Genomic DNA, 55959 nt, shown 5'->3' on the forward strand with positions numbered 1-55959 from the left:
TCGACACCTACCTCAACGAGCATTGGTTCGGGCTCGGATCAGCTGATCTTCAAGATCAGCGAGGACGCCTACAAGGGCGACGCGCTCTACACCGTCTCGGTCGATGGCAAGCAGATCGGCGGCACGCTGACAGCGCATGCTTCGCATACGGCTGGGCAGTCCGACACGGTCACGGTGAACGGCGACTGGGCCGCGGGTGACCACAAGGTCAGCATCAACTTTCTGAACGATACCTATGACGGCACTGCGAGTACGGATCGTAATTTGTACATTGACAGTGCCACCTACGATGGGACCGCTGTTTCAGGCAGCCATCTCTCGCTCATGAGTGCCGGGGCGCAGATCGTTACCGTGCATGACACCACGGCGGTTCCCACTCCTGCTGCTCCCGTGTCAACGCTGGTCTCGACACCTACCTCAACGAGCATTGGTTCGGGCTCGGATCAGCTGATCTTCAAGATCAGCGAGGACGCCTACAAGGGCGACGCGCTCTACACCGTCTCGGTCGATGGCAAGCAGATCGGCGGCACGCTGACAGCACATGCTTCGCATACGGCTGGGCAGTCCGACACGGTCACGGTGAACGGCGACTGGGCCGCGGGTGACCACAAGGTCAACATCAACTTCCTGAACGATGCCTATGACGGCACTGCGAGTACGGATCGTAATTTGTACATTGACAGTGCCACCTACGATGGGGCCGCTGTTTCAGGCAGCCATCTCTCACTCATGAGTGCCGGGGCGCAGATCGTTACCGTGCATGATTATGGTCTCTTGTAAGATTGATTTAATTCCAACCTCGTTTAGGTCCTGAGCTCTAGCAAGTAGGACGTCGAGATTGTATCCGTACACAAAATTGAGTCCTAGTTGGCATAAGACTGAGCCAATGTAATGACGTCGCTATATCCGGCCGTGCGATATGCTGCTGAGGCCATGCCTTCACCGTCGACGTTGCGACGGACCGTTTGCAGTACGTTTGAGTAACGGACTTAGTGCGGGAGAATGAGTATTTCTTCCAATAGCGGTTCCTGTTTAGCTGCAGGCCGTCACGCAAACGTCCGTTAAGGTGACATCGATCGGGCGAAACGGCTTCCCGCGGTGAACGACGCTCCACAAGCCGTCACTGTTCCTTTGATCCACAAACCTACTGGTCTCGGTGATCTCGGCACAAGCAGAAAAGGGGGCTGAAGCGGGCACGGAAAATGCGGCATTCGCTTCGGCCCGAAGCCAGTAGTCGTGAACCTAGTTTACGGATTAGGGGTAATGTCCGATGATTGCAGAGATGGGTTCTTAAAGCCAGCGCTCTATAAGGCCTTCTATGATTTCGACTGTCAGAGCCGTTCGAGCCAAAACGCGTATAAGCGGCCGTGCGTTCTTGGTGCACGGACCTGCAAGGCATGTGGACTGCATCATTGAGGATCTCTCGGCCGCAGGTGCCTGTATCGATTTTCCAGAAGGCGTTTTGGTCCCAACGTACTTCGATCTTGAGATCGGGCATAACGGTCAAAGTTACCGGGCACGGATGATGTGGCAGCATGCCAACAAAGTCGGTGTGATGTTCCTAAGGGACCGGGTGAATGCTCCCGAGGTGCTACCCGGCTAGCCTACGCGTCAGTTACCGGGAACGGCTAAGAGATGCCTTGGTCAGGGTGTGCTCACCGCGTACCAGCCAGCGCAGCGCGATCCTGCTAAGCTCTTGGCAGGCGCAGGACACCCCATGCTCACCTTCACCTCGATCATCACCCGCAGCGTCCTCGCGGTAGCCACCGTAGGCGGCCTTGCCGTGCTGGCGGATGGCGCGGTGCGGTCGGAGCTTGAACGGGCTGTGCGAGGCGATCTGACGTTCCTGGGGAGTACCCCAGCGCCGGTGCGAGTTGCCCGGGTGGATAAGCGATACGTGGCGAAGGGGCTCGACAGGAGCCGGCTTGGCGCGACTGGGCGGATGGTAGGCGCAGACGACACGCAGTAGCTGCACTGGCGCGTTGGCGACTGCCGTGGCACGACAACGAGATGCCGAAGACTGTTGGACCGAAATGCGAGGCCAAGATCGACGGCGTCTGGATGCCCATGAGCCTTCTTGAGGCAAGGGGGAAGTACCGTTTGGCTCCGAAGCGATGCCCGATTTGCCATGGGGCAGGGTCGATCATGGGGAGCTACACGGCTCTTGTGAAGCACAGGCTCACGCATCGACGGATGCACACTGGGTGCCCGCTAATCCCGAAAGCCTACTGCGGTACATCCTCACCGCACCCCAACGCTGCGACCTGACCGTGACGATGCCCGTCACCCATTGTTAATCCGAGGCCTAAGCTCCATTGCTTCGCTTGAGGTCGGAGGGCTATCGTAGGGGAGACTCGCCGATCCATGCGCGGCCGCTCTAAAGCTCGAACGCGCGGTCCTCAGCGATCCAACTCATGAGTGCGAGCGCGTCCCCATCATTGGGGGCGTCGATGATGACGATGCTCGATCGGTTATCACCGACAGATAGGACGCCCCGGTAGGACGACCGCCACGCTACGCCTTTACCGGTCTCTGAGCTCTCTAGATCACCGGCCATGCCGTGCTCCTCGCTTAAGACGAGAGCGAAGGTAATTCGGCTCGGCGCTGAGTGGTTCGCGACGGCGCCGGCGAGGCCGCACCGCGCCCCCCCCTAGGCGGTGCTGCTCTGCCGGCGCTCGGCCATCAGCCGGTCGCTAAGGACAACTTGGCGGGACATGGTTAATAGATCGTTGCCTAGGCTGTAACTACACGGCCGGATCGAGACCATGGCCGGCCTGATGCCTGGCACCGCGGCGCTGAAGATCGTCGCCGACGATGAGACCGGGGAGCTGGAGAGCGCAACGATCCTTGGGCAGTTCGGCGAGGTGCCGGACGACTTTGCTGAGAGCTTACAAGGCGGGGAGGGCTCAATTACGAGCACGAAGATCATTGAACAAAAGCAACCGCGCGCACGTTTCAGCTTAGTATCAACGCGCCGGTATTGGCGCAGCGTGAGGAACATTTATGTCGATTAAAACACTCGCACTCGCCGCCTCGTTCACATTGGCGCTGTCCGGCGCCGCGCTCGCACAAGCAACTGGCCCCTCGGGCACAACCGGGACTGGCATGGGGACCAGCAGGACCGGCGGTTCGACCACGGGCCAGCCGAAGGAACTTGCTACCCCGGGTGGCGCGAATGCCGGTGGCGGCACGGGCTCCACGCCGACGACTGCCCCAGGAGCGAATGGGATGAGCACAGGGACTGGTGCGCCGGGTGCAGGTACATCGGGCATGAGCAGCCCATCGACGGGCGCTGCCGGAGCGCGCTGAGCATCCATCGCAACCCCGTTAGACTCGCTACGCTCCACGCCTATTGGTTCGGCCCCGCCATCCGATCACCGGCTGGCGGGCGCCATTGGCTTTACTCCGCGATGATGGCGATCAGTGAGAAGGAACCGGCGAGCGCGAAGGTGCCGGCCACGAGGGACGCAATCAGGAGCATGGGTGAAGCCTCAGCCGTCGAACGGCGACGCTTCCTCAACCCGTCAGGTCGATCCCGGTTGCAGGTAGGGTACTGCTGAGCGCGAAGGTATCCGCTTTCTCAATCATCGGCGCTATCACCTGCAGCGTCGCCATCGTCGGTGTCGAACAGCCGATCAATGAAGGTGCTGTAGCTGGCAGCATCGACGCGAGACTTGCTCCCAGACGCCTTGGCTTGGTCCACCCGCACGTCTTCGAACCACTGGCTGGCTATCCGATCCAGCGCTTCATCCGTGAACAGCAGTGCAGTGCTGCCGGGCATCCGGCGGTCTCCTAAGTCTCGTAGTCGGTTCGGCCCCGCCCCGATCTGCTCACGGGACGGGGGAACCCCGGATCTCACCAGCTAGGCCGATACGCAACTTGGCCCGGGTGCAGGATGGCGGCGCTTGGTTAGGGTCTCATCACCGCGACGGGTGCCGCGGTGTGCCAGAACGGGGCGCTGAGCGGCCTCAGGCCGTCTCGGCGGCCTTCTCGGCCTTCTTCCGACCGCGGGCCTTCGGAGCCGCCTCGGGCGCCTCAGCAGCCTTGGGCTTGCCCTTGGGGGACTTGGACTCCCCAGAGACCGTCTCGTCTACTGTGACTACCTTCAGAGCCACCTTGCGCCGCTGCTGGCCAAGGCCGAGGGAGCGCGCCAGTTCGGAACGCTGAGCGGAGTAGCTTGCGGCGGTCGACGGGTAGTCCGACGGCAGGCCGTAGCGCGCCCGGTAGGTCTCCATCGTCAGGCCGGCCTTGGTAACGTGGCGCTTGAGCGTCTTGTAGCGCTTGCCATCGAGGAACGAGATCAGCGCGTCCGGCGTGATCGACTTCTTGATCTGGGCCGGCGTCGGCTTCTCCGGGCCGGCGGGCTCGGCGGACGTCGGGTTGGCAAGACCGGCAAAGGCTGCATGCACGGAAGCGATCACGTTTGGCAGCTCCGCTACCGGCACGTTGTTGTTCGACACGTAAGCCGCGACGAGGTCGGCAGCGAGTTCCATAAAATTGGTAGATTGAGTTTCGATTTGTTCGTCCACGATGATACCTCTCATCAAAAGACGGTACGCCTCTGCCGAACAAGGCAGATCGTCAAGGCTTATCGGTAGAAAAAGCCCTGCCGGACGCTACAATACGGACAGAAATTTGCTGCTGTGCTTCGACATGAGGCTTAGTAGGGGCAAGGAAGCCCCGGACTGTCTACGCGGCCGGGGCTCATCACACACCGCTTGTGCAATGCTATGTGCTCGCAAACAGCCGACGCTGTCTCTCGATGCGATATCGAATGAGGGCCAGCAGACCCATGCGGATACAAGGGACAGCTCAGAGCATCTCGCCTGACGCTGCGCTGCCGAGGGGTGCAGCGCAAAGGCCGGGGCTGCCCTGATGGGACGCCCCAGCTCACCTCCTCACAAATTCCGATCATCAAAAACATGCGTGCAGATCAAAGCAAGATCGCGCGATCTTCCGGGAGTCGTACCTTGATTTGGTTCAGAGATTGGTAGATCTCACGCCGGTAGCGCACTCACAGGACAACCTTAGTGATAAAAAAAAACCTGGGGCAGAACCCCGAAATGCTCGCGCTGGCCAGCGAAATCGTTGTGGCCTACGTCAGAAATAACTCCGTCCCGATCTCTGAGCTGCCGAAGCTGATTGGAAGCGTGCATGCGGCTCTGGCAGGCCTCTACAACACCTCCGGGGCCGCGAGCACCGATGCCGCGGCCGAGAACGTCGAGCAGCCGACCGCGGCACAGATCAAGAAGTCCATTACACCGGACGCGATCATCTCCTTCCTCGATGGTAAGCGCTACAAGACCCTGAAGCGTCACCTCAGTGCACACGGTCTCGACCCGCACTCCTACCGGGCGAAATTCGGCCTCCCGGCTGACTACCCAATGGTGTGCCCCTCGTACTCTGAAGCCCGCTCTGCCCTCGCGAAGAACATTGGGCTCGGCCGGCCTGGGCGCGCGGTCGCCTAAGGATCTACAGAAGCCCGCCGCGACCAGCGGCGGGTTGGGTGCACGCTGCCTGCTGTGCCCGCATCTTGGCGCCTCTGGGCGCCGGCGGTCGACAAGACAAGGCTGGGATTGCCGCAGCAACCGGGTGCCGGAACACGGCGCATTTTCGCGAGGTCCTTATGGGGATCGCGGAGAAGCTCGCCGCTGTCGGGGTGCGGGTCGGCCGCCGCGAGGGCCACTTCCGCATGGTTGAGGCGAAGCCGGCCACACGCTCCCGTGATGCGGGCGACACGGTTCAGTAACCAGATCGCCACATGCCGATCATGGTGCAGCGGTAGACACCGCCGCTACTGCGATGAACCGGAGCATGTGCATGGTACTCGCCGACCTCGACAAGCGTACCGAGTTGACTGTTTGGCCGTCCAGCGCGCCTGCTCATACTGCACGCGGGCAGGCGTTCTCCACACTGCGTGAAGCCCTCGTGGCTGCGGTCAAAAGCATCCAGGCCGACGACGCGCAACCCTGGATCATCACCGATAACGGCGACATCCTCTCGCCGCGCTGGATCAGAGCAAACGCCGATCCGCGCCGGCTACAGTAGGAACGCGAAGGACAAGCCATAGGCCGGCGCCGGCGGTTCCTGTTCCCCGCGTCGCCGACCTTCACACGACCACCCGGCCTGAGGCTTCACAGGCACGGTGCAGGGAACTGGCCCGCATCGGCCTGTCGTCACGTGCTCTCTCTGCTGGGCTGCCTGTCGGCATTCGCGACGCCGCGGCGCACAAGCGTCGAGAGAGGTGTGTTGTAGCAGATCGTTATGCCGTTCTCAGCACGAATCTTGACCGCAGCTTGGCTTCGATCCGCCAGGCATCCCGTTCACCGCGCGCTTTGACTAACTCCGTCTGCAACTCCTCGACGCGGGCATGCAGCTCGCCGGCATCGACGGCCGTCTCGATCAGGAGTTCCTGAGCCTCGGCGAGTGCCGCGCGCAATTCCGCATTCTCGGTCGCGAGCGCCAGGACCAGAACCGTCGTGTCGTCGCTCATCCTCCAGCAACTCGACCCGATCCGCGATATCAGTTTCTACCACTCATCTCGTCTTCAAAGGCGATGAGTTTCCGCCCGGTCTTGATAGCCAGGTGGTACTGCTTGGCCGCCAGCGCGTCGTGGATCGCGACTAGATACGGGGCCGAGCCCGGAATAATCTTCAGGATCTCGGTCGACTGCATCACCAGGAGATTCTCAGCCTCGGCCGCACTCTCGTCGAGGTAGATGACCTGCAGGGTCACGCAGAGTTTCTTGCTGATCGTATCAGCGTCCGCCTCGCGGATGATCTCGCTTTCCCGGAGGAACCTGCACGGCGTCTCGACGAGGAAGACCGATCGCCGATCGCCGTTGCGGATCAGCGCTCCGTTGATGATCAGGCGTTCCGAAGGCTTCAGTTCGATGCGAAGGGCCATTCCGGCAACTCCATTCTAGAGACACCTGGACCATGGGTGCGATCTGTTAATGTTTCTTAAACCATCGCAGTCATTATGTACGAACAACACGCGATGGATGCCCACTTACTCGGAATCGAGCGATCGATTTAACGTGTCGGAAGGTGGCGACATGTTTGTTCACGAGGCCGGCAAAAAGCCGGTCCTCTGATCAAGTATGGATCTCACCTCATGTCCGGCGTTTCTCTCACCGCTGCTACCCGCCAGAACCTGCTCTCGCTGCAGGACACGGCCGCGCTGTCCTCCACGACGCAGAACCGTCTCTCCACCGGCAAGAAGGTCTCCTCGGCCCTCGACAACCCGGTCAACTTCTTCACGGCGCAGAGCCTGTCGAACCGCTCCTCGGACCTCGGCACCCTGCTCGACAGCATCTCGAACGGCGTGCAGACGATCCAGGCAGCCAACACGGGCCTGACCTCGATCCAGAAGCTCGTGGACTCGGCCAAGTCGACCGCCAACCAGGCACTCGCGACGCAGATCACCACCACCGGAACGGCTGGTACCGCCTTCTCGGCGACTGGCTCTGTCAACCTCCTCGTCAACGGCAGTGCGGTTCCTGTTACGCTCACCACCAGCGACACCATCGACACGGCTATCACCAAGCTGAACACCGCAGTCAGCGCTCAGGGCGCCGGCAACGCGTTCAGCAAGGACGCGACGGGCACCAAGCTCGTCGTCAACGCTACGGCTGACATCGAGTTCTCGGCGCCTGCCGACCAGACCGCGCTTGGCTTTGCCAGCGGCGCCGCTAGTGCGGGTCCTCTGTACGCAGCTTCGGCGGCCGGACAGAGCTCCAACCTGACGGTGACCGGCGTCAAGGAGCGGGCGTCCCTGTCGAAGCAGTACAACAGCCTGCTGACGCAGATCGACCAGCTCGCCAAGGACTCGAGCTTCAACGGCACCAACCTGCTGTCGAGCAGCGCGGCTTCGAACAAGCTGCACATCTCGTTCAACGAGAAGGACACCTCGAACCTCGACGTGCAGGGCGTCGATGCCACCTCGGGCGGCCTCAACCTGACGGCGATCACTGGCAACTCCGGCTCGACGGCGGACGGTAAAGGCAGCTTCCTTCTCGACGCTTCGGTCACCGCTACGCTCAGCAGCCTGACGAGCGCCTCCACGACGCTGCGTTCCCAGGCCTCGACCTTCGGCTCGAACCTGTCGGTGGTGCAGAACCGCCAGGACTTCACCAAGAACCTCCAGAACGTGCTCGACACCGGCGCCTCCAAGCTCACCGATGCCGACCTGAACGAGGAGGCCGCGAACTCCCAGGCGTTGTCGACCCGCCAGTCGCTCGGCATCTCGGCCCTCTCGCTGGCCAACCAGGCCCAGCAGGGCGTGCTTCAGCTCCTCCGCTAAGCACCGCCCACCATCACGACCCGATGAAGCGGCCGGGGTATCGCCTCGGCCGCTTTTTCATTGCTACCGACCTTCGCGACCGTCGACAGCTTGTGCGTCGAGAGGCCGGTGGCATAGCACCCTACGAGGTCTGTGACGCGTCCGGCATGGCGAACGGTCGTGTGCGGCTACCGCATTGCTCTCACCGCCTCCGCCAACCGCGCCGATGTTCGTAAGCCACTGGTGTGATAGCGATCAGGTCCCGTTGCTCGGGTCGAGCCGCCGAGGTCGATCGCCTGCGCGCCGCAGACCCGCGTGAACGTCAGCAGGGATAGGCTGCAATAGGCCGCCGCCTGCGACCGGCGCATGAGGCGCGGCCAGTTGGGGAGGGGTTCGGGTTGACGCGCCATCATCTCGACTGAGAACATGAAGTAGGCCGGCCGCGCAGCCTCGGCTTGAACCCGAAGTCGGCAACGATGACGGACAGTCTCGGCTACGGCTATCCCTACACCCTGCCGGAGATTGAGCAGGCGCATGAACTGGTTGCCCGCATTGCCGTCCAGCACGGCGCGGTCTACCTGCCGCTGCTGGATCGGATGGAACGCGAAGTCGTCCACGCGAGGCGCCAGGTCGAAGGCCCCGCCCGTGCGCAGTCAGTTTTGGACGGGTACGCGAAGCGCAGGCGCGGCGAGGCTGCATCGTCATGAGGAAGCCCCCCAACAGCGCCGGCCGTCCGGTTTCGGATCGACCCAGCCTATGTTTCGACCGACAAGGTCGCGCGCCGTATGGGGCTTACCCCGGATCAGTTCGCGGAATGCCGGCGACGCCTCTACGCCCGCGGGTTTCCCGTGCCGGACGAGACAACCGGCCTGTACGACATCGAGGCGATTGACCGGTGGCGGAAGCGGCAAAGGCCCGACCTCTATCCCGAGGTGCAGCCCGGCCTACCCGCTGTTGAGCCTGCTCCTCGTATAGATTGGGGAGAGCGGTTCGTGGAGGCTCAGAAGGCCGAGAGCATGGGGGAGCGGTTCGCCAAAGCCGAACGGACACTGCGTGCAAAAACACGATCCGGGGACGACGGACGCGTTTAGCCATCCCCGCAACGGGCATTCCTCTGATTTTAGCGTCCCATATGTTGTCGCCGGGCGGCCCCTGCCTCTATTCCCTCGCCATGATCCGGTCCGACCTCGTTCTCCGCCTCGCCGCCCTGAACCCGCATCTCTACGAGAAGGACTGCGAAGCGGTGGTCGATGCCATTCTCGGCCGCATCGCAGACGCACTGGTGTCCGGCGATCGGGTGGAGATCCGTGGGTTCGGATCGTTCACGGTGAAGGAGCAGCGTGCCCGGCAGGGGCGCAATCCAAGGAACGGAGTGCCGGTCGCGGTGCCGGCCAAGACCGTGCTCGCCTTCAAGGCTGGGAAGGAGATGCGGGCTCGGGTGAACCCTAAAGCAGCCCGGGAGTCCATAGGACAGCAGTTCTCAGGTTGAGACTGAACAAACCTGAGGTGGCGCGATTGACGGGGGCATGGGACCCATCGTCGTCATCGCTGCCTCCGCTGGGGGCCTTGCCCCAATCAAACAGATCGTCGCTGCGCTACCGACATCCTGCTCGGCATCGGTTTTCATCGTCTGGCACACCGGCAGCCATCCCAGCATCCTGCCGGAAATCTTGAACATGACGAGCTGCCTGCTCGTAGGACACGGGGAGGATGGCGAGCTCATCCAGGCTGGCCGCGTCTACGTCGCCCCTCCCGACAAGCACATGCGGTTGGGCTTCGGTTCGATCTGGCTGGATCAGGGGAGCAAGGTGAACTTCACCCGTCCAGCCGCCGATCCCTTGTTCGTCTCAGCCGCCGAGGACTTCGGCGAGCGCGTCATCGGTATCGTGCTCAGCGGCTACGACGGTGACGGAGCGGATGGTCTAGCTAGGGTCAAGGAGCGTGGCGGCTTGGCTCTTGTCCAGAAGCCCGAGGAGGCGGAGCAGCCCTCGATGCCCTGGGCAGCCCTCATGGCTGATCATCCTGACGCCAGCCTGCCGGTCGCAGAGATGGCCGCTCGCGTGGCTGCGTTGACGCAAGGTTGAGCAACCGTAAATTCGGCCGATGGTGTGCTACGCTCCGCAGATGAACACCGACAGCGTCATGCCCTGGTTCGTCGCCGTTGGTGCTTCGGGCGCCGAGGGCCTCACCGATATTAAGGCGCTGCTGCAGGCCTTGCCCTCGGATCTGCCCGCCGCGGTGCTGATCGTGCTCCACCGCTCGTGGGACCACATCAGCCACCTGCGCGAAGTGCTGGCCCGGGACTCGAACCTGCCGATTGTCATCGCGGCGCAGGGCGAGCGCTTCGAGGCGGGGATGGCCTATATCGGCGAACCGGCCGATCACCTTACGCTCGCGGCCAGGAGCTTCGGCGAGATCGTAGACGATCCGCATCGTCTGCACGGCAACCGGACAGTGGACCTGCTCTTCCGCTCGGTCGCCGCACATGGCGGGCACAAGATGATCGGCGTGATCCTATCCGGCTCCCTGGATGACGGCTCACGCGGCCTCGCCGCCATCCATGCGGCCAGCGGCCTAACGATGGTGCTGACGCCGGACAACCAGCCGGGACCCGGCATGCCGGAGAACGCGATTGCTTACGACGGTCCAATCGACGTGATCGGCAGCCTCCACGACATCACAGCTGCCATTGAGAAAGCGGTCAGACACCAGTGACTGTAGGAGGCAGGCCCGTCCCCCGATCTGATCACGGGGCGACGGGTGCTTCGTTCATCTCACCAGCGAACCGGTCCTGAGCCCGGCTTGCCGGGAAGGTGCCTGTACTGAGTTAACCGGAGATCAATGGCGCGACGCTCGACGGTTCCAGGATGATGCGGCGCTTGGATCCTAGTGATTGTCGAGAGGCCGAACATGGGGCCATGCGTATCGCAGAGCCGGCTTTAATCGGGTTCCTCCGCGAATTTTAGATCGCTGAATAACTATTTCCCCGGTCAACATTGAAACTTTTCCGTTCCTGATTTCGTCTCCCCGCCTAGTCGGTAGCGAAAAATTATAATCAGGAGGAAAATATGCTCGTTAGATTTCTGGCTTTTGGCATGATGGTTGTGGCTTCAGCACCTACGATAGCGCAGGAGGCTCAAAAGCCATCCGTGACGGAACAGCAGAGAAAATCCGTCGGTGACGAGAAGGCAGCAGAGATCCGAGCATTGATTGAGAAGGCAAGGATCAGGCAGCAAGGGATTGATCGGCAGAACGAGAATTTGTGGAGCCGCTGGACGTATGCGGTCTGTATTGGGTGTGGGCCGGCATCGGGGAAAATCCGCTCAGTGCGAACGAACCCCCTGCGGGTCCTGATGGGCATTCCGGCCGCTGAGGATGACGCTCGTGCCTCTCGCGGGAGGCGGAACATATAAGGTGCAGGCGGCCCGCGCGGCGTGCGCTTCCTGACCGACAACGCTTTTATGGAAAGTCGGACGCTTCGGCCTCGACCGCCATGAAGTCGTTCCAGACGTTCGGGCGGGCCATGAAGCCGGGCGGCAGTATGGCATCGATCTCCTCCCCCGTTAGGACCTCGCGGGCCATCAGAGCCTCGGCCACGCGTTCGATGTCGGCGCGGTGTCTGCGGACCAGAGCGCGAGCCGCACGCCGCAGGCGGTCCTCTCTCGCCTCGTGCTGCTTCTCCGGCTCGATCTCGTAGAGCATGAGCGTGATCTGACAGCGATCTTCGGCGTCGCCGCCCTGGCTGCTACCAAGGATCGCTGTCTCTGCCTCGGTGCCGGCCATGAAGGTCAGGATGCGGCCGACGAACACTGACCGCATTCCTTTTGATGCCGTGCCACGCCATTTCCCGCGGCGATCCCACTCGAACAGGATCAGGCTCGGATCGGCCGTGATGCTGTGCCCGGCGCTGTCGTCATCGGCCTTAATCGTCGCCCAGCCGCAGGCCATGGTCAGCACGCGGCCGATGACGGCGTGCCCGTCTTCGTAAATGGCGGTGTGGCGACGATCATTCACCGGCCGGCGCCTTCCGCTCCCGAAACCAGATACCGGCCCCTCCCCCGTTCTCGAGGATGAATTCGTAGGTGCTGTGCATCAGTCGGCTCCCCTCGGCCACAAAGGTGGAGGCCGAGCTAATAGCCATCGTCACGGAATACGAAGGGTTCGCTCACGTAAGCGATGAAGCCATGGCCCGTGAGGATGATGCCGTCGTCCGCGTCGATCAGATCAGATCACGGGCGCCGAGAACAGCGCGCCGTACATCGCCGCATGGCCGACGTAGTAGAGCGTGAGGAAGCCGGTGAGCGCCACCGCGTAGTAGGCCGGGGCCAGCGCCACGTCGCGGCGGCGGACGGCGCTGCGGGCGTCGTCGGCGGCGATGCCGATCAGCACCACGATGATCCCGGAATGGCCGATCGCATCGACCTTGCCGAACTCGAACACGGCGGAGACGAAGATCGCGGCCAGGATGATCGCGGCGGTGCGGCGCACCAGGGGCGTCCAGATCAGGGCGAAGGCCAGGGTGAACTCGACGACGCCGGCAGCCTTCATAAACAGCTCGGGCGAGGCGCCGAAGGTCATCTCGGGCTTGGCGGCCAGGAGCGGCGCGGTCCATTCCGGGTAGGCCCACTTCTCGACCGAGGCCCACATCAGGGTGACGGCGGCGGCGGCGCGGACCACGTCGATGGGGCGGATGCCGTAGAGGGTGCGGTCGAGGCCGGTGAGGATCAGGTAGGCGGCGACGCCGAGGAAGACCGGGTAGTCGGCCAGATGGAACGCGCCGTAGCTCCAGGTCGCGTAGCCGAACAGCACGATGATGCCGGCGCCGGCCAGCGGCAGGGTGCGGTGCCAGATCAGGCAGGCCGCAAGCGCGAGCTGGAACCACGGGATCCAGGCCGCGTCGGTCTTGAGCTCGGGGGTGAGGATGATGCCGCCGAGCGTCCAGAGCGAGACGAAGAAGAAGCCCAGCGTCGCCCGCACCAGCAATTCGGTGTCGGTGCGCAGCCGCGCGGTGACCCGGTCTAGGGCGTTGAGCAGCGCGGTGCCGAGCGGGGTGCCCTCGGCGAGGCACCCGAACATCAGGCACAGGACCGACAGGCCGACGAGCCACTCGAAATCGAGGCAGAGCACCTGCTCGAGGCCGCGGGGCTGGCCGGCGACGTCGTAGGCGCAGAACCACTTCACATGGGCGCTGGCCTCGCTGGGGGTGAAGAGCACGGCCGGCACCGCCAGCAAGACACCAAAAAGCCAACGAAGCTGTCGTGCTGCTTGCGGAGTCATAACGGAACCTAGTGGAGCGTCTACAGGCATCCGCCTGCCCCACTATTTACCCTGAATTTAGGGGCAAGTTCTAACCAAATCTTAACCTCATATTGAGAGCTGGTTAACAGCTATGGTTAACTGGTTGCCGGCTTGGAAGCGGTCCAGAGACGTAGGGTGGCCTCATTTCTTGCTGATACAGCCTAATGAAGGGTGTGGAAGTAGCGGCTATGTTCGTTTTGAGCCTCATGTGTCTCGTCTCGGGAGCGACGCTTGCCGGCAATGCCCCGCACCAACCCAGGCGCCAGGCTGCCATCGAGAGCATGGGCGGCTGCTTGATTATCGGCGGCCTCTGTCTCCTCGGCGCCGGCCTGCCGTTGTTTCGTTAAAACGGCTAGGGCTAAGCTTTCAAGGGTGAGATCGCGCGGCGGCTGACATTGAAGCTCGGGCCGATCTCTGTGCAGATCTCGACGGCTGCGACACCAACGAGCCGCGCACGATCTACTGGCTATCTGAGGTCAAGCACAAATGCGACGAAGGTCGCTTCGTCAGGCTGCAGCCGTCGTAGCTTCCGCGACGCAGACTCTGTTCCGACCTGTTCGCTTCGCCTCGTACAGAGCCGCATCCGACCGCTCAATCAAATCCGCGCCACTTTCTCCCGCGCGGTGCTCGGCTACTCCGATTGAGATCGTCACCCTGCCTACCGTCTCACCGGTACCGCGTTTCATCAGCACCTGTGCCGCTAGCCGTTCGCACATCTGCCACGCTACCGTCCGGGCTACCGCATGGTCTGCCCCCGCAAGTAGGATCACGAACTCCTCGCCGCCGAAACGTGCTGCCGTATCTCGGCCCTTCACATTGTCCGCGAGCATGCGGGCGACTCGCCGCAGGACTTGATCGCCGGTTTTGTGCCCATGCTCGTCGTTAAAGCGCTTGAAGTGATCCACATCGATCATGAGAAGGGCAAAACGACTGGATGGATTGGCAACGGCATCCTTGATCGCTCGTCGCAACTTGGAGTCGAAAGCGCGTCGATTAGCGATCCCGGTCAGCGCATCGGTGGCGGCTTCCTGGCGTACCTGGAGAAGATCCTCCCGCAGGCGAGCGATACGTCCAACCGAAGCGGACAGCTGCGCTTCGAGTACCCGGTTGCGAGCGCTCGCCCCCTCGGTTTCGGCCGTCAGCATCGTCACGGCACGCAGCAATTCCTCGGTACCCGAGCTTGCGTTCAAATGAGTGCGCCAGTGATCCAGCGTACCACCGTAGGCTCGGATTGCGTCACCATCGCGCGTGACCTGTTCGACGATCCCCTGGGCGACATCAGCGAGATCGTCGGCACCAGCCGCGACCCTGGCACTGTCCTCCCCTCTGTCGATGTAATCCCGATGAAGGGCATCGATGTACCCAGCGGTGAGCAGCTGTCCGTTAGCCTCACACTCGCGGACATGGCTAACGAGCGGCCGGTTGCCACCGTCAAACAACGCGTAGAAGACTTCGAAGCTACGCGGCGTCGGCGGGATGCCCTGTTGGCGCAGTGCATCCCAGGCTCGTTCGCCAACCGATTTTAGATCTAGTCGGTTGTAATCTTGCTCTGCGTGCTGGCTCATGAGTGTTCACAAAGGAAGGATGCCTTGGAGGACATTCCACCGGTAAGGTTACGTTCGCGTGAACGTCGAACTGTCAATCCAACTTTGAAGCGAGCCTAAGCAGGTCGGTTAGTCCGAAGCGCTGAGGTGGTGCATCAGGATCAGGTTAATCGCGACATCGCTCATGCTTCTGATCGAGCTACTCCCTGGGTTCTAAAGAAGTCTCTGTCGGCGGTTTGGGCTGAGGGCGCGGATCGCCCAACGGTGACCTAGCCCTGGGGGTGAACTCTTCTGCCATGTCGAATGCCCGCTTGCGCCTATCGCATCACTCTTCCGCCTCTAAGTCAGCGGTAAGGGGCTGGGCTGCGCTGCGATGACGGACCCCGAATGCCGTCTTTACCCTCTCTGATCTCACATGCTTCGGCCGGGATGGGAGGAGCGCCTCTGCGTCCAGACAAAGGTTAAGCTTTCGGTAACGTCGTTGGTGTCTCGTGATCCTCGGTTGACTTCGACCGGGCGGCCATTCTTGCGAGGCCATTGCCATGCGCCATGCCGCATTCGCGATAATCGCGTTCGTTAGCTTGATTGAACCTGCAGCAGCTCAAACGCGCTTCGCTGCCCCACATCCGCAGCCGACAGCGCTCAGCACGCGAGGAGCGCACGTTGAGCAGGCACCTGACGATCCGACGATCACGGGCGCTATTGCCAACGCGGAGGCGCGTAAGCGGATGGATGCTTTTGATCGTCGTATTGCGACCCGCAGCAACCAAGCGGTACGCTCGATATGTCCTGAGTGTGCGTCTGACGCCAAGCGGCACAAATGGGCGGCCGGACGCATCGAAGCTAACGCGGAAGTGTCAGAGTTTCCGATCAAAGATCCAGCCCAGGCACCTGATGAATAGGACCTCATGATCCGGTCCGCCCCCGCTCTTCGCGTCGCTGCCCTGAACCCGCATCTCTACGAGAAAGACTGCGTGGCGCTGGTCGATGCCATTCTCGGTCGCATCTCGGATGCGCTCGCAGCTGGCGACCGGGTGGGAATCCGTGGGTTCGGATCCTTCACTGTGAAGGAGCAGCGCGCCCGGCAGGGGCGCAACCCAGGAAGGAAGCACGGATCAAGGTGCCAGCCAAAACTGCGCTTGCCTTCAAAGCCGGGAAGGACATGCGGGATCGGCTGAACCCAGAAGTGTCCGAGCGGTGCATAGGTCGGCAGTTCGCAGATTCACTCAGTCGGCCTCTCCCGGCTGGAAGGTGCCGGCCCCGCTCGACAGGTACAAACCAGCCAGCGCTCTCGTAGTTTTTAGCCGCCGACGAGGTCGAGCGATCGCCACCACAGAGGCGCCCCAAAGTCGAGTTTAGGGTGACATGTCATTTTTGGCCAGCATCTGACCTGACGCAGGTTTCACGCTTATTCCTACTGCATCGATCGATAGTTAGGGCGGAGACGTGGATATATGGAACGCTTGCTATCGCGGATATAGGTTGAATTCTAGGCAATCTACGACCGCTCTCTTACCATCTCACGTGCGAGCGTCCTGCCACAGTACGAGGGTGGGATATGCACGCTTATAGAACTAGTATGTCAGTCGTCGCCTTAACCATCGCGCTCGCCGCGGCCGGATCAGCTCGCGCAGAACTGTCTAGTAGCATCAGGATCGTGCTTCAGAAGAGTCGGCACTACGATCCCACCGACCTTTTCCTGCGCCGAGGTGACACCATCACCCTCATCAATGGTGACGATAGCATGATCCATCACGCCTTCATTGAGGCCGATCGGTTCGCGTTCGATGCTGGGGACCAAGAGCCTGGCAAGCAGGCCACGCTGACGCTCAAGGAGCCCGGCAACTTCATCATCCAGTGCGGCATTCACCCAAAGATGAAGCTCACCTTGCACGTCCAGTAGTCAGGACGATCCCCCTGGAGCGCTATCAGCCTTGGTGAGCCAGGTTCGTCTCGGCGGAACCGAATGCAACGGCGACGGGTTGGAACGTTCGCACGAGATCAGCGTCAAGGCGTCCTGCCATGCCGTTCAGGATGGCATAGGCCTGCGTGGCATTCAACGCGGCCTTGTACAGCCGACGCTCAATCATCCTAGTGCAATCAATTGCGCAACTTCCCGGAATGATCATGCCTCGCATCATGAAACGCGGCTTGATAGGCTCGAAAGGTACACCCTGTGAGCCTACCCGCGGGCTGGCACCGCGATACGGCTCAAAGGTGTTGTTTGACACTGAGCTATAAGCTACGTCCTGAGCCATAGATTTTGAGCCAGGGCGGGTGGAATGGCGACGATCGGGTATGTGAGGGTCAGCACAGGTGACCAAAGCGTCGAGGCGCAACGGCACAGCATTGGCCTGATCCACATGGTCGAGGAGTGGTTCTGCGACGAAGGCGTCTCTGGGGTCGTACGTGCCCTGGATCGTCCGGGCTTCTCGGCTCTCCTCAAATACGCTCGCAAAGGCGACACCCTCATCGTCGGCGCCGTCGATCGCCTGGGTCGCGATACCCTGGATGTTCTGGCGACCGTCGAGGCGCTTCAGGCCAAGAGCGTGGCTATCATCAGCCTGCGCGAGGGCTTCGATCTTTCAACCCCGATCGGCAAGGCGATGCTCACCATGCTGGCCGCCGTGGCCGAGCTGGAGCGAGCCAACATCAAAGCGCGTCAGATGGCCGGTATCCAACGCGCGAAGTCTGAGGGCAGGGCACTCGGTCGGCAAAAAGCGATCGACGATGCATCGGTGGCGATCTGGCGGAAGGACAATGCGGCTAGCATCGCGAGCACCGCCGCGCAGTTCGGGATCTCGCCTGCGAGCGTGAAGCGGGCATGCCGGCCAGCAGTCGCCTGACCAGCCTCAATTATTGCTCAAAGTCGCCCGGGGCGGTAGTCGGTACGCATGAGAGTATGGAGAGCGACTTGCGCAATCAATTGCGCGCCTCGGTGTGGCTTCCACGAACAACCGCGCCGAGCACATCCTCTTCAACGAGCGCCTAGATGAAGCTCTGCTGATTCTCGTCGACGCCCGTCCGAACGCTGATTTCAGGCTCTTCTCTCATCATACTCCGCCTCAAACCGGCAGTGGCTTGAACTTACTCGCACGCGCCATCGGAACCTCGAAGAGGAACGGCGGCTCGAACCTCTTGATGAGATCCAGCACCTCTGGCCAGCGCCACATCAGGAATGAAGCCTGCTGGTTAATCGGCGTCTTCTGGTAGGACGGCGCGAGCACGAGGCCTTTCAGGCCGGCCTGTCGGTAGGCCAGCCGCTCCGCCTTGTTTTTGTATAGCCGACCGTCGCCGGAGACGATGAGCCAATCCTCACCGGTGCTGACGAGGTAGGCCATCCATTCGAAGTCGGTGGCGTGGCGCCCGCAGGGCAGATCTCGGATATGGTTGGCACTAGCACCGAGATGCCGCAGATACCCGTTAATGGTCTCCGCCAGCACGGGGCTCGTGCAGTTGTCGAAGAAGACCCTCAAGCAGCCTGCCGCAGGTCCATCTCGCGCCGATAGGCGAGAGCGCGTTTGACGGCCCGCACGGGCACATCCCAAGCTCGTGCTGCCCGCTCGGGGGAGCCTTCAGCCACAGCCGCAGACACCAACACATCGACCGGTACCGAGGTCTCGGCCTCGATCGGCTGGCCGAACGAGCGCGTCGGGTCGATCTTCACCGACTTAGCCTTGCCGAGCGGCCACCAGACAGAAGGGATTCCTTCCTCGTCATATTCGAGGTTGGTGAGACTGCGCTCGATGACAGCTTCAAAAGCGAACTGCTTCCGAAACAGATCTATCAACCTAGTCTGGCCGTCCTCCTCGACCACCCGCAGGAACACGGTGTGGCCGTCCGATCGGAATTTCGTTGTCGAAAGTGGGCGTGCTTCTCCAACAACCTCGCGAGCCAGCTCGATCGCTTGGCGTACGCGTTGGGCACTCATGCCCTTTTCAATGAAGGTCGAGGCGACCCGAACCTCTTGGAGATCTCGGAAGCCAAGAAAGGTGCCTTCCTCGCCAAGGTCTACCTGCGGGCTCCAGAGCGGGTCGTAGTGCTTGCCGTTGGCGTCGTGGCCCCGGAGCCAGCGGGAGATTTTTGCCGGGCGAATGGACAGCAGGCGGCCGGCCTCAGCGGGCGTGTAAAGCCCGATGCCGACGAGCCGTCCAGTCTCGTGCAGAGTGATGTGTCCCACGCGGACGTGCTCGTTCCTTGCTGGTTCGCCGTCAAGAGATTTCGATGCGTAAGCGTCCGTCCTTCCCATGACGAGATCGATGCGTCGGATACAGGTACCCCTAGCAACACAGGTCCGAGGTGAGCCTCCCATATGCCAAAACCGACCTCCGCGGAGCGCCGCGCTCTCGACGCTGCCTTCGGGATGTCCAGCGGCTACGTCTTGGACTTCAGCGATCGCACGATGGCTGAGTGGTTCGAGGAGGGGTTCGGCATGGACATCCAATCGGGTGCCTATGATGCCACCGGCTCGTCGAAGGCCAAGCGCCTGCGCACTTTCATCGAAGTCGAGGATGGGCACACGGTCGGTGCAGTGCTACGTGCGTTGTGGGTCTACGCCGAGGAGACACGAGACCAGCGCGTCATCCCACCGAGCGAAGCGGAAGTAGCTACGGTGTTCGCCTTCATCGACCGCATCGAGGCGATCGAGGAACGACCACGCACCGACGCGCTAGAGCGGTTCAAACGCGATGACACGCTCGACGAGTTGATAGCTGCCATCCAGCGCGACATCGCTGCTAACAAGCCGGCCCCTGCCCTAGACCGGCTGCATCTCTACTGCATGAAGAAGTTCACCCACCTTCTCGACGAGCGACGTATCCCGTGGGATCGGGAGGAGCCCCTGCACAGCCGTGTCGGAAAGTACGTGAGGGCGCTGGAGCGTGAGCGCGAGCTACGGCGGATCACGGTACGGGTACTCAAGACTGCGATCGGCATCTTCGACGACCTGAACGATGTTCGAAACAACCGGTCCTTCGCCCACGACAACGATCTCGTCGATGCAGCGGAGGCGCGGTTCATTTTCGATGCGGTTAGCGCGATCCTCCGCTTCGTGAAGAGCGTCGATACGGGGCGGTTTGGGAGCTGAGCGGCGCACCTATCGCACGGGTTGGATCGTGAAGGATCCGTTGGGTGGGAAACCGCAACACACATCACTGGGGTAACGCCTCGAAGCCGGCAGCCTCAAGATCTAGCCAATCGTCGACAGGATGTACCGGGGGCAGGGCTAGGCTCGCATACCGTCGGCGGCTGAAATCCCATCGCATTTCAAGCTCGCGGTTGAGCTTCGCGATCGCAGACTGCCAGAGCAGGTTCAGAGCCAGCGGGTTCGGCTCATAGCGGCGGAAGGAAGTCAGCCAACGGCCGCGGTACGCCAGGACGGCAGAGTACACTTCCTCGAGTGGCTCATCGCGAATGACCTCACGGACTCCTTCCCCGAAGCGGTGGTAGCTAAGATCGGACGGACGGAGCCGTGATTGCCCAGTGAACCGATCGCGTCGAAATTTGTATTTCAGAAAATTGAAGCCGTAGCGGGCGTCTTCGACGGAGCAACGTTTTAAGCGAAACGGTCCGGCAGAGTGAACTCCAAGGAGTTCAGACAGGGTCTTCGCAAGCGTGTCGGCCATGTTCCGCGTCGCAGCCGGAACCGCGATGTCATCCCCGTAGAGAATCACGCGGTCGTCCAGGGTCAGAGACCCCAGCTCAGGTCCGAGAAGCAGACTGATAACGCGGTTGGACGAACGTGCACCCTGCGGTAGGCCCTGCCGGACCGCTTCGCTAAACGCTTTAGGGCTCTCTCCTACGGGTAGCTCGGAGGGCAACGCCACAGGGACGTCCTCTCCGATCAGGAGACAGTGGCGGACCACCATCGGGGGGAGGCCGAGACGCGCGGCGAGTTCCCCCTGCTTCACGGACCTGAAGCATGCCTCGATGTCGGCAACCACGAAGTGGTTGATGCCATCATCGATGAACTGTGTAATGCGATCGGCGGCGACTTCGGCCCCACGGCCCTGAGCCATATAGTCGAGGGGGTGGGGACCGAACTTGGCGATCAGCAAAAAGTTGACCAGCGTTTGTAGCGCTTTGCGGCGGGGTCCGAACGCGCAGATCGGACGCCAGTCTCCGCGGAGGGATTTGGTTTTCGCGTAAGCTCGAATTGGCTCCCCCGGATCGGAGAACGCATCGAGTTCGTTCGCCATCTCGTGAAGCTCGGTCGCAGCGTACTTGAGCGGCTTCGGCTTTTTCTCAACAGAAAGGACGATGCAGCAGAGCCTGCTCGAGAACGATTTGAGGAGGTTCTCCTGTGCTGCCTTAATCCGTCTGCCCGACCCGCTGGCCGCGGCCCGGTGCAGCTGTGACATCTTACTCCCGGTATCGCGGAAAGCCTTCCGTGCCTCGACAGCGAAACTTGCATCGACGCGAGCTTCGGCCGTCTGAACCACAGACATTTCGAGACGCTCAAGGACAGTCTCCAGGTCGAGCATCACCGTTTCCTTGCCATCATCGGGCGGCAGATTGAGCTAGTCCCGCCTACCGAGCCGCTGATGGCGAGGCAGACCCGCGTTCACAGGCGGCAAGCCATTGCCGGACTGCGCTCGAACGATAACGAACTCGCTTGCCAACGACGAAGCGTGGCGGTCCTTGCTCGAGTTGATGCCACCGATCGAGCGTCCGAGGTGAGACGCCGAGCATCTTGGCGGCCTTAGCCTTCGTCACGAGATCGGCGGCAGCCGTTAGGGGAAGAGCAAACGTCAAACGAGAAGGCATTGGATGCGCTCGGCGACCGTGCTTGGAGACGTCATCAAGCCGCGGTCGGAGGCCGGCTTGATGGCGCTAGACCATCCTGCCTACGGTGACCTCCGTGTCTTGTAAGCCTCCTCAATCAGGCGCAAACGGCCACTGATGTCAACTAGCGTCTCGTAGAACGTCGATACGGCGGATTTGTCCAGCGAACTGATTCAGTGTAGGCGCCCGCGCAAGCAGGCCTTCAATGCCTTTTCGCGGGTCGTCAGGCTCGGTCAGTTTCGTTGAGCTTGGCTCATGACGATAAGATCACCGCCTCTCGGCTGATTATGCCCATGGTTGGCTGCAGGCCCAGGTAAAAATTGCTTCCGCGCTATTAATTGCACGGGATACGCTGCGGCCATGTCATCCCCCTTCGACACCTCCACATGGCTCGAGAGCTTCGACGCGCTTGGCAGCTCCGGCATGCACCTCGAGGGGCGCGTGTGGGGCTACCTGCACGGCCTGATGACGATCGAGCCGCTCACAGCGCCCACCTCCATCGTGATCGTGGCAGACCCCCACACCGCGAGGTGGCGGGTGTCTTCGGCATGGCAGAAGTCCATCCGACGGGGCTACGTGGCGCAGGCCTGCCTGTATGCCCGCACCTATGTCTCCCTCGATCTCGAGGCGTTCTGGCGCCGCCTGCCCGTGATCGCGATCGAGGACATCGGCATCGCGAACCCCACCCTGGTCTTCGCCATCATGTGGATCGCGGGCAAAAAGGCCAAGCGCGCGTCCCTGGCTACCGAGATGCAATGGGCCGACCGCCTCACCGCTCTGATGGCGCAGAGCGTCAAGGACCGCACGTGCTGCGACCTCGTGGTTTGTGCGGAGAGCGACCCCGACCTCGCGGGCTTCCGCGCGCGGGCGTTCTCCTCTGATAAGCCGGGGGGCCTTTCTGTGTATGTGCGCGATCCCGAGAACTACCTTGTGAAGCGCCTGATCGCGCTCTGGGCGTTGGGCGGGACCAAGCGCTACCGCGGCGGGGGCGACCTCCCCGAGAAGCAGGCGGGGCATGACCTCGAGTTCGATGCCTACCTGACGGAGCAGCCTTTCCCGCACCGTTGGATGGCCATGCAGGGGGGCAATAAGACCCAGGATGCGATGCCGCTCGCATGGGGGCTACTGCACGCGAACGCGGTAGCCGCGGGCGACACCTGCCTCGTGGAGGGCAAGCCGATGCTCCACCTCAAGATCCACGAGACCGCCCTACCCTCGCACACCATGATCCATGGCCTGCCATCCTACGCGCTCGACATGCACACGGGCCTCGGCAAGAAGGCGCTCGGGTTCATGGCCGCGAAGTGCAATCCGATCCGGCAGTTCCTCGAATACGATTGCGGGATCACCGACTACGAGGCCAAGCGCGACACTCTCGGGGGCATCATGTTCCGGGTGGACAGCGCACTCCTCGACCGGCGCCTGGAGTTCTCGGACAGCGAAGCCGTCTACGACCTCTGCGAGACGGCCCGGTGGCGCTACAGGGGCATCCCGATCGAGATGCTCGACAAGGCTCGCGAGCTGGCCACCGCCAATCTGCCCTGGCTCGACTATGCGCGGCGGCATGTGGCGGGGCTCACCTCACCCTCGGAAAAGCCTCCCGTGCCGACTTTCGTGGGGCCGATCACACACCCGAAATGGGTGGCCTAAAACCCCTGTCCTGACCCTGTTTTCGGGCGTCCCAGGACACGGTTTCAGGACACGGGAAAGATCCCGATTTCGGGGCCAAAAAGCGGGCTATCTGCAAAACCCCAAAGCGGGATTACCTGAGGCTACGCAACCACATAACGATCGTGTTCCTGAGGGACGTACTAGCTACGATCCTAGTAAGGCCCCGAGTGCATCCCTCGACCCTTTTTCACTTTTTACCGAACCTCCCAGGAAAGCCCCTGCCCCGCGGTCTGCGCCGAGAAAATCGGCGTTTGGGACACTGGACGTGGGATTGCTGTCGTGGCCCATATCAGGCTCTCCCCGAGACGACCCACGAACGACCCGAACGGCCCGCGGCTCGTTGCTCAATTAATGGCAAATCGCCTGGATCAAAGTGCAGAACGCGCGGCGATCGGTATCCCCAAGGCTCCCTGAAGCCGAAGCGGCTCGGTGCTCCCGCTTTGCGCTATTAATAGCAGAAGCCTGTCATGCAGTCGGGGCTGCAGCGACCGTCCGTCGCTCGCCGCAGGCTCGGCAAAATTGCTCGAAAGTGCTCTTGCGCTGGGAGCAGCTGGGACACCGCTCAAATACCCCAAGGCCGCAGTGGGGGCAGAAATTCGTGTTCGGGTCGTCGAGCGCAATCCCCCGCTCGCAGCCAGGGCAGACCTTGCGGGAGAGCCGTACGAGTGCCTCGTCCGTAGCAATCTCGGTCCGGCGCTCGGCGTCGGGCCGCGTCTCAACCAGAGCTTGGCGCTCGCGATAGGCGTGGAGCGCGTTGATTGCGGCGCGCCCCCCGACGAGGGTCAGGACCGCGCCGACCCCGTACTGCACATAGCCGCCGTAGCTCGGCAGGTAGGGCACGAGCTCGACGAAGAACGCGAACGCGGCGGCGAACGCGAAGCCCCACACGAACGGCCAGTTGCGCGTGCGCCGCCGCTTCAGCAGCAGCCAACCAGCGAGGACGAGAAGGGGCAGGGTCAATGCGAGCCGATAGCCGAACACGCGCAGCTCCTGGCCGCGCTCGGCGGCGTCGAGCTTGGCCTGCGCCGCGGCACGCAGTTCGTCATCGGCTGCCGACAGCGCGGTCTCTCGCTCGTTCAGTTCGAGGGCCGTCCGGTTCAGCCCTTCCAGCCGCTCCTCGACGGTGCGCTCGGCAGCTTTGAGCTGATCCAGCCCCTGGGTGCGGGCGACGAGTCCTGGGTCCTGATCGACGCGCTGCGTGGCGTTGCGGGTCTTCAGCCAGTTGGCGAAGGTCTCGCGCGCCGCCTCGGTGGCGGAGCGAGCCGCGTCGAGCGCGAGCTGCGCCTCGTCTGCCTTCCGCCGCGTGTCGTCCTCCTCGCGCCGGACCTGCTTGATCGCGTCGGCCGAGGCGCGTGTGGGCTCACGGTCGAGAAACTGGTCCAGGGTATAGCGGTGCTCGACCTGCGGCAGGTCGCCGACGACAAGCGAGCCGAGCCCGATCAGGAAGCCCGCAAACAGTAGGGCGACGAGCCAGAGGGCGGCGTTGAACCAGCGTTCGGAGAGACGTGTACCGGCGGCCAAGCGATCAGATCCTCGTGTTCATCGCGGACAGGTGCACACGGGCGCGTGCGGCAGCGAGGTAGCGCCCGATCAGCGCCGCGTAGACGTCGGGTTTCAAGCCTCGCGCACCCAAGGCGTGCACGACCACCTGACGACGGCGCCGGCTTACCCCGGCCCGCGAGAGGAGGCCCGTCGCCCGCGGCAGCGGAGCGTCCGGCGCAAGCGCCAACGTCAAGGTGACACGCTTGCCGTAGCTGATCCGGAAGTCCGCCACGTCCCGCCACGGGACCGCGCCGTCGAGTAGGGGCGAGCGGAGCGCCTCGGGCGTCAGCACCAGCAGGGGCGCGCGACCGCGCCGGTGGACGAGGGCGGCGTAGAGGGCCGCCCCGATGACCCCTACTCCGACGACGGCGGCTAGGATCTGCTGCGCCAATGTGTCGTGCGCGATCCCGAGTGCCCGCGGGTACAGGACGAAGGCCGCCCCGGCGGCCGCGAATAGCACGGCGAGCACGCCCATCGTCCAGACCATCGGCGCACCGTTCTCGTAGACCAGCGTCTCTTCGGCCGGCACCGCCGCGACGGTCTCCTCCAGGTAGGCCCGTTCCGCTGCCCGGTGCGCTCGGGCCCCGGCGAGGAAGTCGGTGCTGAGGCTGCGACACAGGCCGGCCCAATCGGCGACCAGCGCGGCCGGCCAGGCGCGGTCCTCCGCGCCGAGCGGCCTGGCGGCGCGGCTCATAAGGTCGCCATCGAGAGGGACGCCGAGCGCCACGATGCGCTGCCGGTCCGGCGGGTGGGTGTCGGTCGGATGTTCCTGGCGTTCGTCGAGATGCGACGCCGGGTCCGGGAAGCCGGCGGCGGGGATCGCGTCGAGCACGCCCGCGACAAGGTCGGCCCTCGCCGCGTCCGGCGCGTTGAAGGCGGATCCGAGAGTCTCGCCCACCACCGGACCGAGGGCTCCGACGCGCAGTAGGGCTGAGGCGGCGGGCGGCGCGCCTGAGACGAGGGCGCCGCGCCGGTCAGCCTCGAACTCGCGCACCCGGCTCCAGTGTGCCACGGCCGCGTCGAACGTACCCAGACTGCGGTTGCCGACATATGCGGCAGGGCGGGTGAGGACGTCGCCGATCCCGGCACCGCCGAGCGCGGACAGCGCCCGGTGCAGGCCGGCGTAAATTGGGGTGAACCGTCGGCTGTAGGCGGTATCCTCGCCCGCGAAGTGCGCGAGTTCGTGTCCGATCACCGCGGAGAGCTCGCGCCCGTCGAGGACGCCGAGATAGGGGGCTGGCAGGTAGAGAGTACGCCCGGTCAGGGTCATCCCATTCGGCGCCAAGCGCACGGCGCCCTCAGTCACGAAGAAGCCGCCGGTCAGTCCGACGATCACAGCATCGGGGACGAGCGCATCCTGGCGCGCGGCGAGCTCACGCACGAGGCGCCACAGCCCGGGGGCCTCGGCGGCGTCGAGGGCCCGGCCGTTCACATCAATGGGCTCGGGAGTGAACAGTGCGAACACGCCGCGCAGGCCGCGCACGGCACCGATCGCGGCCCAGACTGCCAAGCCGGCGATGACCAGTGCACCGAGCAGCAGCTTGGCCTCGCCGGCCGAGAACCGCTCGGTGAACCACAGGCCCCCGGCCTCGAATAGGGTTGCACAAAGCACGGCGAGACTGAGCCCGACGATCTGTAGGCCGAGCAGCACCGGAAGCGCCCGGCGCACCAAGCCGAAACCGGTGAGCAAGGCGTCGCGCGAGCGCCGTGCCCACAGACCTGCCGCCGTCGCACCCGCCAGCGCGAGGAGGCCGGCCAGCATCGCCAGCGCGGCACCAGCGATCGTTGCGTACGGGAACCATGCCCGGGCAATGGCGATAGGTCGATCGCGCTCCACCCCGGCTAGAGCTTCCCGCGCTTTGTCGACGGCTAATGCGGCGCCGTAGGCCGTGCGCGCGCCCTCGAACTGTACCGAGGCGTAGGGGTCCGTCGCCGCCAGAAGCCTCAATTGGACCAACGTAACTGGCAACTCGACGATCCGGCGAGTGTAGCTAGCGGCAGTCGCGTGCCCGCGCTCGACCTCCCAAGCCCCGAGACCTGCAAGCAGGGTCGGCACACCGACGACCCAGGCGAAAAGCAGGATGACGGGGGGAAGTCGACGGCCATCGCCTTGGCCTCTCCAAAACCGCATGATCATGTGCCCCGTCGGTGATCGGATGTCTCGGGAAGGCGGGCACAACCCATTTGGTGCGGGCAGGCTCTCAGCTTGGCCGGGCGCGGATCTCATATCGCTGGCAGGACTCAAGATCACGCACCGAGCGATTGTAGGTATCGTTGAACAGCCGCGCCGGCTGGCTCGGATCGCCTTTCGCCCTGATGTCCCGCGCCATGTCCCGGCCGTGGCCGATCACGCTCGCCACCGTATCGGCGTAGCCGGTGCACGAGGAGTTCGCCTTCGGGCTCATGCCGTCGAAGGTCGCTCCAAGCTGCCGATTGGCGTTGCCGACCTCGCCGAGCGCGGCCAGGAACGGGGCGACGTCCGCCCTCGGGCCAAGCGCCTCGAAACGCTGCACCGCCCGGCGCAGCGCGAGGCTGGTGGCGAGCAGCCGGCGTGCCGGCGCATCCTGCGGCATTGCTGCCGCGCGCCGCTCGTCCCGAACGAGTTCGCGCTCGAACAGCGCAGTGCCGTAGGCGTCCATCGCCTTAGCCGCCGCCTCGACCCTAATCACTAGGATCGGGTGCTGCTCGCGCGCGAACTTGTACCCGTCCTCCTTGAACTCCCGAGTGGTCTGGTAGCGGGTCAGCGCCTTCAGCGTGGGGTTGAGCTCACGCAAGCTCGCAAGCAACCAGGCGGCCGGCGGGTCGACTTCTGGGACGCCGCTGGGCAGGGCCGTCGCCTTCTCCAACTCGTCGATCACCCCGTCGAAGTCGACGATGCCGAAATGGTACCACGCGTTGGCGCCGAGCTTCGTGCCGAGCTTGAGCACCCGTTCGTTGTCCCGCCGATACTCGGCGAGCTGCCGCGCCAAGGGGTGGGAGCGTACGAGGTGGTTCTGGGCTTCAGTATAGGCATTGACCTTGGCCACCTCCTGCGCCTCTAGGCTTGGCGGAGATGGTGCGGGGCGCACCGGGGCCCGACCAGTCGACGTGGTTGTCGCTGTGGGCGGCGGGCTCTGCAGCAGAACCTGAGAGGCGGGGGGTAGAGCCGGGAACTCGCATTTGAAGGCGTCGACCATGCTCTGGCGCACGCTTTCGTGGGCTTGGGCACACTGATAGGCAACGATCGGACGGGAGGCTTCGTTGCGGGCGAGTGCCTCGCGGAAGCTCTCGCGCAGGGTGTTGATGCCCTGGCGGATGTTGGGACGGACGGCGTCAGGCACGCTTGGACTGGCCACGCATTGCGCGTAGGCTGCAAGGAACGCATCGCAGCTCTCGACGCTCACCGGAGTGATTGGAGTCACTGCCGCGGCCGGCATCCCCATCACGACGACGAGACATACTGCGATAAAGCAATAGCACTTCGATCCGCCGTTGGCGCTCACGCTCGGCATGCTTGTCTCCTGTCCCGGGTGCCACCCATCGTATCGTCCCGACCCGCCAACTCGTACACCCGTCGAAACGCAGCCGGGACGGGATCCTCGCGCCCGGCTCTGCGCACGTCGGCGAGATAGGTCCGGGCCTTCTCGATTGTGTCGAGGTTCGCGGGGTCGACGGCCATAGCGAGCATCCTGCGGAGCGCGCGGGCGGCACGTCCGGGCAACACCCTACATCGGACTCAGGCAGACACGCCGCCTTTAGCCCTCGTAGGACCGATCACTCCCCCTTAATGGTGGGCTAGTACCCCTGTCCCAAGGCCCGTCCCCGCCCCTGTTTCGGGAGGTTTGGGACAGCTTTTTGGGACAGCGCGAAGGCTTGGTTTTCGGGGCCAAAAAGCGGGCTCCCCTTCAAACCTCGAAGCGGGATTATGCGTGAAATCGTAGGAACATAGGGATTGAGCTACGAAGGGTTCTCCTAGTGCGTCTCCTGATGACCCCTCGAGTGAATCCCTCGGGGGTATTTCAAAAATCTCGGAAAAGCCCCTGTCTCGCGGTCGTGCTGGGAAAATCGGCGTTTGGGACACTCGATACGGGATTGATCGGAATGGTCAGTTCGGGGCTCTCCGCCGTGACCTCGTACGACCTGAACGGCCCCGGATCGTTGCGCAATTGATTGCAATGCGCTTGGATCAGGCTGCAGAACGCGCAGTGATCAGCGTCCTCAACCGTGTCCCCGACAAGCTCCGCTACAAGCCTCCAATCGTCGGGTATCGACGGCGCATCGCAGCACCGCCAACCCGTTCCCGTAAGGCTTGCGGCCGACGTGATCAGAGCTGGGCTCCGACCTGACCGCTTCTCCGGTCAGATCAATACCCGCCGTAGAACCGGCGCGGACCACCCTCGGGGTAACCGCGATCATAGCCGCCGTACCCACCACGGTATCCGTAGGCTGGTCGATCGCTATAGAAGCCTCGCGGGCCACCATAGCCTCCGCCGTAGCCGCGGTCGTTCGGCCGGCAACGACCCCACGGGTTGGGATGGAAGCCGGGGCCACAGCCGCCCGCCACATGCTCGATCACGACCCCGTACTCAGACGGACCATAGCCGAATGGAGCCGCGTTTACCCCTGTAGCGGTGGCGAAACCGGCCGCGAGCACTGTCGCCGCACCGAGCGCCTTGAAGCGTATCATCACCCGATCTCCCAGAGGTTCAGCCCAGATCCTCTGGGCCGGATGAAGCGAGGATGCGACCTTCTCCGTGAGCCGGATCTGAGCGGTTTGTTCATCGATCCGACGGTCGGACGATGGATCATCGTCGTTCGGGTTTCTGCGATCGTCCCTCAAGACGCTCTGGAGGCTGATGGGGAAGCTAGACCCGGCGCCTCCACATACCTGAAGCCCCCCGGCGAAGCGGCTCCGCAATTAATAGCGCCGGGCTCTCCCGCCATGGTCTGATAAGGTGTCAAACAGCGTTGAACCTTGACCTCGAATCGGCCGCATCGTCATGGCCTACGGTCGCGACGCGACCGACTGCGCGATTGCCATAGACTTTGGCCCTGCCCCGTTTGCGGGGTTCATGATCCACACCAACGAGATCCCTACGGGGGCGTGACAGCGCGCAGACGTACCAGGAGAAGGATCCATGCACAGATTCATGGCGGCCATCTCCGGCCACGGCATCGGGGCGGCCGCGCGCTACGGGGTGCCCGTTGCAGCAGTCGCGGCAGCGACACTAATGCGCTTCCTCGCACCGCTCGATGTTGCTCCGTTTCTGCTCTACCTGCCACTGGTCTTTCTCGTGACCCTTGCGCTCGGACGCGGACCGGGCGTCGTCGCCGTTGCGGTTTCGCTCGTGGCCGCCGCGTGGTTTTTCCGCAGGTCCGACGGCACCTTCACCTTGAGCCCTGGACAGATCGTTGCCCTCGCGCAGTACATCGTCGTCGGCGGCGCGATGGTTTGGGTCTGCGACGGCCTGCGCCGGACCATGGCGGAGCGCGAGGAGACGCTCGGTCGCCTCGATGCGGCCAACGTCGGCCTGAGAGTGAGCCAGGTCGCGCTGGAGGATGCCCGCCGCGACGCCGAGGCCGCTCGCGAGGGCGCCGAGGATGCCAACCGCGCCAAGAGCAGCTTCCTCGCCAACATGAGTCACGAGCTTCGAACCCCGCTTTCTGCGGTGATCGGCTACTCCGAAATGCTGGAAGAGGAGGCTGAGGAGCTCGGCCAAGAAAGCTTCCTGAAAGACCTCGGCAAGATCCGCACAAACGCCACGCACCTGCTCGGGTTGATCAACGACGTGCTCGATCTCTCGAAGGTCGAAGCGAACAAGATGGACACCTTCGCCGAGGACATCGACGTCGAGACGTTCGTCCGCGACGCGGCGGGAACCGTCGATGCCCTGGTCGGGAAGAAAGGAAATCGCCTCATCCTCGACCTCGGCGATGGGCTTGGTTCAGCGTGGACGGACGCAACCAAGCTGCGGCAATGCCTCTTCAACCTGCTTTCGAACGCCGCCAAGTTCACCGAGGGCGGGACCATCGCCCTGCGAGCGCGGCGGGAGTCCACCCTGGGTGGCGACCGTCTGTTCCTCTCGGTCGAGGATAGTGGCATCGGCATGAGCGCGGATCAGGTCGAGCGTTTGTTCCAGCGCTTCGTCCAAGCCGACGGCAGCACCACGCGCAAGTACGGAGGTACCGGCCTGGGCTTGGCCCTCACCAAGGCGTTCGCGCAGCTACTCGGCGGCGACGTCTCGGTGACGAGCGAGATTGATCGCGGAACCTGTTTCACCCTCACCGTACCAGCTTCCCTCCCCGAGGCGGCGGCCGCAGACATTCCGAATGAGGCCGCTCTCGGAAGCGCCCCCGGCATCGGTGGACGCGGGCTCGTCCTGGTCATCGACGACGAAGCGAGCCAGCGCGACCTCATGGGCCGCTTCCTGACCCGGCAGGGGTTCTCGGTGCGTACCGCCGCCGACGGTCGAACCGGGCTCGACCTAGCGCAGGTCCTGGCGCCGCGGGTGATCTTGCTCGACGTGATGATGCCCGAGGTCGACGGCTGGACGGTATTGGCCTCCCTGAAGGACAACCCGGCCACCCGGGACATCCCGGTCGTCATGGTGAGCTTCGTCGCTGATGCGGCGCTCAGCGCCTCCCTCGGTGTGGCGGGCGCAATCCCCAAGCCGGTGGACTGGGCACGGCTCAGAACGGTACTCGACCGGCTCGGGAAAGGCGCCGGCGACGTACTGGTCGTCGACGACGATGCGGACATGCGTGAACGGCTGCGGATCGTCCTCGAACGCAATGGCTGGGCGGTACGGGAGGCTGGCAACGGTGCCGAGGCCTTGGAACGGGTGCTTGAAGCGCGGCCGGGCATCGTACTACTGGACCTGACCATGCCGGTCATGGACGGCTTCACTTTCTTGCGCGAGTTACGCGCCATCCCGTCATGCACCGAGGTGCCGGTGGTGGTGCTGAGCGCACGAGACGTATCCGCCGCCGAACGCGACCGTCTCGCCGGGGCGGACAAGGTACTGCGCAAGGGCGACACCAGCCTTCAGGACCTAGCCTCCGAAGTCGGCAAGCTCGGTAGGCTCGGCGATGTCGAGGAGACCGCGGCGGCGCCCTCGGCGTGACCCGTTCGGACGAGAACGGCGACGGGTTTTCACCGATCAGGCTGCAATGCATTTCTGACGGCTGGTTCGACACTTTGGTGAGGTGGTGACGGGATTTCCTGTGAACGTCTCGGTTCGTACCCCGCCCTTCCCGGCGCGCTTCGCCACATACATGAGGCGGTCAGTGTCACGGATCATCGGAGCGATAAAAAGATGAGGCACCACAGGCCGATCGTTAGAATCTCCAGATACGCGACGCGCAATTAATAGCGCAGTGTCATCTACTCCGGCTCTTTCATTGATCCGACGGTCGGACGATGAACCGTCATCGTTCGGGTTTCTGCGATCGTGCCCGTAGGCGTTCTAGAAATAGATGGAGAAGCCAGACCTGGCGCCTCCGCGTGCATGTCACCCCAAGGCGAAGCAGCTTCGCAATCAATAGCACGAGGCTCTGCCGCCATCGTCCGATAAGGCTTTCGATCAAGCATCATCTTGCTCCGCGTGACGACGCGTACCAACTCGAGCCCGATCGCCCTCGTGTCATCGCTCGACTCGACGGCGGTTACGGCCTCCACCGCCGCGATCCAGCTGAAGGGCGAGGATCTGATCACCGCTGGCGGCGGGGGCCATGCGCTCGAATATGTGGCGAACCGCATCCACACCGCAGCACAGATCCTGGATGCGGCGGTAGGCTTGACGGTCTGGGCATGTGCAACGTGATCCCTAATCACGCCCGTAGCGTCGAACGCGACAGATGCCAAGCCACGAAATGTCGACAACGGAAGGACGTCTAATTACCCCGAACCGAGGTTGCCAGGCATCCGTCGAATGGCCGCTCGGGAAGCGTTGATGGCTGTTGGTACGGCTGGATTGGGTCGAAAGCAGCGTATCAGCTTCGCTACCCCAACCACTCGAAATCGTTGGAGCTTTTGCCGGCCGTGACACATAGTCCGCAACCATGGGAGCCGATCTTCTCGACCGCCTTCTCGTCACGCTTGCGGTGCGGCTGCGCTCGTTCTCCGTCTGCACCATTCAGAGCGGATGGCGCCTAGGCTTTAGCCCGTTCGAGGCGATCACCGTCCACTACGTGCTACGCGGGACCGGGAGCCTCCGGGTTGGGCAGGGACCGTGGCGATCCTTTACGCCACACACCATCATCGTCGTGCCGGCTCGGCATTCGCACAGCCTCGGCGCCGCCGAGGATTGCGTCGGTGAGGTCCGCGCCGAGGATCACTGCGCGCTCCATGGTGACGGCCTGATCGCCTTCACAGCCGGCGACGGCAGCCCCGATGCGCTCTTCGTGTGCGGCCAGATCGCCGACACTCACACCGGTGCGATGGGGCTGTTCGAGCTGTTCCAGGCCCCGATGGTTGAGACCTTCCCTACCGATCCGGTGCTGCGTTACGCCTTCGATCTCATGCTCGCCGAGGTTCAAACCCCCAATCTCGCGACACAGGCGATGACGGAGGTGCTGATGAAGCAGTGCCTCATCATCCTCCTGCGTCGGCAGCTGACGGCGAGCGACTTCACGCCCCCGATCCTGGCAGCCTTGCAGAACCCAAAGCTCGCCCGCGCCGTCCTGGTGGTGCTCGAACAGCCGGGCGCGCACTACTCCGTCGAGGGTTTGGCGGCCCTCGCGGGCATGGGCCGGACCAGCTTCGCCGAAGCGTTCGCCGCGGCCTTCGGGCAGGGTCCGATGGAGTTCGTCCAGCGGGTCCGCTTGCGGATCGCCTCCCGTCTCCTCAGCGGCACCGACCTGCCGGTGAAGGTCATCGCCGCCACCGTCGGCTACGCCAGCCGAAGCGCGTTCAGCAAGGCGTTCGAGATCGAGTTCGGGACGGCGCCGAGTCAATTCCGTCTGATTGGCGGAATGGATGAAGGCGAGCCGGAGCGCATCGAGGATGAGCATCCGAACACCGAGTTGACCTGATCCCGTCATGACGCTGATTAACCCCGTCTCGGTGCTCCATCGTTCGGATCGCGTCCGCTGGCGTTCGACCGGGCCGAGCCTTCGGAACCGTGAAGGTCGGGTGGCCTTGGCCATGTTCAGTGGGTGAGGACAGAAGGTGACCGGTCCCCGGTTGTGCCATCGCTCCCGCCCCGAGGAACGATCATGGTCGACGCGAGTGACTTCTACCTTCGCTACAGCCCCGACGTCGAAACCGTCGCCGACGACGAGGCGGAGACGGCGCAGGGCCTTATGGAGACGATGCGCTCGGTCAGCGAGAAGACCCTGGCAGACGGCGGCCACGCGATCCGCAGCGTCCACGCCAAGAGCCACGGGTTCCTTGAGGGCGAGCTTGAGGTGGCCCCGGGGCTTCCACCCATGCTGGCTCAGGGCCTGTTTTCCAAGGCGGCGACCTATCCCGTGATCATGCGCCTCTCGACCCTCCCGGGCGACATCCTCGACGACAGCGTCTCGACGCCCCGCGGCCTCGCCGTGAAGATCATCGGCGTCGAGGGCGAACGGCTGGAAGGTTCCGAAGGGGACGTCACCCAGGACCTCGTGCTGGTCAACGGACCGGCCTTCGGTGCGCCCACGCCGAAGGCGTTCCTCGCCACCTTGAAGCTGCTTGCGGCCACGACCGACAAGGCGGAGGGCTTCAAGAAGGTCGTCTCTGGCGCGATGCGCGGCGTGCAGGAGCTCATCGTCTCGACCACCGGCGGCCCCAACGCCACCGTCGCGACGATGGGCGGCCAGCCCGAGACCCACATCCTCGGCGAGACCTTCTACAGCCAAGTGCCCGTTCGCTTCGGCGACTACGTCGCCAAGCTGTGCGTGGCGCCGGTCGCGCCCGAACTGACGGCCTTGACCGACAAGCCCCTGGCGGAGGACGGAGGCCCGAACGCCATCCGGGAGGCCGTGGTCGAATTCTTCCGGGCGAATGGCGGTCTCTGGGAGGTCAGGGCGCAGCTCTGCACCGGCCTCGACGATATGCCGGTCGAGAACGCCGCCACGGTCTGGCCGGAGGGCAAGAGCCTGTACCAGACCGTGGCACGGATCCGGGTGAGGCCGCAGACGGCTTGGAGCGAGGCCCGGTCGAGCGCGGTCGACGATGGCCTGTCGTTCAGCCCGTGGCACGGGCTCGCGGCGCATCGACCCCTCGGCGGCATCATGCGCTCGCGCAAGCAGGCCTACGAGATGGGCAAGCGCTTCCGCGCCGAGCGGAACCGTCATGCCATCGCGGAACCGCGTGAGGCGATCAATCTGCCGTAGAGTGCAAGAAGACGTAACGGCCTTGGTGCTTCGTAAGGAAGCGGGTAGCTAAACGTCCGCTTCCGGGTATCTCGTCGAGGGGCCCGAACGACTGGGTCGGGTCGCTTGCAGAACGTCCGCTTCAGGGCGAATGGTCAAAGTCCGCCCATTACGAGGCGCGCATCTGCAACCCGCGCTTCAACCCGTTGGGAGCTCGTTCCCGCCCCGCCTCGTTGAGCCCTTCTACCATGTGGTCGAACTCGGCGTCCGCGAGGTCGAGAAGGTGCGCAGCTTCCAACCGGATCACGAGTTCGACCGCGAGAAGGTGCATTGGCGTCTCCGGCGAGGCTTGGCATCGTGGCTGCAGCATCAAGCGGCTGTAGCTTGTGTCGTCGGCGCGAAGCGGCTCTGCAATTAATAGCGCAAGCCTCTTCCGCCATGATGCCTCCTTCCACGTGGACGTCAGACCTAGTCGACGACCTCGACGACGCGCCGCGTACGCGGGTTGACGAGCACGGGGTGGTCGTTGACGATGGTGTAGTTGAGGCTCGGGATAGCGAACTCGGAGGGCACGTCCTAGAAGACGACGCCGTCCTCGGGCAGGACGGTCGCGACCTGGAGTGGGCCTCCATAAACAAAGGAAGGCCACCGTTCGCCGAGGGCATAGATAAGGAACCGCGCACGGCGGTTGACCCCGAGAATGCCGTTCGCGGTGCCGACCGCCGCGCCGATGGCGCCACCAACGACCGCACCGAGGGGGCCAGCCTCTATCTCGCCACGGGCCGCGCCCTCGCGGGCTCCGCGTTTGAGCCCCTGGGCCTCGACGAGCCCGATCGAGGCCAGCGATAGTGCCACGGCCGTCACTCCGACCTTCAGTGCCATTCGAGGTTTTCCATGGTGTCGAGGGGTGACCGGCTTCGTCGGCGCGTAGCCGCGCGCGGCGATCAACGTCCGCCGGTCACGGCCCGCATAGGTGCGGTAGCGAGGTCGGCGGTCGAGCCTACGGTATCCCGGAAGCCCGAGCCGACGTTGGACAGGTGCTCGCCGTAGGTCTCGCGGGTCTGCGGATCGACGATGGCCACGGGGGCGGCCACGGCCAGCGCCGCGCCCGTCGCCACGGTCGATGCCGCGCCGGCCGCCGTGCTGACCAGCCGGTCGCCGATGCCGATCTGCCCATCCGAGATCGGCTGACCGTCGGCAAGACGCTTGCCCAGCAGCGCCACCACCTCGCCCGAGGCGAACTTGCCGTGGTTGAGCGGGTCGTCGCCCTTCACCGTCGACAGGTTGAGGACGCCGATGTTCTGACGTTCCAACTCGGACTTGTAGGGCTCGGCGGTCGGGTCGATCGCCCCAAGCCGGACGCTGTCGCCCCAGACCAGCCGCGAGACCGCGAGAGCTTGGTCGTCGCCCGAAACCATCAGCGTCAGCCGCGGCCGGTCCGGGCCCATATCACGGAACGCAGCGCGGGCTAGGTCCATGTCGACGTCGGGTGCGGCGAGGATGACGTTGCGGATCTTCGGGGCGACGCGTTTGTCGCGGATCGCCATCTGGCGCAGGCTCTCCAGCGTCAGCCAGTTGCCCATGGAGTGCGCCAGGACGGTGACCTCGCCGACGTTCGGGTCCTTCGCAAGATCCCGCAGCAGCGTCTCCAAGCCGTTGCGGGAAAAGTTGGTACTCTCTCGGTCGTAGCCGTAAGCCAGCACCGACCCCTTCGACGGCCACGTGAACAGAACCGGAGCGACCTCGGCCCCGGAATCGTGCACGATCTGAGCGAAGCGGAAGACCGCGTCCTCGAACTTGTTGTTGAAGCCGTGCACGAACACCAGCACGTGGCGCTTGGCCCCGCGCCGGACGGCACGGCCGGTCCAGGCCGCGACCTTGCCGCGCTCCACCGGATCGGCCCGCAGGGCGACGAAGTCGGTCGCCGGGTTGCCTGGTAGGCTTTTCGGCCACTGCACGGAGCCGGGCTGGCGCGTGGCGTCGGGCGGGATGGAGACCGCAAGGTCGGTGTAGGTCACGGCATCGCCGCGCTCGCCCGAGAACAGCACGCCGCGGTCGGCGGCCGACTTACGGGTCGTGGCCACGAGCATGTCGACGCGAGAGGTACCTGGGAGCTGCTCGGTCTGGGCGATAGGCAGCAGCACCCCGGTTGGGCGCCCCGAACACGCTGGGAGCGCCAGCACCACCGAGGCAGCCAGCAGTGCACGCAGGCTCAAAATAATCGGCAACGACACCTGCACCACCCGACCGACATCCCCACACTGGCCGTGACTAGCAATGGTTCACGAACCGTAAAGCCAGGGACGTGCTACGAGGCGATTGCGGCGTGGGGTAGGCTAGGCGTGCGAACGGTGTGTCCGAATGGTGATGCGCGAAGCAGATATCGCGTCAGTTGCCGTACGGCGAGGCCAGGACCACCCGGATCTTCCTAGCAGACTGCGCCTCGACAGAAGTCCCCCCGGCCTTGGTATCCTTGCCCTCGGTCGAGACGGCCGCGGTGTCGTCGCTTCGCCGCAGGGTCGGCGCTAACTCAGAAGCGGCAACCGGGAGGACCGACGCGAAGGTCGTGACGACGAGGGCGGCGATGACTGTCTTCACGGCGTTCGTCCGAAACGTTGCTGTTCTACGTCAACAACGGTCAAGCTTCATCCAGGTTCCCGATCGCCATCGAATCCTAAACCAACTTCCGACCTGAAGGATGTCCGCGCGCGGATCGTAGCGGGGTCGAACGTGATCCTGACGCAGCAATCTGGTCCGCACTGAGCGCGAGTTTTTTGGCATCCTGAACCCTGAAGGAGGATGGATGCCATGCCTCGCAAACACTCCACGCACGAACAAATCGCTTTCGTCCTGCGGCAAGCAGAGAACGGTGCACAAGGTCTGCGAGGCGTGATGGGTGTCTCCGAGCCGACCTTCTACCACTGGATCGTCAGTTCGTCAGCATGGGCATGCCGTAGAAAATCGATGATCACACCAACAATGAGCCAATACAAAATGTAGCTCACGAATCAGAGTACTGGAACTCAATGAGAGACCTGTCAAAAGGGTTTGACTGCCGATGTGTCCGAACGGGCTGCCCTTCCGCCCGTATCATCTTGTGCCATTAATAGCGGGTGATTTTCAGGACCTTCTCTTCAGGGCCACCTCAAGCAGTTCCTCGACCCATCGCAGATCGGGCTCCGACAATCCAACGAGCCGAGTGGTAATGTTGGCATATGAGCCCCGAGGGATGGATGCTGATCCCCCTTGTGCCGTAAACAGCTCTGCAGGGTCGACCGCAAGGGCAGAGGCGATCTTCTCGATCACCGGAAAACTCGTACCGGTGCCTCCAACCTCGACCTTCGAAATCATGTCGATGCTGAGCCCCGCAGCCTCGGCGAGCGCTTCCTGCGTCATCCCGCAACGGCGTCGATGTGCTTTCACCAGCAAGCCAAATCGTTTCCGAAGATCGACCATTCCGCCCTCCGCGAACGGGCGTAGATCGATTACGTCGAATTCATTACGGAGCAAAAATACGTTTTTTGCGTGTTCCGTATTATCGGTACGTATTATATAGGAATAGGCATACGTTTCATGCCGTTTCCGCAGCCTAGCGGCGGATTGGGTTTGCTCACCGTGTGAGGATCGTCATGCTCTCCGTAGACCCCTACGCCACGAAGGTTCTCCAGCCTGATGCTCATTCATGGTTGGTCGCCAACCTTGAAAGCGTCGCAGCCGATGCCGGGATTTCCCCCGACCGCATCTGGACATCCATGTATGATACCGACGCCACCCCAGCCGAGATCGAGTACCTGCGCGCTTTCCGCCGCCAAGCTGCAATCCTGGGCAAGTACGGGCTCGTGTTCGTCGGTGAGAATCCACAGCGGGATATCATCGCGGCGATGAGCTACCTGGCTGGAGCTTTATTGCGAAACCGCACACGTGCACGCGTGATGCCGGTAGCGGACGTGTTGGATTACATGGCTTCGGATGGTCACCCAGATCATACCTGCCTGCTCATCCCGGACTTCCATGAACTGATCGTAGGTCAGCAGAAAGCCACACGGCATCGTATTTCGAAGCTCGTATCCCTCCTGCTGAAGCGACAGGCGGCCGGACTCCAGACCATCCTTTATGTGTCTGATATGAACGCGATGCAGCTCGAATACGGGAACCTGATCGGTCGCCACATCACGAGCCACTACCACTTCGTAGACGTGGGTTGAGGCATGGAAACCTTACTCAAACCGGTCTTCCATGATCCCGAGAAGGTAGGTGATCCTCGAGCCGCGCTCAAAGCCCTTATCGCTCACCGATCTGTTCTCGCGGCACCGGGCCTCGTGTTCGGGGTTGCGACCCCGGCGAGATCGGTGGGCGAAGGCATGATCGAAATGGGGTACTTCACCCTTGGTCCCGAAGCGGTGGCGTTCATAGGTGATGTCTACGCCTACGGTTGGGTGCGAGATTTCGATTGGATGACGTGGTCACATACGGCGCAGGGGCAGCGCCTTCTACAGCACCCCGTCGCCCTAGCGAAGGCGGATGAGGACGATCTCGCACGGGTCCTGACCGTGTGCATGCGTGAGGCTCATTGGGGAGCGGAAGCCCTCAACGACCGATTCCGAGCTGGCGTGCTAACCCGGGTCATGGAACGGGCGGCGGCCCTTCTCCGTCTGCGCAATTAATAGCGCAGACGCATCGAAGCGGACGTTGCCGTACCGCCCGCTTCTGATGCGAGCGACCGCCGGACGCGCATTCATGTGCTCCATGAACCGCCCCAGATTCGGGTTCTCGAGCCTCCCCTTCTTGGAAGGCCTCGATATGGGTCGGTATCCATAGCCGGCCTCGACCGGCCGACTTTTCATCGTCAGGAGTTCGCGTGGATCGTCTCGTGGAATGCTCGCCGACGCGCTGCCTCGTCCTGATGCGACACGGCCAAAGCCAAGCCAACGCCGATGGCTTGTTCACGGGGCTTCTGGATTCCCCTCTGACTGACCGTGGCCGGCAGGAGGCGACCGCGGCCGGAAGGCGCTTGGGGGAGGCAGGCCTTCACTTCACCGCGGCCTTCACCTCGACCTTGATGCGGGCCATCGCCACCACGCGGCTGGCGCTCAATGCCCTGGGTCAGGCAAATCTGGTACCCCGACAGGACGCGGCGCTGGACGAGCGCGACTACGGCGTCCTGAGCGGCCTCGACAAGGAGACCGCCTACCTCCGTTACGGGGCGGAGCGGGTCGAGGACTGGCGTCGCTCCTATGTGGGCCTCCCCCCAGATGGTGAAAGCCTCAGGGATACGATCGCTCGGATCGTCCCGTTTTACCTCAGGCACATCCAACCGGCCGCGATGGGCGGCCCGACCCTAGTCGTCGGACACGGCAACGCGTTGCGGGCCCTAGTGATGGCGCTGGAAGGTCTCGCGCCGAGCGAGATTGAGGCGCTGGGGATCGCGACCGGATCAATCCGGGTCTATGGGTTCGGGCCCGACACGACCGTCGCCTCGCGCAGGGTGATCGGCTGAGGTCGAACCGGCTGTTCCGAACCTCGGGTCAGACCGCACTCTTCCGGGACGGGGCCCGATTGCCCAGTGGTCAAAATCTAACGGATGAAACCCGCCAAAAACGTCTGCGATGGGTGGCTTTGCGACCGCCGGCTTTTGAGCGGCTAGGCATCAAAGCGGAAGCACAGCCAGTCGCGGAGAGTGGTCCAGTTAGATTTCTAAAATTGGCTCTGGCGACCAGACCGGTCGGCCCGGATAAAGACCGCTCCTGGAGCGACCATGCCGACTTTATCCGCCTTCCCGATCACACCTGCTGACGCCGACCGTCACGTGGATGTAGCAGCCCTGCGCGGGTTGCTCCGTCCTCTGGTAGCAGTTGAAGTTCACTCGATCGGTCTTCTCGGCACTACCGGCTCCTATCCGTTCCTCTCGCGCGAGGAACGCCGCCGGGCGGTCGAGGCGGCCGTGGACGAGATCGCAGGCGGGGCGCGACGACTCGTTGGGGTCAGCGCGCGCCGGACCGACGAGGCTGTGCGCATAGCTCAGGATGCGAAGGCGGCTGTCTAAGACACCATGGTAGGCGATCGTCGATTTTGATGCGGCGCTTACTATATGCTTACAACACAAGGAGCATAGTAAGCAGCCGCGCGGTTAAACCATTGACATTAATGGTGGGCGGTGAGGGACTCGAACCCCCGACCCTCTCCGTGTAAAGGAGACGCTCTACCAACTGAGCTAACCGCCCGCGCCCGCGTGGTACGGCATGCCGCGGCACCGAGGCAAGGCCGAGGCGCGCGGCGCCCCCCTACGCGCCGGCCAGGAGCTGCGCCAAGGCCGGGGACAGGCCGGCGCTGTCGATCGCCGGGCGGTCGGGCGGCGTGGGGCCGGGTCGGGCCGCGGCGGCGAGGACCGCGCGGGTGCCGGCCTCCACCGAGCACAGGACCCGTACCGGAACCGCGGGCTGGATGCGCTCGGCGAGGCCCGCCAGGCCGGCGCCGCCGAGGATCACCGTGTCGGCCCCGTCCTCGTCGGCGCAGGCGCGGCAGGCGGCGATCAGGTCGGCCAGGGCCGCGTCCGGGTCGCGGTGGATCTCGCCGCCGGTGGCGTTCGTCGTGCGGAGGCCGGCGAGCCGGTCCGACAGGCCGAGGAGCGCGACGAACTCGCTCAGCATCGGCCGCCACGCCGTCCCCCCGGTGACGATGGCGAAGCGCCCGGCCGAGGCCGCCTCGCGGCAGGCGGCCTCGGCCATGCCGACGACCGGGACGGGGGCGATCTCGCGCAGCGCCAGCAGGCCGGGATCGCCGAAGCAGGCGAGGTAGACCGCATCGCATCCGGCCCCGTGCTCGGCGAAGGCGTCGAGCGCGGCGTGGCCGGCGATCGCCGCGGCGCTCCGGCTGGCGATGAAGCGGGCCCCGAAGCGGCCTGTCGCCGGCACGATCGTGGCGGCGGCCCCCGCGATCCGGCGGACATGCGCGGCGACGCGTTCGGTCACGGCCTCGGTGGTGTTGGGATTGATCACCAGGATGCGCATGGGCGGCCTTTCGCGGGGGACCATGCAAGCGAAAGGCCCCGGAGCGGTGCTCCGGGGCCTCGTCGTTCATGCTCGGGCGGTCAGTGGGCGACGAAGGCGGCGCCGTCCTCGGCCGTCTTCTTGACCGGGATCACTTCCTCCCAGGCGATCGCCTCGGGCTGGCGCACCAGGGCGTGCTTGAGGACCTGATCCATCATCGCGACGGGGATGATCTCCATCCCGTTCTTCACGCTGTCGGGCACCTCGGCGATGTCCTTGGCGTTCTCCTCGGGGATCAGCACCGTCTTGATGCCGCCGCGGAGCGCGGCGAGCAGCTTCTCCTTCAAGCCGCCGATCGGCAGCACCCGCCCGCGGAGCGTGACCTCGCCGGTCATGGCGATGTCGCGGCGCACCGGGATGCCGGTGAAGGTCGAGACGATCGCGGTCGCCATGGCGATGCCGGCCGAGGGCCCGTCCTTCGGGGTCGCCCCCTCCGGCACGTGGACGTGGATGTCCCGACGCTCGAACAGCGGCGGCTCGATGCCGAAGTCGAGCGCCCGCGAGCGGACGTAGCTCGCCGCCGCCGAGATCGACTCCTTCATCACGTCCTTCAGGTTGCCCGTGACCGTCATCTTGCCCTTGCCCGGCATCATGACGCCCTCGATCGTCAGCAGCTCGCCGCCGACCTCGGTCCAGGCCAGCCCGGTGACCACGCCGACCTGGTCGTCGGCATCGATCTCGCCGTAGCGGAACTTCGGCGGGCCGAGGAAGACCTGCAGGCGCTCGACGTCGATCTCGACGCTCTTCACCTTGGTGATGAGGATCTCCTTCACCGCCTTGCGGATCAGGTTCGACAGCTCGCGCTCGAGGTTGCGCACGCCCGCCTCCCGCGTGTAGCGGCGGACGAGCATCAGCAGGGCCTCGTCGTCGATCGACCATTCCTTGCTGTCCAGGCCGTGCTTCTTCAGCGCGTTCTGGATCAGGTGCTTGCGCGCGATCTCGACCTTCTCCTCCTCGGTGTACCCGGCGATGCGGATCACCTCCATGCGGTCCATCAGGGGCCCAGGGATGTTGAGGGTGTTGGCGGTCGTCACGAACATCACGTTCGACAGGTCGTAGTCGACCTCGAGGTAATGGTCGTTGAAGGTCGCGTTCTGCTCGGGGTCGAGAACCTCCAGCAGGGCGGCAGAGGGGTCACCGCGGAAATCCATGCCCATCTTGTCGATCTCGTCGAGCAGGATGAGTGGGTTCGAGGTCTTGGCCTTGCGCATCGACTGGACGATCTTGCCGGGCATCGAGCCGATGTAGGTCCGGCGGTGGCCGCGGATCTCGGCCTCGTCACGCACGCCGCCGAGCGACATCCGCACGAACTCGCGACCCGTCGCCTTGGCGATCGACTTGCCGAGCGAAGTCTTGCCGACGCCGGGGGGCCCGACGAGGCAGAGGATCGGCCCGGTGAGCTTGTTGGCCCGCTGCTGCACGGCGAGGTACTCGACGATCCGCTCCTTGACCTTCTCCAGGCCGAAATGGTCGCCGTCGAGCAGGACCTGGGCGCCGAGGAGATCCTTCTTGATCTTCGAGCGCTTGTTCCACGGGATGCCGAGCATCCAGTCGAGGTAGTTGCGCACCACCGTCGCCTCGGCCGACATCGGCGACATCTGGCGCAGCTTCTTCAGCTCGGCCGACGCCTTCTCGCGGGCTTCCTTGGTGAACTTGGTCTTCTCGATCTTGTCCTCGAGCTCGGCCAGCTCGTCGCGGCCGTCCTCGTCGCCGAGCTCCTTCTGGATCGCCTTCATCTGCTCGTTGAGGTAGTACTCGCGCTGGGTCTTCTCCATCTGCCGCTTGACGCGGGTACGGATGCGCTTCTCCACCTGCAGCACAGAGATCTCGCTCTCCATCAGCGACAGCACGCGCTCCAGGCGCGCGGCCACCGTCGGCGTCTCCAGGATCGCCTGCTTGTCGGCGATCTTGACGAGAAGGTGCGAGCCGATCGTGTCGGCGAGCTTCGAGGGCTCCTCGATCTGCGTGACCGCGGAGACGACCTCGGGCGAGATCTTCTTGTTGAGCTTGACGTAGTTCTCGAACTCCGAGAGCACCGAGCGCGCGAGCGCCTCGGCCTCGACCTTGTCGCCGAGCTCGTCGACCAGGGCCTCGGCCTCGGCCTCGTAATACTCGTCCGAGCGGGTGAAGCCGGTGATCTTGGCACGGCCGCCGCCCTCGACCAGCACCTTCACGGTGCCATCGGGCAGCTTCAGGAGCTGCAGCACGGAGGCGAGCGTCCCGATCGTGTAGATCGCGTCGGTGGCCGGGTCGTCGTCGCCGGCGTTGATCTGGGTGGCGAGCAGGATGTGGCGGTCGGTCTTGACCGCCTCCTCGAGCGCGCGGATGGACTTCTCGCGACCCACGAACAAGGGCACGATCATGTGCGGGAAGACGACGATGTCGCGCAACGGCAGGACGGCGTAGGAGCCGGTCGAGCCCGGAACGACCGGCTGGCGGGATTTCGATTGGGTCATCGTTGACTTCCTCATGAGGGACGCCGGGCGGTCGCTCCTCCGATTCGGAGCAAGCTTCCTGCCAGGGGCCGACCGGGCCGCGAGGGTCGGGATAGGTCTGCTGGAGACTTTGCGGCTGGTGGCGCGGTACCGCCCCTCAAGGGAGGCAGCGGCCACTGCGCTGAGCCTCAGGTGGTTTTCCAGGAGCCCCGTTTCAAGGTGCCCACCTGTCGCGGGCCGATCCGTGATCGGCCCGCTCCGTCAAGGACTTAGCGCATGTGCGCCGGCGCACGTCAGGCGCTGACGCTGGCCGGCGCTTCCTTGTTGCGGTCGCCGTGGATGAAGAGCGGGCGCGACTTGCCCTCGACCACCTCGGGGCCGATCACGACCTGCTCCACCGAGTCGAGGCCCGGCAGGTCGTACATCGTGTCGAGGAGGATCGTCTCCAGGATGGAGCGCAGGCCGCGGGCGCCGGTCTTGCGCTCGATCGCCTTGCGGGCGACGAGCGACAGCGCCTCGTCCTGGAACGTCAGGTCGACGTTCTCCATCTCGAACAGCCGCTGGTACTGCTTCACCAGGGCGTTCTTCGGCTCCTGGAGGATCTTCTTGAGGGCGTCCTCGTCGAGGTCCTCGAGCGTCGCCAGCACGGGAAGGCGGCCGACGAACTCGGGGATGAGGCCGAACTTCAGCAGGTCCTCGGGCTCGACCGAGCGGAACACCTCGCCGGTGCGCCGGTCGTCGGGGGCCTGCACGGTCGCGCCGAAGCCGATCGAGGTACCCTTGCCGCGCGCCGAGATGATCCGCTCGAGCCCGGCGAAGGCGCCGCCGCAGATGAACAGGATGTTGGTCGTGTCGACCTGCAGGAACTCCTGCTGCGGGTGCTTGCGGCCGCCCTGCGGAGGCACGGAGGCGACGGTGCCTTCCATGATCTTCAGGAGCGCCTGCTGCACGCCCTCGCCCGAGACGTCGCGGGTGATCGAGGGGTTGTCGGACTTGCGCGAGATCTTGTCGATCTCGTCGATGTAGACGATGCCGCGCTGCGCCCGCTCGACGTTGTAGTCCGAGGCCTGGAGCAGCTTGAGGATGATGTTCTCGACGTCCTCGCCGACGTAGCCCGCCTCGGTCAGCGTGGTCGCGTCCGCCATGGTGAACGGCACGTCGAGGATGCGGGCCAGCGTCTGCGCGAGCAGCGTCTTGCCCGAGCCCGTCGGCCCGATCAGCATGATGTTGGACTTGGCCAGCTCGACGTCGTTGTGCTTGGTCGCGTGGGCGAGGCGCTTGTAGTGGTTGTGCACCGCGACCGAGAGGACCTTCTTCGCGAAGTCCTGGCCGATGACGTAGTCGTCGAGGACGCGCCGGATCTCCTTCGGCGTGGGCACGCCGTCGCGGCTCTTCACCAGGGAGGATTTCGACTCCTCGCGGATGATGTCCATGCACAGCTCGACGCACTCGTCGCAGATGAACACCGTCGGGCCCGCGATCAGCTTGCGGACCTCGTGCTGGCTCTTGCCGCAAAACGAGCAGTACAGCGTGCTCTTGGAGTCGGTGCCGCCAGTCTTGCTCATATCGGTCTCCGATTCGTGCGTGCGCTGCCAGCCGGGGGCACACGCGCATCGTTTACAAGTAAGGGAATCCGCTTAAAGAAAAAGTCACCTGCGCGTCTTTGCCTGGGGTCCCTCGCGAACCGGTCGCCGCGAACCCCGATGCAAACACGCGGCCGCGGCGGGATCAAGGCCGCGATCGCCACACCCCTCCCCCGGCGACGCCGCGGCCGCCGGGCGAGGGCATGCGGCCTCCTCAGGCGGAGGCCGGCTCGGGCCGCTTCTGGATGACCTCGTCGATCAGGCCGAACTCCTTGGCCGCATCGGCGGTCATGAAGTTGTCGCGCTCCAGCGCCTGGACGATCGAGTCGTAGTCGCGCCCGGTGTGCTTCACGTAGATCTCGTTGAGGCGCTTCTTCAGCGCCTCGATCTCGCGGGCGTGGATCAGGATGTCGGTGGCCTGGCCCTGGAACCCGCCGGACGGCTGGTGGACCATGATGCGGGCGTTGGGCAGAGCAAAGCGGTGGCCCGGCTCGCCGGCGGTGAGGAGCAGCGAGCCCATCGAGGCGGCCTGGCCGACGCAGAGCGTCGTCACCGGGCAGCGGATGAACTGCATCGTGTCGTAGATCGACAGGCCCGAGGTCACCACGCCGCCGGGCGAGTTGATGTAGAAGGAGATCTCCTTCTTCGGGTTCTCGGCCTCGAGGAACAGCAGCTGCGCGACGATCAGCGACGCGCCGTAATCCTCGACCGGTCCGGTGAGGAAGATGATCCGCTCGCGCAGCAGCCGCGAGTAGATGTCGAACGCCCGCTCGCCGCGGCTCGACTGCTCGACCACCATGGGCACGAGCGCGCTGTTATAATAGTCGACCGGATCTCTCATCATGGCCTTTTGGGCTCCAAGGGGCCCGGCCCTCCGCGAATCACGGAGAGGCCGGGCGCGTCAGCGAACGACGGCATTCCTTAACGCCGCCTAACCATATGCCCGCCGCCTCGAGACGAGCGCGGGCTCAGTCGGCCTTCGATTCAGCCGGCGCCGCCTCGGCGGACGTCGAGTCGGCCGACTTGGCGTCGGCCTTCCCGTCGCCGGCGTCGTCGGCTTCCTCGTCGGCGAAGAGCGTCTCCTTCGAGACGGGCTCCTCCACCAGCTTGACCTGGCCGAGGACGTGGTCGACGACCTTCTCCTCGAACAGCGGCGCCCGAAGCTCGGCGAGCGCCTGCGCATTCTTCCGGTAGAAATCCCAGACCTGCTGCTCCTGGCCCGGGAACTGCCGGACCCGGGCGATGAGGGCCTGGTTCACCTCTTCGTCGGAGACCTTGATATCGGCGCTCTCGCCGACCTGCGCAAGCACCAAGCCGAGGCGCACGCGACGCTCGGCGATCTTGCGGTACTCGGCAGTGGCCTTCTCCTCGGTGGTGTCCTCGTCCTCGAAGGTCTTGCCGCGGGCCTTCAGGTCCTGCTCGACCTGGGCCCAGACGCTGGCGAATTCCTGCGCGACGAGCGAGGGCGGCAGGTCGAAGGCGTAGCGGCCGTCGAGCGCGTCGAGGAGCTCCTTCTTGAGCTTGCGGCGCGAGGCCGCCTCGAAGTCGGTGCCGATCGCCTTGGCCACCGCCTCCTTGAGCGCGTCGAGGGAGTCGAGGCCCATGCCCTTGGCGAAGTCGTCGTCGATCTTGGCCTCGCCCGGGGCCTGGATCTTGGTGACGGTCACGTCGAACTCGGCGTCCTTGCCGGCGAGCTGCTCGGCGCCGTAGGCCTCCGGGAAGGTCGCCTTGACGAGGCGCTGCTCGCCGACCTTGGCGCCGACCAGCGCCTCCTCGAAGCCGGGGATGAAGGAGTTCGAGCCGAGCTCGAGATCGATGCCCTCGCCCTTGCCGCCCTCGAACTCGGTGCCGTCGATGCGGCCGACGAAGTCGATGGTGAGGCGGTCGCCGGTCTCGGCGGCCGCGCCGGCGTCGCGCTCGGTGAACGGGCGGCTCTGGCCGGCCATGCGCTCCAGCGCCTCGTTCACTTCGGTGTCCGAGGGGGTGGCGACCAGCTTGGTCAGGCTGACGTCGGAGAGGTCGGCGAGCTCGAAGCTCGGCAGCACCTCGAGGGCGACCTTGAACGAGAGGTCGGCCTTGGCGTCGAGCGCCTTCTCGACCACCGACTGGTCGGAGGGGAACTCGATCTGCGGCTCGAGGGCGAGCTTGAGGCCGTTGTCGGCGACGATCTTCTGGTTCGCCTCGTTGACGGCGTTCTGCACCACGTCGGCCATCACCGAGCGGCCGTAGACCTTGCGCAGGTGCGCCACCGGCACCTTGCCCGGCCGGAAGCCCTTGAGCTGGACCTTGTCCTTCATGCCCGACAGCTCGGTGTTCAGGCGATCCTCGAGCTCGCTCGCGGCGAGGGACACCTGAAACGTGCGCTTCAGCCCCTCGGAGTGTGTCTCGGTCACCTGCATCGTCGTCGCTCTCAAAGTCCGTGTGATCGTATGCGCGAGCATCCGGGTGCGGCCCTTGCTGAGGCCTGGCGGAGTCGCGGGTTCGGTACGGGGAAGCGGGACCGCGCGAGGCGAACGGCATCCGCTGGGCGGAGCCGGCCGCCCGCGTCCGCACAGGGATCGGCCGTTTCCGTTTCCGACGGCGGAGCTGGTGCGGGCGGAGGGGCTCGAACCCCCACGTCTTGCGACACTGGAACCTAAATCCAGCGCGTCTACCAGTTCCGCCACGCCCGCGAGCGCCGATGCCCGGCGCGTGTCCGGCCGCCGGAGGGCGGGTCTATAGCATGCGAGGCACAGGCCGCAGCAAAAAACTTGCGGGTCCGAAACGGTGGCGCCGCGCGGGGGCGGCGGCTACAAGCGGCGGCCCCGGAATCCGCCCCGGATTCCGCGCGCGCCCCGCCGCTCCGAGGTTCCATGCCGACAGCCCGATCCGCGCCGCCGACCGAATCTCGACACGGCGCGTCGCGTCGGGCGCTCTTCCTGGGAAGCGCCGCGTTCCTCCTGCTCCCGCGGGCCGGCCGGGCCCAGGGCAAGCCCGCGGCGCCTGCGCCGGGGGCGCCGACCGCGCCGCTGCCGGAGCCGCGCGCCGCGAAGGCGGCGCCGTCCAAGACGCGCTTCCGGGCCGAGCCCGCCCCCGAGACCGCCGTATGGTCGTTCGACGGGACCTCGGCGCCTCCGACGTTCCGGGTGAAGCTCGGCGAGGCCGTGCGCGTGCGGGTCGAGAACAGGACTGACAAGCCGCTCTCGCTGCACTGGCACGGGGTGCGCAACAAGAACGCCATGGACGGCGTCGGCGGCGTGACGCAGGCGCCGATCGCGCCCGGCGCCGACTTCACCTACGATTTCGTGCCGCCCGACGCCGGCACCTTCCTGGTCCGTCCGCTCGTGGTCGGCGGATCGAGCGAGCCGTCCGGCCGGGGCCTCGCCGGCTTCCTGATCGTCGAGGAGAAGGCGCCCCCCGCGGTCGAGGCCGACGTGTCGCTGCTGATGCAGGACTGGCGCCTGCAGGACGACGGCGCGCTGCTGCCCTTCGGCCAGACCGCGTTCGCGGCGAGCAACGGGCGGCTCGGCAACCTCGTGACCATCAACGGCGCCAACGTGCCGGCCACCTTCGAGGCGCGGCCGGGCAGCCGGATCCGGGTGCGGCTCGGCAACGCCTGCAACGCCCGGGCGACCCGCATCCGCTTCGAGGGCCTGAAGGTCTACGTCGCGGCCGTCGACGGCCAGCCGACCGACACGTTCGAGCCGCTGCGCGCGACGCTGCCGTTCCCGCCCGGCACCCGCTACGACCTGCTGATCGACCTGCCGGCGGAGGCCGACGCGAAGGGGGCGATCACCGCGCTGGTCGGCCAGGGCCTGCAGCTCGCCACCGTCGTCACCAAGGGCTCGGCCGTCACCGAGAAGCGGCCGCCGATCGGGCCGATCGGCGAGAACCCGCTGCTGCCGCGCGAGGTCAAGCTGCAGAACGCGCTGCGCCGCGACGTGGTGATCACCGGCGGCGCCAGCCTCTCGAAGGACAAGCCCGAGGCGGAGCCGGCCTATTCCGGCGACGCCAACCGGATCTGGTCGGTCAACGGCACCAGCGCGACCGCGGGCCTCGCGCCGATCTTCACGGTGAAGCGCGGCCAGGTGGTGGTGCTGGCCTTGCGCAACGAGACCGCGTTCCCGCAGGCGCTGCACCTGCACGGCCACGTCTTCCGCCTGCTCCACCCCCTCGACGACGGCTGGGAGCCCTACTGGCTCGACACCTTCCAGCTCCTCGAAGGCCGCACCGCCCGCATCGCCTTCCAGGCCGACAATCCCGGCCGCTGGCTGATCAGCGCGACGGTGCTGGAGCGGTTCGACACCGGGCTGTGGACCTGCTTCGAGGTGACGTGACGCAGCCCGCTTCTTCCCTCCCCCCTTTGCGGGGGAGGGAAAAGACCGTCGTCACCCTCCAAGCTCTTCCAGAACCTCCGCCAGCACCGCCGGCATCAACTCCGGAATATCCTCGGCGATCAGCCCCGGGCCGTGGCGCAGGCCGGCATCGCCGTGGAGCCAGGCCGCGGCGCAGGCCGCCTCGAACGGCGGCATGCCCTGGGCCAGGAGCCCCGCGACCAGGCCGGCGAGCACGTCGCCCGAGCCGGCGGTGCCGAGCCACGGCGTGGCGTGGTCGTTGATCGCGGCGCGGCCGTCGGGGGCGGCCACCACCGTGTCGGGGCCCTTGAGCACCACCACGGCGCCGACCCGTGCGGCGGCGCGGCGGGCCTGCTCGAGCTTGCCGACCTCCGCGACGGCGTCGGTGCCCGCGAACAGTTTCGCGAACTCGCCCGCATGCGGGGTCAGCACCGCCTTCGCGTCGCCGTCGGCGAGGTGGGCGGCGAGCAGGGTCGCCTGCTTGGCAAAGCTCGTCAGCGCATCGGCGTCGAGCACGAGGCCGCGCCCGGCGGCGGCCGCCACCGCGACGAGGTCGCGCGTCGCCTCGCCGACGCCGAGGCCGGGGCCCGCCAGGATCGCGTTGATGCGCTCGTCGGTGAGCAGGTCGTCGAGGTCGTCGGCGGAGTCGCACGGCCGCAGCATGATCGCGGTGAGGTGGGCGGCGTTCTCCGCCAGCGCCCGCTCCGGCGAGGCCACCGTGACGAGCCCGGCCCCGATCCGCAGCGCGCCGCGGGCGGCCAGCCGCGCCGCGCCGGTGCGGGTGGCCGGCCCCGACAGCACGAGGGCGTGGCCGCGGGTGTACTTGTGGCTCGCATCGGCGAGCCGCGGCAGGCGCGCGCTCCAGACCTCCGGTCCGTTGCGGAACGCCGGGGCGCCGACCGCGAGCCCGGCCGCGAACGCCGCCGGGCCGGTGCCGATCCCGGCGACGTGCAGCCGGCCGCACAGGCCGCGGCCGGGCTGCAGCCGGTGGCCGGGCTTCTCCGCGACGAACGTGACGGTCTCGACCGCCCGGAGCGCGAAGCCGCGGACGGCGCCGGTATCGCCGTCGACCCCGCTCGGCACGTCGACCGCCAGCACCGGGCGCCCGGACGCCGCGACCCGCTCGAGCGCATGGCGGGCCGGCCCTTCGAGGTCGCGCGACAGGCCGGCGCCGAACAGCGCATCGACGACGAGGTCGGCGCGCGACGGCTCGGCCTCCGCCAAGCCCAGCACCGTCCCGGTCCACGCCGCCGCGGCCTCGGCCGCATCGCCCGCGAGGGCGTCGCGGGGGCCGAGCAGGGCGAGATCGACGCCGTGCCCGGCCTCGGCGAGCAGGCGGGCCGCGACGAACCCGTCGCCGCCGTTGTTGCCGGGGCCGCACAGGACGAGCACCCGGCCGCCCGGGGCCAGGTGCGCCCGCGCCCGCTCCGCCACCGCGGCGCCGGCCGCCCGCATCAGGGCGATGCCCGGCGTGCCCCCGGCGATCGCCGTCGCATCGACGGTCCTCATCGCGTCGACCGTCATCAGGCGTGAGCCGTCCATCACGTCACTTCCGTCTCGTTCGAAGCCGCGCTGCCCGTGCACGGTCCAGCCGATGCCCAAACAATCGGCCCTCATGGCAAAATTGCCTAAACGATTTGCATTTCATGCAACCAGAATGGGCAGTTTCCTCGGGGGCGGGTTGAAAACGGCGTGGCGGCCGGACCGGTGGAGTGATAGAAATTCGGCATCATAGAGCGCAGGTTGGGCCGTCCGGCATGAAGAAGATCGAAGCGATCATCAAGCCCTTCAAGCTCGACGAGGTGAAGGAGGCGCTCCAGGAGGTCGGCCTCCAGGGCATCACCGTGATCGAGGCCAAGGGCTTCGGCCGCCAGAAGGGCCACACCGAGCTGTATCGCGGCGCGGAATACGTCGTCGACTTCCTGCCCAAGGTGAAGCTCGAGATCGTGCTCTCGGACGCGCTGGTCGAGGGCGCCGTCGAGGCGATCCGCAAGTCGGCCCAGACCGGCCGCATCGGCGACGGCAAGATTTTCGTCTCGACCATCGAGGAGGCGATCCGCATCCGCACCGGCGAGACCGGGCCGGACGCGATCTGAGCCCCGCGCCGGGAGGCGGCGCGTGAGCCTCGCTCCGCACCTGCGCAGCGTGGTCGAGGAGATCGCCTACGAGATGCGGCAGCGCTCCGACCGGGGCACGGTCGCGCGCTACATCCCCGAGCTCGCCCGCGTCGACCCGCAGGCCTTCGGCCTCGTCGTGATCGATGCCGACGGCACCATCGCCGCGGCCGGCGACAGCGAGACCCCGTTCTCGATCCAGAGCGTGTCGAAGGTCTTCACCCTGACGCTCGCGCTCGGCATGGTCGGCGACGCCCTGTGGAAGCGCGTCGGGCGCGAGCCCTCGGGCAGCCCGTTCAACTCGATCGTGCAGCTGGAGCGCGAGCAGGGCGTTCCGCGCAACCCCTTCATCAATGCCGGCGCGATCGCGGTGACCGACGTGATCCTGTCCGGCCACCAGCCGCGCGAGGCGCTGGGCGAGATCCTGCGCTTCATGCAGGCGCTCGCCAACGACCCGACCATCGCCATCGACGAGGCGGTGGCGGCGTCCGAGAAGCGCACTGGCTTCCGCAACGTGGCGCTGGCCAACTACATGAAGTCCTTCGGCGTGGTCGAGAACCCGGTCGACTACACGCTCGGCGTCTACTTCCACCATTGCGCGATCAGCATGTCGTGCCGGCAGCTCGCCACGGCGGGGCGCTTCCTGGCCCATTCCGGCCGGAACCCCGCCACCGGCCTGTCGGTGATCCCGCCCGAACGCGCGCGCCGCATCAACGCGGTGATGCTGACCTGCGGCCACTACGACGGCTCGGGCGAGTTCGCCTACCGGGTCGGCCTGCCGGGCAAGAGCGGCGTCGGCGGCGGCATCCTGGCGATCGCCCCGGGCCGGGCCTCGATCGCGGTCTGGTCGCCCGGCCTCGACGAATCCGGCAACTCGCATCTCGGCCGGATCGCGCTGGAAAGCCTGACCAAGCGCATGGGCTGGTCAATCTTCGGCGCGTGAGCTCTCCGCGAAGCGCCGAAGGGCCTCCTCTCCCCTCCGGGAGAGGGGGGTCCGCGTTCCGACCGGCACGCGCCCGGGGAACGAAAGACGGCGCGGATCCGAAGACCCGCGCCGCCGCGTAAGGCCGAAATCCCGGACCTCAGTGGGTCGGAACCGACTCGACCGTCTTCAGGATCTGCGAGGCGATCTGGTAGGGGTCCCCCTGGCTGTTGGGACGGCGGTCTTCCAGATAGCCCTTGTAGTCGTTGTTGACGAAGGAGTGCGGCACGCGGATCGAGGCGCCGCGGTCGGCCACGCCGTAGGAGAACTGGTTGATCGCCGCGGTCTCGTGCTTGCCGGTCAGCCGCATGTGGTTGTCGGGGCCGTAGACGGCGATGTGGTCGTCGAGGTTCTCCTTGAACGCCGCCATCAGCTTCTCGAAGTATTCCTTGCCGCCGGTCTCGCGGAGGTAGGTGGTCGAGAAGTTGGCGTGCATGCCCGAGCCGTTCCAGTCGGTGTCGCCGAGCGGCTTGCAGTGGTACTCGACGTCGATGCCGTACTTCTCGCACAGGCGCTGCAGCAGGTAGCGCGCGACCCACATCTCGTCGGCGGCCTTCTTGGAGCCCTTGCCGAAGATCTGGAACTCCCACTGGCCCTTGGCCACCTCGGCGTTGATGCCCTCGTGGTTGATGCCGGCGTCGAGGCAGAGGTCGAGGTGCTCCTCGACGATCTGGCGCGCGATCGGGCCGACGTTCGAGTAGCCGGCGCCGCAATAGTACGGGCCCTGCGGCGCGGGGTAGCCGGTCGACGGGAAGCCGAGCGGGCGGCCGTCCTTGTAGAAGAAGTATTCCTGCTCGAAGCCGAACCAGGCGCCCGGGTCGTCGTGGATGGTGGCGCGCTTGTTCGACGGGTGCGGGGTCTTGCCGTCCGGCATCATCACTTCGCACATCACCAGCACGCCGTTCTTGCGCGTGGAATCGGGGAAGTGGCGCACGGGCTTGAGCATGCAGTCGGACGAGCCGCCCTCGGCCTGCAGGGTCGATGAGCCGTCGAAGCCCCAGAGCGGGAGCTGCTCGAGGGTCGGGAAGCCGTCGAAGTCCTTGATCTGGGTCTTGCCGCGAAGATTCGGGACCGGCGTGTACCCGTCGAGCCACAAATACTCGAGTTTGTATTTCGTCATTCCGAGTCTCTCGTCCGTTAACGATGAAAAGCCAGCGGGAACGGCAGCCGCTCCGGGGCTTCCGACGACCGAGACCCCGCTAGCAGGGACCGTGCCAGCGAAACGCCGTCCCGCCGGCGGTTCCCGTCCCCGCGCGGCCGAGGCAGTCAACTCCGCGTGAGCGTCGGGCTCGGAGCGGGCCGGTTCGCGCGGCTCGGGCGCGGGCAATGCGGCGGCACCGCCCGTCGCCCGAGGCCGCGCGCGCCGGCGCGCGACGACGATTTCCGGGCCCCTTCGGTTGGCACGACGGCGTCGCGGGCTGTATGGAGCCCACGTCCGGCGCACGGCACGGTGCGGCGGCCCACGAATGTCAGGAGGACGTCCACGATGACGACAGCGGCCGAGGTGCTCAAGACCATCCGGGACAACGACGTCAAGTATGTCGACTTCCGGTTCACGGACCCGCGCGGCAAGTGGCAGCACGTCACCTTCGACGTCAGCCTGGTGGACGACGAGATCTTCGAGGAAGGCACGATGTTCGACGGCTCGTCGATCGCCGGCTGGAAGGCGATCAACGAATCCGACATGCTGCTGATGCCGGACCCGGCGACCGCCACGATGGACCCGTTCTTCTCGGCGGCCACCATGGTCATCGTCTGCGACGTGCTCGAGCCCTCGACCGGCGCGCCCTACCCGCGCGACCCGCGCGGCACCGCCAAGCTCGCCGAGGCCTATCTCAAGTCCACCGGCATCGGCGACACGATCTACGTCGGCCCGGAGGCCGAGTTCTTCGTCTTCGACGACGTGAAGTTCGGCGCCGACCCGTACCACACCGGCTTCCAGCTCGATTCGACCGAGCTGCCCACCAACGGCTTCACCGACTACGAGGGCGGCAACCTCGGCCACCGCGTCGCCACCAAGGGCGGCTACTTCCCGGTGCCGCCGCAGGATTCGGCCCAGGACATGC

The 55959-nt window shown here is 65.1% G+C and carries 53 protein-coding genes, 2 tRNA genes and 4 pseudogenes (1 of these 59 only partly in view); 30 read left to right on the forward strand and 29 right to left on the reverse strand.

Annotated elements, in window-relative coordinates:
- The 3 genes from FV227_RS29645 to FV227_RS03000 all read left to right on the forward strand — a co-directional run.
- The coding region (locus FV227_RS29645) for a carbohydrate-binding domain-containing protein (protein WP_281407532.1) at positions 1 to 780 on the forward strand (780 nt) is incomplete at its 5' end.
- Between the two features lie 937 nt (positions 781 to 1717).
- Positions 1718 to 1969: a hypothetical protein gene (locus tag FV227_RS02990; protein ID WP_147858247.1), complete on the forward strand. Its 252-nt coding sequence runs from the start codon at positions 1718 to 1720 to the stop codon at positions 1967 to 1969.
- 796 nt (positions 1970 to 2765) lie between these two features.
- Positions 2766 to 3014 carry a hypothetical protein gene (locus FV227_RS03000; RefSeq protein ID WP_147858249.1) on the forward strand — a complete coding sequence of 83 codons (249 nt, stop codon included), beginning with the start codon at positions 2766 to 2768 and terminating at the stop codon, positions 3012 to 3014.
- Positions 3015 to 3580: 566 nt separating this feature from the next.
- Here FV227_RS03000 and FV227_RS03010 read toward each other — a convergent pair.
- Complete coding sequence (locus FV227_RS03010) at positions 3581 to 3781, reverse strand: hypothetical protein (protein ID WP_147858251.1); 201 nt, start codon at positions 3779 to 3781, stop codon at positions 3581 to 3583.
- Between the two features lie 187 nt (positions 3782 to 3968).
- Positions 3969 to 4493, reverse strand: coding sequence for a MucR family transcriptional regulator (locus FV227_RS03015; RefSeq protein ID WP_246686389.1), 525 nt, complete (start codon positions 4491 to 4493; stop codon positions 3969 to 3971).
- Positions 4494 to 5063: 570 nt separating this feature from the next.
- On the opposite strand from FV227_RS03015, the gene FV227_RS03020 reads away from it, so the two are divergent.
- Both FV227_RS03020 and FV227_RS03025 read left to right on the forward strand, forming a co-directional pair.
- Positions 5064 to 5468 carry a MucR family transcriptional regulator gene (locus FV227_RS03020; RefSeq protein WP_147858253.1) on the forward strand — a complete coding sequence of 135 codons (405 nt, stop codon included), beginning with the start codon at positions 5064 to 5066 and terminating at the stop codon, positions 5466 to 5468.
- Positions 5469 to 5820: 352 nt separating this feature from the next.
- Complete coding sequence (locus tag FV227_RS03025) at positions 5821 to 6048, forward strand: hypothetical protein (protein ID WP_147858254.1); 228 nt, start codon at positions 5821 to 5823, stop codon at positions 6046 to 6048.
- Between the two features lie 214 nt (positions 6049 to 6262).
- On the opposite strand, the gene FV227_RS03030 is transcribed toward FV227_RS03025, so the two are convergent.
- Together FV227_RS03030 and FV227_RS03035 are read right to left on the reverse strand one after the other, a co-directional pair.
- On the reverse strand, positions 6263 to 6493 hold the full coding sequence (locus FV227_RS03030) for a hypothetical protein (RefSeq protein WP_147858255.1): 231 nt from the start codon (positions 6491 to 6493) through the stop codon (positions 6263 to 6265).
- A 29-nt stretch (positions 6494 to 6522) separates the two neighbouring features.
- Positions 6523 to 6906: a flagellar biosynthesis repressor FlbT gene (locus FV227_RS03035; RefSeq protein WP_147858256.1), complete on the reverse strand. Its 384-nt coding sequence runs from the start codon at positions 6904 to 6906 to the stop codon at positions 6523 to 6525.
- 210 nt (positions 6907 to 7116) lie between these two features.
- Here FV227_RS03035 and FV227_RS03040 point away from each other — a divergent pair, with 210 nt between their 5' ends.
- The 5 genes from FV227_RS03040 to FV227_RS03065 all read left to right on the forward strand — a co-directional run bounded on the left by FV227_RS03040 (position 7117) and on the right by FV227_RS03065 (position 10998).
- Positions 7117 to 8304: a flagellin gene (locus FV227_RS03040; RefSeq protein WP_147858257.1), complete on the forward strand. Its 1188-nt coding sequence runs from the start codon at positions 7117 to 7119 to the stop codon at positions 8302 to 8304.
- 455 nt (positions 8305 to 8759) lie between these two features.
- Positions 8760 to 8990 (forward strand): hypothetical protein, encoded by a 231-nt coding sequence (locus FV227_RS03045; RefSeq protein ID WP_147858258.1) that lies wholly within the window; start codon positions 8760 to 8762, stop codon positions 8988 to 8990.
- A 464-nt stretch (positions 8991 to 9454) separates the two neighbouring features.
- A complete protein-coding gene (locus FV227_RS03055; protein WP_147858259.1) occupies positions 9455 to 9772 on the forward strand; it encodes an HU family DNA-binding protein in 318 nt (105 codons plus the stop codon).
- Between the two features lie 37 nt (positions 9773 to 9809).
- A complete protein-coding gene (locus tag FV227_RS03060; protein ID WP_147858260.1) occupies positions 9810 to 10367 on the forward strand; it encodes a chemotaxis protein CheB in 558 nt (185 codons plus the stop codon).
- Positions 10368 to 10407: 40 nt separating this feature from the next.
- Positions 10408 to 10998, forward strand: coding sequence for a chemotaxis protein CheB (locus tag FV227_RS03065; protein ID WP_187274665.1), 591 nt, complete (start codon positions 10408 to 10410; stop codon positions 10996 to 10998).
- Positions 10999 to 11742: 744 nt separating this feature from the next.
- Here FV227_RS03065 and FV227_RS03070 read toward each other — a convergent pair.
- The 3 genes from FV227_RS03070 to FV227_RS03085 all read right to left on the reverse strand — a co-directional run bounded on the left by FV227_RS03070 (position 11743) and on the right by FV227_RS03085 (position 15146).
- On the reverse strand, positions 11743 to 12297 hold the full coding sequence (locus tag FV227_RS03070) for a hypothetical protein (RefSeq protein ID WP_147858261.1): 555 nt from the start codon (positions 12295 to 12297) through the stop codon (positions 11743 to 11745).
- Between the two features lie 210 nt (positions 12298 to 12507).
- Positions 12508 to 13497, reverse strand: a complete 990-nt coding sequence (locus tag FV227_RS03075; RefSeq protein WP_246686386.1) for a hypothetical protein — start codon at positions 13495 to 13497, stop codon at positions 12508 to 12510.
- Positions 13498 to 14087: 590 nt separating this feature from the next.
- The gene (locus FV227_RS03085) at positions 14088 to 15146 is read right to left on the reverse strand and encodes a GGDEF domain-containing protein (RefSeq protein WP_147858264.1); all 1059 of its coding nucleotides are present in this window, start codon (positions 15144 to 15146) and stop codon (positions 14088 to 14090) included.
- Between the two features lie 521 nt (positions 15147 to 15667).
- Between FV227_RS03085 and FV227_RS03090 the strand changes: the two genes are divergently transcribed.
- The 3 genes from FV227_RS03090 (at position 15668) to FV227_RS03100 (ending at position 17028) form a co-directional block, all read left to right on the forward strand.
- Positions 15668 to 16027, forward strand: a complete 360-nt coding sequence (locus FV227_RS03090; RefSeq protein WP_147858265.1) for a hypothetical protein — start codon at positions 15668 to 15670, stop codon at positions 16025 to 16027.
- 6 nt (positions 16028 to 16033) lie between these two features.
- Positions 16034 to 16303, forward strand: a complete 270-nt coding sequence (locus FV227_RS03095; RefSeq protein ID WP_348642509.1) for an HU family DNA-binding protein — start codon at positions 16034 to 16036, stop codon at positions 16301 to 16303.
- A gap of 401 nt (positions 16304 to 16704) precedes the next feature.
- The gene (locus FV227_RS03100) at positions 16705 to 17028 is read left to right on the forward strand and encodes a hypothetical protein (protein ID WP_147858266.1); all 324 of its coding nucleotides are present in this window, start codon (positions 16705 to 16707) and stop codon (positions 17026 to 17028) included.
- 25 nt (positions 17029 to 17053) lie between these two features.
- Here FV227_RS03100 and FV227_RS03105 read toward each other — a convergent pair whose 3' ends face one another.
- Positions 17054 to 17254: a hypothetical protein gene (locus FV227_RS03105; protein ID WP_147858267.1), complete on the reverse strand. Its 201-nt coding sequence runs from the start codon at positions 17252 to 17254 to the stop codon at positions 17054 to 17056.
- Positions 17255 to 17407: 153 nt separating this feature from the next.
- On the opposite strand from FV227_RS03105, the gene FV227_RS03110 reads away from it, so the two are divergent.
- A complete protein-coding gene (locus FV227_RS03110; RefSeq protein WP_147727132.1) occupies positions 17408 to 17971 on the forward strand; it encodes a recombinase family protein in 564 nt (187 codons plus the stop codon).
- Between the two features lie 219 nt (positions 17972 to 18190).
- Here the strand turns inward: FV227_RS03110 and FV227_RS03115 are convergent, their stop codons facing one another.
- Both FV227_RS03115 and FV227_RS03120 read right to left on the reverse strand, forming a co-directional pair.
- Entirely contained in the window at positions 18191 to 18601 is a 411-nt protein-coding gene (locus FV227_RS03115; RefSeq protein WP_147727131.1) for a hypothetical protein, read from the reverse strand.
- Complete coding sequence (locus FV227_RS03120; protein ID WP_246686384.1) at positions 18598 to 19305, reverse strand: hypothetical protein; 708 nt, start codon at positions 19303 to 19305, stop codon at positions 18598 to 18600. The genes FV227_RS03115 and FV227_RS03120 overlap by 4 nt, the downstream gene beginning before the upstream one ends.
- Before the next feature lie 132 nt (positions 19306 to 19437).
- Here FV227_RS03120 and FV227_RS03125 point away from each other — a divergent pair, with 132 nt between their 5' ends.
- Positions 19438 to 20211: an abortive infection family protein gene (locus FV227_RS03125; protein ID WP_147727130.1), complete on the forward strand. Its 774-nt coding sequence runs from the start codon at positions 19438 to 19440 to the stop codon at positions 20209 to 20211.
- A 64-nt stretch (positions 20212 to 20275) separates the two neighbouring features.
- Here the strand turns inward: FV227_RS03125 and FV227_RS03130 are convergent, their stop codons facing one another.
- Complete coding sequence (locus FV227_RS03130) at positions 20276 to 21607, reverse strand: reverse transcriptase domain-containing protein (protein WP_147727129.1); 1332 nt, start codon at positions 21605 to 21607, stop codon at positions 20276 to 20278.
- A 661-nt stretch (positions 21608 to 22268) separates the two neighbouring features.
- Between FV227_RS03130 and FV227_RS03140 the strand changes: the two genes are divergently transcribed.
- A complete protein-coding gene (locus FV227_RS03140) occupies positions 22269 to 23558 on the forward strand; it encodes a hypothetical protein (protein WP_147858268.1) in 1290 nt (429 codons plus the stop codon).
- Between the two features lie 486 nt (positions 23559 to 24044).
- On the opposite strand, the gene FV227_RS03145 is transcribed toward FV227_RS03140, so the two are convergent.
- The 4 genes from FV227_RS03145 to FV227_RS03160 form a co-directional block, all read right to left on the reverse strand.
- Entirely contained in the window at positions 24045 to 25100 is a 1056-nt protein-coding gene (locus FV227_RS03145) for a zinc ribbon domain-containing protein (protein ID WP_147858269.1), read from the reverse strand.
- A gap of 4 nt (positions 25101 to 25104) precedes the next feature.
- Positions 25105 to 27258 carry a M48 family metallopeptidase gene (locus FV227_RS03150; protein ID WP_187274666.1) on the reverse strand — a complete coding sequence of 718 codons (2154 nt, stop codon included), beginning with the start codon at positions 27256 to 27258 and terminating at the stop codon, positions 25105 to 25107.
- Positions 27259 to 27322: 64 nt separating this feature from the next.
- Entirely contained in the window at positions 27323 to 28612 is a 1290-nt protein-coding gene (locus FV227_RS03155) for a DUF3829 domain-containing protein (protein ID WP_147727075.1), read from the reverse strand.
- A gap of 851 nt (positions 28613 to 29463) precedes the next feature.
- Entirely contained in the window at positions 29464 to 29787 is a 324-nt protein-coding gene (locus tag FV227_RS03160; RefSeq protein ID WP_147727076.1) for a hypothetical protein, read from the reverse strand.
- A gap of 292 nt (positions 29788 to 30079) precedes the next feature.
- Here FV227_RS03160 and FV227_RS29650 point away from each other — a divergent pair.
- The 5 genes and pseudogenes from FV227_RS29650 to FV227_RS03185 form a co-directional block, all read left to right on the forward strand.
- Positions 30080 to 30208 (forward strand): annotated as a pseudogene (locus FV227_RS29650) (transglutaminase family protein); the annotation flags it as partial.
- A 30-nt stretch (positions 30209 to 30238) separates the two neighbouring features.
- Positions 30239 to 32224 (forward strand): response regulator, encoded by a 1986-nt coding sequence (locus tag FV227_RS03170; protein ID WP_147858271.1) that lies wholly within the window; start codon positions 30239 to 30241, stop codon positions 32222 to 32224.
- A gap of 516 nt (positions 32225 to 32740) precedes the next feature.
- A complete protein-coding gene (locus FV227_RS03175) occupies positions 32741 to 32923 on the forward strand; it encodes a hypothetical protein (RefSeq protein ID WP_147858272.1) in 183 nt (60 codons plus the stop codon).
- 238 nt (positions 32924 to 33161) lie between these two features.
- Positions 33162 to 34133: an AraC family transcriptional regulator gene (locus FV227_RS03180; protein WP_147858273.1), complete on the forward strand. Its 972-nt coding sequence runs from the start codon at positions 33162 to 33164 to the stop codon at positions 34131 to 34133.
- Between the two features lie 183 nt (positions 34134 to 34316).
- On the forward strand, positions 34317 to 35420 hold the full coding sequence (locus FV227_RS03185; protein WP_147727080.1) for a catalase family protein: 1104 nt from the start codon (positions 34317 to 34319) through the stop codon (positions 35418 to 35420).
- Between the two features lie 148 nt (positions 35421 to 35568).
- On the opposite strand, the gene FV227_RS28815 is transcribed toward FV227_RS03185, so the two are convergent.
- The 4 genes and pseudogenes from FV227_RS28815 to FV227_RS03200 all read right to left on the reverse strand — a co-directional run bounded on the left by FV227_RS28815 (position 35569) and on the right by FV227_RS03200 (position 37997).
- The gene (locus tag FV227_RS28815; RefSeq protein ID WP_187274667.1) at positions 35569 to 35730 is read right to left on the reverse strand and encodes a hypothetical protein; all 162 of its coding nucleotides are present in this window, start codon (positions 35728 to 35730) and stop codon (positions 35569 to 35571) included.
- A 137-nt stretch (positions 35731 to 35867) separates the two neighbouring features.
- Positions 35868 to 36281 (reverse strand): annotated as a pseudogene (locus FV227_RS03190) (DUF1236 domain-containing protein).
- 62 nt (positions 36282 to 36343) lie between these two features.
- Entirely contained in the window at positions 36344 to 37489 is a 1146-nt protein-coding gene (locus FV227_RS03195) for an alpha/beta hydrolase (RefSeq protein WP_246686383.1), read from the reverse strand.
- A gap of 298 nt (positions 37490 to 37787) precedes the next feature.
- A complete protein-coding gene (locus tag FV227_RS03200; RefSeq protein ID WP_147726968.1) occupies positions 37788 to 37997 on the reverse strand; it encodes a hypothetical protein in 210 nt (69 codons plus the stop codon).
- Between the two features lie 210 nt (positions 37998 to 38207).
- On the opposite strand from FV227_RS03200, the pseudogene FV227_RS03205 reads away from it, so the two are divergent.
- Positions 38208 to 38324 (forward strand): annotated as a pseudogene (locus FV227_RS03205) (IS3 family transposase); the annotation flags it as partial.
- A gap of 195 nt (positions 38325 to 38519) precedes the next feature.
- Here FV227_RS03205 and FV227_RS03210 read toward each other — a convergent pair.
- Complete coding sequence (locus FV227_RS03210; protein WP_147726967.1) at positions 38520 to 38855, reverse strand: helix-turn-helix transcriptional regulator; 336 nt, start codon at positions 38853 to 38855, stop codon at positions 38520 to 38522.
- Between the two features lie 173 nt (positions 38856 to 39028).
- On the opposite strand from FV227_RS03210, the gene FV227_RS03215 reads away from it, so the two are divergent.
- The 4 genes and pseudogenes from FV227_RS03215 to FV227_RS03230 all read left to right on the forward strand — a co-directional run.
- On the forward strand, positions 39029 to 39604 hold the full coding sequence (locus FV227_RS03215; protein WP_147858275.1) for a hypothetical protein: 576 nt from the start codon (positions 39029 to 39031) through the stop codon (positions 39602 to 39604).
- A 3-nt stretch (positions 39605 to 39607) separates the two neighbouring features.
- Positions 39608 to 40063 (forward strand): DUF6508 domain-containing protein, encoded by a 456-nt coding sequence (locus FV227_RS03220; protein ID WP_147726965.1) that lies wholly within the window; start codon positions 39608 to 39610, stop codon positions 40061 to 40063.
- A gap of 239 nt (positions 40064 to 40302) precedes the next feature.
- A complete protein-coding gene (locus tag FV227_RS03225) occupies positions 40303 to 40896 on the forward strand; it encodes a 2,3-bisphosphoglycerate-dependent phosphoglycerate mutase (protein ID WP_147858304.1) in 594 nt (197 codons plus the stop codon).
- 258 nt (positions 40897 to 41154) lie between these two features.
- Positions 41155 to 41436 (forward strand): annotated as a pseudogene (locus FV227_RS03230) (dihydrodipicolinate synthase family protein); the annotation flags it as partial.
- A 108-nt stretch (positions 41437 to 41544) separates the two neighbouring features.
- Here the strand turns inward: FV227_RS03230 and FV227_RS03235 are convergent.
- The 7 genes from FV227_RS03235 to FV227_RS03265 form a co-directional block, all read right to left on the reverse strand.
- A tRNA-Val gene (locus FV227_RS03235) sits at positions 41545 to 41620 on the reverse strand.
- 60 nt (positions 41621 to 41680) lie between these two features.
- Positions 41681 to 42406: an aspartate/glutamate racemase family protein gene (locus FV227_RS03240; RefSeq protein WP_147858277.1), complete on the reverse strand. Its 726-nt coding sequence runs from the start codon at positions 42404 to 42406 to the stop codon at positions 41681 to 41683.
- 80 nt (positions 42407 to 42486) lie between these two features.
- Positions 42487 to 44901: an endopeptidase La gene (gene lon, locus FV227_RS03245; RefSeq protein ID WP_147727616.1), complete on the reverse strand. Its 2415-nt coding sequence runs from the start codon at positions 44899 to 44901 to the stop codon at positions 42487 to 42489.
- Between the two features lie 272 nt (positions 44902 to 45173).
- Complete coding sequence (gene clpX / locus FV227_RS03250; protein WP_147727615.1) at positions 45174 to 46445, reverse strand: ATP-dependent Clp protease ATP-binding subunit ClpX; 1272 nt, start codon at positions 46443 to 46445, stop codon at positions 45174 to 45176.
- 232 nt (positions 46446 to 46677) lie between these two features.
- On the reverse strand, positions 46678 to 47304 hold the full coding sequence (locus FV227_RS03255) for an ATP-dependent Clp protease proteolytic subunit (protein WP_147727618.1): 627 nt from the start codon (positions 47302 to 47304) through the stop codon (positions 46678 to 46680).
- Between the two features lie 127 nt (positions 47305 to 47431).
- Complete coding sequence (gene tig, locus FV227_RS03260; protein WP_147727614.1) at positions 47432 to 48862, reverse strand: trigger factor; 1431 nt, start codon at positions 48860 to 48862, stop codon at positions 47432 to 47434.
- A 188-nt stretch (positions 48863 to 49050) separates the two neighbouring features.
- Positions 49051 to 49135: transfer RNA gene (locus FV227_RS03265), tRNA-Leu, on the reverse strand.
- Positions 49136 to 49315: 180 nt separating this feature from the next.
- Between FV227_RS03265 and FV227_RS03270 the strand changes: the two genes are divergently transcribed.
- Positions 49316 to 50779, forward strand: a complete 1464-nt coding sequence (locus FV227_RS03270) for a multicopper oxidase family protein (protein WP_147858278.1) — start codon at positions 49316 to 49318, stop codon at positions 50777 to 50779.
- Between the two features lie 51 nt (positions 50780 to 50830).
- On the opposite strand, the gene FV227_RS03275 is transcribed toward FV227_RS03270, so the two are convergent.
- Complete coding sequence (locus tag FV227_RS03275; protein WP_147858279.1) at positions 50831 to 52339, reverse strand: NAD(P)H-hydrate dehydratase; 1509 nt, start codon at positions 52337 to 52339, stop codon at positions 50831 to 50833.
- Between the two features lie 215 nt (positions 52340 to 52554).
- Between FV227_RS03275 and FV227_RS03280 the strand changes: the two genes are divergently transcribed.
- Positions 52555 to 52893, forward strand: a complete 339-nt coding sequence (locus FV227_RS03280; RefSeq protein ID WP_147727910.1) for a P-II family nitrogen regulator — start codon at positions 52555 to 52557, stop codon at positions 52891 to 52893.
- Between the two features lie 22 nt (positions 52894 to 52915).
- Complete coding sequence (locus FV227_RS03285; protein WP_147727911.1) at positions 52916 to 53854, forward strand: glutaminase; 939 nt, start codon at positions 52916 to 52918, stop codon at positions 53852 to 53854.
- Positions 53855 to 53993: 139 nt separating this feature from the next.
- Here the strand turns inward: FV227_RS03285 and FV227_RS03290 are convergent, their stop codons facing one another.
- Positions 53994 to 55013, reverse strand: coding sequence for a glutamine synthetase beta-grasp domain-containing protein (locus FV227_RS03290; RefSeq protein ID WP_147727912.1), 1020 nt, complete (start codon positions 55011 to 55013; stop codon positions 53994 to 53996).
- A gap of 366 nt (positions 55014 to 55379) precedes the next feature.
- Between FV227_RS03290 and glnA the strand changes: the two genes are divergently transcribed.
- Positions 55380 to 55959 carry the 5' portion of a type I glutamate--ammonia ligase gene (gene glnA, locus FV227_RS03295; protein ID WP_147727913.1) on the forward strand. It continues 830 nt past the right edge of the window, so only the first 580 of its 1410 coding nucleotides appear in the window; the start codon lies at positions 55380 to 55382; the stop codon falls past the right edge of the window.

Source organism: Methylobacterium sp. WL119, assembly GCF_008039875.1.
Lineage (GTDB): Bacteria > Pseudomonadota > Alphaproteobacteria > Rhizobiales > Beijerinckiaceae > Methylobacterium.

Bases quoted from the DNA above. Each gene is read 5' to 3' on its own strand.
- FV227_RS03255 (WP_147727618.1), bottom strand. From the start codon at position 47,304: ATGAGAGATCCGGTCGACTATTATAACAGCGCGCTCGTGCCCATGGTG.
- FV227_RS03085 (WP_147858264.1), bottom strand. From the start codon at position 15,146: ATGAGCCAGCACGCAGAGCAAGATTACAACCGACTAGATCTAAAATCG.
- FV227_RS03045 (WP_147858258.1), top strand. From the start codon at position 8,760: ATGACGGACAGTCTCGGCTACGGCTATCCCTACACCCTGCCGGAGATT.
- FV227_RS03055 (WP_147858259.1), top strand. From the start codon at position 9,455: ATGATCCGGTCCGACCTCGTTCTCCGCCTCGCCGCCCTGAACCCGCAT.
- FV227_RS03025 (WP_147858254.1), top strand. From the start codon at position 5,821: ATGGTACTCGCCGACCTCGACAAGCGTACCGAGTTGACTGTTTGGCCG.
- FV227_RS03195 (WP_246686383.1), bottom strand. From the start codon at position 37,489: ATGCTCGTGGCCACGACCCGTAAGTCGGCCGCCGACCGCGGCGTGCTG.
- FV227_RS03290 (WP_147727912.1), bottom strand. From the start codon at position 55,013: ATGACGAAATACAAACTCGAGTATTTGTGGCTCGACGGGTACACGCCG.
- FV227_RS03140 (WP_147858268.1), top strand. From the start codon at position 22,269: ATGTCATCCCCCTTCGACACCTCCACATGGCTCGAGAGCTTCGACGCG.
- FV227_RS03180 (WP_147858273.1), top strand. From the start codon at position 33,162: ATGGGAGCCGATCTTCTCGACCGCCTTCTCGTCACGCTTGCGGTGCGG.
- FV227_RS03105 (WP_147858267.1), bottom strand. From the start codon at position 17,254: ATGATCATTCCGGGAAGTTGCGCAATTGATTGCACTAGGATGATTGAG.
- FV227_RS03100 (WP_147858266.1), top strand. From the start codon at position 16,705: ATGTCAGTCGTCGCCTTAACCATCGCGCTCGCCGCGGCCGGATCAGCT.
- FV227_RS02990 (WP_147858247.1), top strand. From the start codon at position 1,718: ATGCTCACCTTCACCTCGATCATCACCCGCAGCGTCCTCGCGGTAGCC.
- FV227_RS03220 (WP_147726965.1), top strand. From the start codon at position 39,608: ATGGAAACCTTACTCAAACCGGTCTTCCATGATCCCGAGAAGGTAGGT.
- FV227_RS03280 (WP_147727910.1), top strand. From the start codon at position 52,555: ATGAAGAAGATCGAAGCGATCATCAAGCCCTTCAAGCTCGACGAGGTG.
- FV227_RS03160 (WP_147727076.1), bottom strand. From the start codon at position 29,787: ATGATACGCTTCAAGGCGCTCGGTGCGGCGACAGTGCTCGCGGCCGGT.
- FV227_RS03185 (WP_147727080.1), top strand. From the start codon at position 34,317: ATGGTCGACGCGAGTGACTTCTACCTTCGCTACAGCCCCGACGTCGAA.
- FV227_RS03225 (WP_147858304.1), top strand. From the start codon at position 40,303: ATGCGACACGGCCAAAGCCAAGCCAACGCCGATGGCTTGTTCACGGGG.
- FV227_RS03275 (WP_147858279.1), bottom strand. From the start codon at position 52,339: ATGGACGGCTCACGCCTGATGACGGTCGACGCGATGAGGACCGTCGAT.
- FV227_RS03090 (WP_147858265.1), top strand. From the start codon at position 15,668: ATGCGCCATGCCGCATTCGCGATAATCGCGTTCGTTAGCTTGATTGAA.
- clpX (WP_147727615.1), bottom strand. From the start codon at position 46,445: ATGAGCAAGACTGGCGGCACCGACTCCAAGAGCACGCTGTACTGCTCG.
- FV227_RS28815 (WP_187274667.1), bottom strand. From the start codon at position 35,730: ATGCACCTTCTCGCGGTCGAACTCGTGATCCGGTTGGAAGCTGCGCAC.
- FV227_RS03010 (WP_147858251.1), bottom strand. From the start codon at position 3,781: ATGCCCGGCAGCACTGCACTGCTGTTCACGGATGAAGCGCTGGATCGG.
- FV227_RS03095 (WP_348642509.1), top strand. From the start codon at position 16,034: ATGATCCGGTCCGCCCCCGCTCTTCGCGTCGCTGCCCTGAACCCGCAT.
- FV227_RS03030 (WP_147858255.1), bottom strand. From the start codon at position 6,493: ATGAGCGACGACACGACGGTTCTGGTCCTGGCGCTCGCGACCGAGAAT.
- FV227_RS03000 (WP_147858249.1), top strand. From the start codon at position 2,766: ATGGCCGGCCTGATGCCTGGCACCGCGGCGCTGAAGATCGTCGCCGAC.
- FV227_RS03040 (WP_147858257.1), top strand. From the start codon at position 7,117: ATGTCCGGCGTTTCTCTCACCGCTGCTACCCGCCAGAACCTGCTCTCG.
- FV227_RS03155 (WP_147727075.1), bottom strand. From the start codon at position 28,612: ATGCCGAGCGTGAGCGCCAACGGCGGATCGAAGTGCTATTGCTTTATC.
- FV227_RS03170 (WP_147858271.1), top strand. From the start codon at position 30,239: ATGCACAGATTCATGGCGGCCATCTCCGGCCACGGCATCGGGGCGGCC.
- FV227_RS03125 (WP_147727130.1), top strand. From the start codon at position 19,438: ATGCCAAAACCGACCTCCGCGGAGCGCCGCGCTCTCGACGCTGCCTTC.
- FV227_RS03270 (WP_147858278.1), top strand. From the start codon at position 49,316: ATGCCGACAGCCCGATCCGCGCCGCCGACCGAATCTCGACACGGCGCG.
- FV227_RS03020 (WP_147858253.1), top strand. From the start codon at position 5,064: ATGCTCGCGCTGGCCAGCGAAATCGTTGTGGCCTACGTCAGAAATAAC.
- FV227_RS03065 (WP_187274665.1), top strand. From the start codon at position 10,408: ATGAACACCGACAGCGTCATGCCCTGGTTCGTCGCCGTTGGTGCTTCG.
- FV227_RS03240 (WP_147858277.1), bottom strand. From the start codon at position 42,406: ATGCGCATCCTGGTGATCAATCCCAACACCACCGAGGCCGTGACCGAA.
- FV227_RS03130 (WP_147727129.1), bottom strand. From the start codon at position 21,607: ATGCTCGACCTGGAGACTGTCCTTGAGCGTCTCGAAATGTCTGTGGTT.
- FV227_RS03015 (WP_246686389.1), bottom strand. From the start codon at position 4,493: ATGGAACTCGCTGCCGACCTCGTCGCGGCTTACGTGTCGAACAACAAC.
- FV227_RS03110 (WP_147727132.1), top strand. From the start codon at position 17,408: ATGGCGACGATCGGGTATGTGAGGGTCAGCACAGGTGACCAAAGCGTC.
- FV227_RS03150 (WP_187274666.1), bottom strand. From the start codon at position 27,258: ATGATCATGCGGTTTTGGAGAGGCCAAGGCGATGGCCGTCGACTTCCC.
- FV227_RS03035 (WP_147858256.1), bottom strand. From the start codon at position 6,906: ATGGCCCTTCGCATCGAACTGAAGCCTTCGGAACGCCTGATCATCAAC.
- FV227_RS03060 (WP_147858260.1), top strand. From the start codon at position 9,810: ATGGGACCCATCGTCGTCATCGCTGCCTCCGCTGGGGGCCTTGCCCCA.
- FV227_RS03215 (WP_147858275.1), top strand. From the start codon at position 39,029: ATGCTCTCCGTAGACCCCTACGCCACGAAGGTTCTCCAGCCTGATGCT.
- FV227_RS03210 (WP_147726967.1), bottom strand. From the start codon at position 38,855: ATGGTCGATCTTCGGAAACGATTTGGCTTGCTGGTGAAAGCACATCGA.
- tig (WP_147727614.1), bottom strand. From the start codon at position 48,862: ATGCAGGTGACCGAGACACACTCCGAGGGGCTGAAGCGCACGTTTCAG.
- lon (WP_147727616.1), bottom strand. From the start codon at position 44,901: ATGACCCAATCGAAATCCCGCCAGCCGGTCGTTCCGGGCTCGACCGGC.